Source organism: Pseudomonas sp. GW821-FHT09E12 (assembly GCF_059416085.1).
On the sequence record NZ_JBWKOM010000012.1, the window covers coordinates 57,515 to 114,026 of the forward strand.

General features: G+C 61.7%; 54 protein-coding genes and 1 other RNA gene (2 of these 55 cut by a window edge). 17 read left to right on the forward strand and 38 right to left on the reverse strand.

What is annotated here, in order from left to right:
* A protein-coding gene (locus tag AC07PQ_RS28295; RefSeq protein ID WP_493186606.1) for a YkgJ family cysteine cluster protein crosses the window boundary here: on the forward strand, window positions 1-504 show its 3' portion. Its footprint begins 246 nt before the window's first position; only the last 504 of its 750 coding nucleotides appear in the window; the start codon falls outside the window, past its left edge; its stop codon occupies window positions 502-504.
* Window positions 505-748: 244 nt separating this feature from the next.
* Here AC07PQ_RS28295 and AC07PQ_RS28300 read toward each other — a convergent pair whose 3' ends face one another.
* Window positions 749-991, reverse strand: a complete 243-nt coding sequence (locus tag AC07PQ_RS28300; RefSeq protein ID WP_007922116.1) for a hypothetical protein — start codon at window positions 989-991, stop codon at window positions 749-751.
* 239 nt (window positions 992-1,230) lie between these two features.
* Between AC07PQ_RS28300 and AC07PQ_RS28305 the strand changes: the two genes are divergently transcribed.
* From AC07PQ_RS28305 to AC07PQ_RS28335, 7 genes are all read left to right on the forward strand, one after another.
* Entirely contained in the window at window positions 1,231-2,400 is a 1,170-nt protein-coding gene (locus tag AC07PQ_RS28305; RefSeq protein WP_493186607.1) for an efflux RND transporter periplasmic adaptor subunit, read from the forward strand.
* Complete coding sequence (locus AC07PQ_RS28310; RefSeq protein WP_493186608.1) at window positions 2,397-5,492, forward strand: multidrug efflux RND transporter permease subunit; 3,096 nt, start codon at window positions 2,397-2,399, stop codon at window positions 5,490-5,492. The genes AC07PQ_RS28305 and AC07PQ_RS28310 overlap by 4 nt, the downstream gene beginning before the upstream one ends.
* Window positions 5,493-5,501: 9 nt before the next feature.
* Window positions 5,502-6,179, forward strand: coding sequence for a heavy metal response regulator transcription factor (locus tag AC07PQ_RS28315; RefSeq protein WP_007922121.1), 678 nt, complete (start codon window positions 5,502-5,504; stop codon window positions 6,177-6,179).
* Complete coding sequence (locus AC07PQ_RS28320) at window positions 6,169-7,533, forward strand: heavy metal sensor histidine kinase (protein WP_493186609.1); 1,365 nt, start codon at window positions 6,169-6,171, stop codon at window positions 7,531-7,533. The genes AC07PQ_RS28315 and AC07PQ_RS28320 overlap by 11 nt, the downstream gene beginning before the upstream one ends.
* Before the next feature lie 224 nt (window positions 7,534-7,757).
* Window positions 7,758-7,982 carry a hypothetical protein gene (locus AC07PQ_RS28325; protein WP_053262556.1) on the forward strand — a complete coding sequence of 75 codons (225 nt, stop codon included), beginning with the start codon at window positions 7,758-7,760 and terminating at the stop codon, window positions 7,980-7,982.
* A gap of 230 nt (window positions 7,983-8,212) precedes the next feature.
* The gene (locus AC07PQ_RS28330; protein ID WP_493186610.1) at window positions 8,213-9,493 is read left to right on the forward strand and encodes an OprD family porin; all 1,281 of its coding nucleotides are present in this window, start codon (window positions 8,213-8,215) and stop codon (window positions 9,491-9,493) included.
* Window positions 9,494-9,643: 150 nt separating this feature from the next.
* Window positions 9,644-11,131: a sensor domain-containing diguanylate cyclase gene (locus tag AC07PQ_RS28335; RefSeq protein WP_037033891.1), complete on the forward strand. Its 1,488-nt coding sequence runs from the start codon at window positions 9,644-9,646 to the stop codon at window positions 11,129-11,131.
* Window positions 11,132-11,257: 126 nt separating this feature from the next.
* Here AC07PQ_RS28335 and lpxC read toward each other — a convergent pair whose 3' ends face one another.
* The 18 genes from lpxC to rsmI form a co-directional block, all read right to left on the reverse strand.
* Entirely contained in the window at window positions 11,258-12,169 is a 912-nt protein-coding gene (lpxC, locus tag AC07PQ_RS28340) for a UDP-3-O-acyl-N-acetylglucosamine deacetylase (protein WP_009045509.1), read from the reverse strand.
* 112 nt (window positions 12,170-12,281) lie between these two features.
* Window positions 12,282-13,472, reverse strand: coding sequence for a cell division protein FtsZ (gene ftsZ / locus AC07PQ_RS28345; protein ID WP_007922129.1), 1,191 nt, complete (start codon window positions 13,470-13,472; stop codon window positions 12,282-12,284).
* A gap of 65 nt (window positions 13,473-13,537) precedes the next feature.
* On the reverse strand, window positions 13,538-14,797 hold the full coding sequence (gene ftsA / locus AC07PQ_RS28350; RefSeq protein ID WP_007922131.1) for a cell division protein FtsA: 1,260 nt from the start codon (window positions 14,795-14,797) through the stop codon (window positions 13,538-13,540).
* Window positions 14,798-14,811: 14 nt separating this feature from the next.
* Entirely contained in the window at window positions 14,812-15,678 is an 867-nt protein-coding gene (locus tag AC07PQ_RS28355) for a cell division protein FtsQ/DivIB (protein ID WP_007922133.1), read from the reverse strand.
* A 4-nt stretch (window positions 15,679-15,682) separates the two neighbouring features.
* A complete protein-coding gene (locus AC07PQ_RS28360; protein ID WP_493186611.1) occupies window positions 15,683-16,651 on the reverse strand; it encodes a D-alanine--D-alanine ligase in 969 nt (322 codons plus the stop codon).
* A complete protein-coding gene (gene murC, locus AC07PQ_RS28365) occupies window positions 16,648-18,105 on the reverse strand; it encodes a UDP-N-acetylmuramate--L-alanine ligase (protein WP_493186612.1) in 1,458 nt (485 codons plus the stop codon). Before murC ends, AC07PQ_RS28360 begins: the two co-directional genes overlap by 4 nt.
* Entirely contained in the window at window positions 18,098-19,168 is a 1,071-nt protein-coding gene (murG, locus tag AC07PQ_RS28370) for an undecaprenyldiphospho-muramoylpentapeptide beta-N-acetylglucosaminyltransferase (RefSeq protein ID WP_009050717.1), read from the reverse strand. The genes murC and murG overlap by 8 nt, the downstream gene beginning before the upstream one ends.
* Window positions 19,158-20,375 (reverse strand): putative lipid II flippase FtsW, encoded by a 1,218-nt coding sequence (gene ftsW / locus AC07PQ_RS28375; RefSeq protein WP_007928477.1) that lies wholly within the window; start codon window positions 20,373-20,375, stop codon window positions 19,158-19,160. The genes murG and ftsW overlap by 11 nt, the downstream gene beginning before the upstream one ends.
* Entirely contained in the window at window positions 20,372-21,718 is a 1,347-nt protein-coding gene (gene murD / locus AC07PQ_RS28380; protein ID WP_007928476.1) for a UDP-N-acetylmuramoyl-L-alanine--D-glutamate ligase, read from the reverse strand. Before murD ends, ftsW begins: the two co-directional genes overlap by 4 nt.
* 5 nt (window positions 21,719-21,723) lie before the next feature.
* Entirely contained in the window at window positions 21,724-22,806 is a 1,083-nt protein-coding gene (gene mraY, locus AC07PQ_RS28385; protein WP_007928475.1) for a phospho-N-acetylmuramoyl-pentapeptide-transferase, read from the reverse strand.
* Window positions 22,806-24,173, reverse strand: a complete 1,368-nt coding sequence (locus tag AC07PQ_RS28390) for a UDP-N-acetylmuramoyl-tripeptide--D-alanyl-D-alanine ligase (protein ID WP_493186613.1) — start codon at window positions 24,171-24,173, stop codon at window positions 22,806-22,808. Before AC07PQ_RS28390 ends, mraY begins: the two co-directional genes overlap by 1 nt.
* The gene (locus AC07PQ_RS28395; RefSeq protein ID WP_493186614.1) at window positions 24,166-25,629 is read right to left on the reverse strand and encodes a UDP-N-acetylmuramoyl-L-alanyl-D-glutamate--2,6-diaminopimelate ligase; all 1,464 of its coding nucleotides are present in this window, start codon (window positions 25,627-25,629) and stop codon (window positions 24,166-24,168) included. Before AC07PQ_RS28395 ends, AC07PQ_RS28390 begins: the two co-directional genes overlap by 8 nt.
* Entirely contained in the window at window positions 25,629-27,353 is a 1,725-nt protein-coding gene (locus tag AC07PQ_RS28400) for a peptidoglycan D,D-transpeptidase FtsI family protein (protein WP_177323803.1), read from the reverse strand. The genes AC07PQ_RS28395 and AC07PQ_RS28400 overlap by 1 nt, the downstream gene beginning before the upstream one ends.
* The gene (gene ftsL / locus AC07PQ_RS28405) at window positions 27,353-27,646 is read right to left on the reverse strand and encodes a cell division protein FtsL (protein ID WP_009050721.1); all 294 of its coding nucleotides are present in this window, start codon (window positions 27,644-27,646) and stop codon (window positions 27,353-27,355) included. The genes AC07PQ_RS28400 and ftsL overlap by 1 nt, the downstream gene beginning before the upstream one ends.
* A complete protein-coding gene (rsmH, locus tag AC07PQ_RS28410; RefSeq protein WP_493186615.1) occupies window positions 27,643-28,590 on the reverse strand; it encodes a 16S rRNA (cytosine(1402)-N(4))-methyltransferase RsmH in 948 nt (315 codons plus the stop codon). Before rsmH ends, ftsL begins: the two co-directional genes overlap by 4 nt.
* Window positions 28,587-29,042 carry a division/cell wall cluster transcriptional repressor MraZ gene (gene mraZ, locus AC07PQ_RS28415; protein ID WP_003205355.1) on the reverse strand — a complete coding sequence of 152 codons (456 nt, stop codon included), beginning with the start codon at window positions 29,040-29,042 and terminating at the stop codon, window positions 28,587-28,589. The genes rsmH and mraZ overlap by 4 nt, the downstream gene beginning before the upstream one ends.
* A 308-nt stretch (window positions 29,043-29,350) precedes the next feature.
* Window positions 29,351-29,704: RNase P RNA component class A (gene rnpB, locus AC07PQ_RS28420), an RNA gene on the reverse strand.
* A gap of 73 nt (window positions 29,705-29,777) precedes the next feature.
* The gene (gene rsmI / locus AC07PQ_RS28425) at window positions 29,778-30,632 is read right to left on the reverse strand and encodes a 16S rRNA (cytidine(1402)-2'-O)-methyltransferase (protein WP_493186671.1); all 855 of its coding nucleotides are present in this window, start codon (window positions 30,630-30,632) and stop codon (window positions 29,778-29,780) included.
* A gap of 237 nt (window positions 30,633-30,869) precedes the next feature.
* Between rsmI and AC07PQ_RS28430 the strand changes: the two genes are divergently transcribed.
* The 4 genes from AC07PQ_RS28430 (at window position 30,870) to AC07PQ_RS28445 (ending at window position 34,328) form a co-directional block, all read left to right on the forward strand.
* On the forward strand, window positions 30,870-32,681 hold the full coding sequence (locus tag AC07PQ_RS28430) for a penicillin-binding protein activator (RefSeq protein WP_493186616.1): 1,812 nt from the start codon (window positions 30,870-30,872) through the stop codon (window positions 32,679-32,681).
* The gene (locus tag AC07PQ_RS28435) at window positions 32,681-33,052 is read left to right on the forward strand and encodes a YraN family protein (RefSeq protein ID WP_493186617.1); all 372 of its coding nucleotides are present in this window, start codon (window positions 32,681-32,683) and stop codon (window positions 33,050-33,052) included. The genes AC07PQ_RS28430 and AC07PQ_RS28435 overlap by 1 nt, the downstream gene beginning before the upstream one ends.
* A 107-nt stretch (window positions 33,053-33,159) precedes the next feature.
* Window positions 33,160-33,753, forward strand: a complete 594-nt coding sequence (locus AC07PQ_RS28440) for a phosphoheptose isomerase (RefSeq protein WP_007928463.1) — start codon at window positions 33,160-33,162, stop codon at window positions 33,751-33,753.
* Window positions 33,750-34,328 carry a BON domain-containing protein gene (locus AC07PQ_RS28445; protein ID WP_007928462.1) on the forward strand — a complete coding sequence of 193 codons (579 nt, stop codon included), beginning with the start codon at window positions 33,750-33,752 and terminating at the stop codon, window positions 34,326-34,328. The genes AC07PQ_RS28440 and AC07PQ_RS28445 overlap by 4 nt, the downstream gene beginning before the upstream one ends.
* 55 nt (window positions 34,329-34,383) lie before the next feature.
* Here the strand turns inward: AC07PQ_RS28445 and AC07PQ_RS28450 are convergent, their stop codons facing one another.
* The 7 genes from AC07PQ_RS28450 to rplM form a co-directional block, all read right to left on the reverse strand.
* Window positions 34,384-34,800 carry a ClpXP protease specificity-enhancing factor gene (locus AC07PQ_RS28450; protein ID WP_007928461.1) on the reverse strand — a complete coding sequence of 139 codons (417 nt, stop codon included), beginning with the start codon at window positions 34,798-34,800 and terminating at the stop codon, window positions 34,384-34,386.
* A gap of 16 nt (window positions 34,801-34,816) precedes the next feature.
* Window positions 34,817-35,434 carry a glutathione S-transferase N-terminal domain-containing protein gene (locus AC07PQ_RS28455; RefSeq protein ID WP_007928460.1) on the reverse strand — a complete coding sequence of 206 codons (618 nt, stop codon included), beginning with the start codon at window positions 35,432-35,434 and terminating at the stop codon, window positions 34,817-34,819.
* 151 nt (window positions 35,435-35,585) lie between these two features.
* Entirely contained in the window at window positions 35,586-36,368 is a 783-nt protein-coding gene (locus AC07PQ_RS28460) for a cytochrome c1 (protein WP_007928459.1), read from the reverse strand.
* Window positions 36,368-37,579 (reverse strand): cytochrome b, encoded by a 1,212-nt coding sequence (locus tag AC07PQ_RS28465; protein WP_007928456.1) that lies wholly within the window; start codon window positions 37,577-37,579, stop codon window positions 36,368-36,370. Before AC07PQ_RS28465 ends, AC07PQ_RS28460 begins: the two co-directional genes overlap by 1 nt.
* Window positions 37,579-38,172: a ubiquinol-cytochrome c reductase iron-sulfur subunit gene (petA, locus tag AC07PQ_RS28470; RefSeq protein WP_007928454.1), complete on the reverse strand. Its 594-nt coding sequence runs from the start codon at window positions 38,170-38,172 to the stop codon at window positions 37,579-37,581. Before petA ends, AC07PQ_RS28465 begins: the two co-directional genes overlap by 1 nt.
* A gap of 256 nt (window positions 38,173-38,428) precedes the next feature.
* On the reverse strand, window positions 38,429-38,821 hold the full coding sequence (gene rpsI / locus AC07PQ_RS28475; RefSeq protein ID WP_003228056.1) for a 30S ribosomal protein S9: 393 nt from the start codon (window positions 38,819-38,821) through the stop codon (window positions 38,429-38,431).
* Between the two features lie 14 nt (window positions 38,822-38,835).
* Window positions 38,836-39,264 carry a 50S ribosomal protein L13 gene (gene rplM / locus AC07PQ_RS28480; protein WP_007928449.1) on the reverse strand — a complete coding sequence of 143 codons (429 nt, stop codon included), beginning with the start codon at window positions 39,262-39,264 and terminating at the stop codon, window positions 38,836-38,838.
* Window positions 39,265-39,510: 246 nt separating this feature from the next.
* Here rplM and AC07PQ_RS28485 point away from each other — a divergent pair, with 246 nt between their 5' ends.
* On the forward strand, window positions 39,511-40,548 hold the full coding sequence (locus AC07PQ_RS28485) for an NADP(H)-dependent aldo-keto reductase (RefSeq protein WP_007928434.1): 1,038 nt from the start codon (window positions 39,511-39,513) through the stop codon (window positions 40,546-40,548).
* A 63-nt stretch (window positions 40,549-40,611) separates the two neighbouring features.
* Here AC07PQ_RS28485 and AC07PQ_RS28490 read toward each other — a convergent pair whose 3' ends face one another.
* Window positions 40,612-41,748 carry an acyl-CoA dehydrogenase family protein gene (locus AC07PQ_RS28490; protein WP_493186618.1) on the reverse strand — a complete coding sequence of 379 codons (1,137 nt, stop codon included), beginning with the start codon at window positions 41,746-41,748 and terminating at the stop codon, window positions 40,612-40,614.
* Window positions 41,749-41,992: 244 nt separating this feature from the next.
* On the opposite strand from AC07PQ_RS28490, the gene AC07PQ_RS28495 reads away from it, so the two are divergent.
* On the forward strand, window positions 41,993-42,892 hold the full coding sequence (locus AC07PQ_RS28495; protein ID WP_172963002.1) for a GlxA family transcriptional regulator: 900 nt from the start codon (window positions 41,993-41,995) through the stop codon (window positions 42,890-42,892).
* A gap of 47 nt (window positions 42,893-42,939) precedes the next feature.
* Here the strand turns inward: AC07PQ_RS28495 and zapE are convergent, their stop codons facing one another.
* From zapE to AC07PQ_RS28510, 3 genes are all read right to left on the reverse strand, one after another.
* Window positions 42,940-44,034, reverse strand: coding sequence for a cell division protein ZapE (zapE, locus tag AC07PQ_RS28500; protein ID WP_007928431.1), 1,095 nt, complete (start codon window positions 44,032-44,034; stop codon window positions 42,940-42,942).
* 87 nt (window positions 44,035-44,121) lie between these two features.
* Window positions 44,122-45,477 carry a tryptophan--tRNA ligase gene (locus AC07PQ_RS28505; RefSeq protein WP_493186619.1) on the reverse strand — a complete coding sequence of 452 codons (1,356 nt, stop codon included), beginning with the start codon at window positions 45,475-45,477 and terminating at the stop codon, window positions 44,122-44,124.
* Between the two features lie 24 nt (window positions 45,478-45,501).
* On the reverse strand, window positions 45,502-46,131 hold the full coding sequence (locus AC07PQ_RS28510; RefSeq protein WP_037035259.1) for an alpha/beta hydrolase: 630 nt from the start codon (window positions 46,129-46,131) through the stop codon (window positions 45,502-45,504).
* Window positions 46,132-46,275: 144 nt separating this feature from the next.
* Here AC07PQ_RS28510 and AC07PQ_RS28515 point away from each other — a divergent pair, with 144 nt between their 5' ends.
* Window positions 46,276-46,710 carry a Z-ring associated ZapG family protein gene (locus tag AC07PQ_RS28515; protein ID WP_007928428.1) on the forward strand — a complete coding sequence of 145 codons (435 nt, stop codon included), beginning with the start codon at window positions 46,276-46,278 and terminating at the stop codon, window positions 46,708-46,710.
* A gap of 181 nt (window positions 46,711-46,891) precedes the next feature.
* Here AC07PQ_RS28515 and AC07PQ_RS28520 read toward each other — a convergent pair whose 3' ends face one another.
* The 5 genes from AC07PQ_RS28520 to AC07PQ_RS28540 all read right to left on the reverse strand — a co-directional run bounded on the left by AC07PQ_RS28520 (window position 46,892) and on the right by AC07PQ_RS28540 (window position 49,570).
* Window positions 46,892-47,623 (reverse strand): YiaD family glycine zipper/OmpA-like lipoprotein, encoded by a 732-nt coding sequence (locus tag AC07PQ_RS28520; protein WP_009045527.1) that lies wholly within the window; start codon window positions 47,621-47,623, stop codon window positions 46,892-46,894.
* 114 nt (window positions 47,624-47,737) lie between these two features.
* Window positions 47,738-48,382 carry an MBL fold metallo-hydrolase gene (locus AC07PQ_RS28525; RefSeq protein ID WP_493186620.1) on the reverse strand — a complete coding sequence of 215 codons (645 nt, stop codon included), beginning with the start codon at window positions 48,380-48,382 and terminating at the stop codon, window positions 47,738-47,740.
* Between the two features lie 118 nt (window positions 48,383-48,500).
* Entirely contained in the window at window positions 48,501-49,001 is a 501-nt protein-coding gene (locus AC07PQ_RS28530) for a methylated-DNA--[protein]-cysteine S-methyltransferase (RefSeq protein WP_007928425.1), read from the reverse strand.
* Window positions 49,002-49,149: 148 nt separating this feature from the next.
* Window positions 49,150-49,395, reverse strand: coding sequence for a hypothetical protein (locus AC07PQ_RS28535; protein WP_037035256.1), 246 nt, complete (start codon window positions 49,393-49,395; stop codon window positions 49,150-49,152).
* Window positions 49,385-49,570 (reverse strand): hypothetical protein, encoded by a 186-nt coding sequence (locus AC07PQ_RS28540; protein ID WP_493186621.1) that lies wholly within the window; start codon window positions 49,568-49,570, stop codon window positions 49,385-49,387. The genes AC07PQ_RS28535 and AC07PQ_RS28540 overlap by 11 nt, the downstream gene beginning before the upstream one ends.
* A 134-nt stretch (window positions 49,571-49,704) precedes the next feature.
* Between AC07PQ_RS28540 and AC07PQ_RS28545 the strand changes: the two genes are divergently transcribed.
* Together AC07PQ_RS28545 and AC07PQ_RS28550 are read left to right on the forward strand one after the other, a co-directional pair.
* Window positions 49,705-50,388, forward strand: a complete 684-nt coding sequence (locus AC07PQ_RS28545; RefSeq protein WP_085532350.1) for a response regulator transcription factor — start codon at window positions 49,705-49,707, stop codon at window positions 50,386-50,388.
* Window positions 50,373-51,713 (forward strand): sensor histidine kinase, encoded by a 1,341-nt coding sequence (locus AC07PQ_RS28550; RefSeq protein ID WP_007928421.1) that lies wholly within the window; start codon window positions 50,373-50,375, stop codon window positions 51,711-51,713. Before AC07PQ_RS28545 ends, AC07PQ_RS28550 begins: the two co-directional genes overlap by 16 nt.
* Window positions 51,714-51,721: 8 nt before the next feature.
* Here AC07PQ_RS28550 and AC07PQ_RS28555 read toward each other — a convergent pair whose 3' ends face one another.
* The 3 genes from AC07PQ_RS28555 to AC07PQ_RS28565 form a co-directional block, all read right to left on the reverse strand.
* Window positions 51,722-54,457: a winged helix-turn-helix domain-containing protein gene (locus AC07PQ_RS28555; RefSeq protein ID WP_493186622.1), complete on the reverse strand. Its 2,736-nt coding sequence runs from the start codon at window positions 54,455-54,457 to the stop codon at window positions 51,722-51,724.
* A 327-nt stretch (window positions 54,458-54,784) separates the two neighbouring features.
* Complete coding sequence (locus tag AC07PQ_RS28560) at window positions 54,785-56,149, reverse strand: DUF1329 domain-containing protein (protein WP_007928419.1); 1,365 nt, start codon at window positions 56,147-56,149, stop codon at window positions 54,785-54,787.
* A 28-nt stretch (window positions 56,150-56,177) separates the two neighbouring features.
* On the reverse strand, window positions 56,178-56,512 hold the 3' end of the coding sequence (locus AC07PQ_RS28565; protein ID WP_007928418.1) for a DUF1302 domain-containing protein. Its footprint extends 1,555 nt past the window's final position; 335 of the gene's 1,890 nt are visible here — the last part of the coding sequence; the start codon falls outside the window, past its right edge; its stop codon occupies window positions 56,178-56,180.

The following is a 56,512-nucleotide window of genomic DNA, read 5'->3' on the forward strand; positions in this document are numbered from 1 at the left end:
GTCGGCCCCTGCCGGAATCTTGACGAAGACCAGCTGTGCCGGATCTATGAGCGCCGGCCGCTGGTGTGCCGTATCTACCCGATGGAAATCAATCCGCACATCCCGCTCAACCCGGCGATCAAGGATTGCCCGCCCGAGTCCTGGGAAAAAGGCCCGCAGCTGATTGTCGGCGGTGAGCTGGTGGACCAGGAACTGGCCGAACTGATCCAGCGCTCGCGCCAGGCCGACCGCGACGATATCCACAGCAAACAAGCCATCTGCCAACTGCTGGGCATTCACACCACCGCCCTCAAGGGCGATGGCTTTACCGCCTACCTGCCGGACATGGCCGCCCTGGCCGAAGCCATCGAGCGGGTCCAGGCGCAACCGCTGGCGGCGCCGGCCGGCGAGTGGCTGTTCCATGTATCCGGTGAAGACATTGCCGAGCAGGTGCAGGACGCCGGCGCCCAGGTGGTGACCGAGGCGCCGCTCACCTACGCCTTCATTTCCCTGCGGGCAGCATGAAGCCCTGCCGCTGACCCGCAGAGTCTCCGGTGTCCGTCAAATCGTTGCGAGCGCGCCGCTCGTACGCAGCCTGCGGCAGCGGCTGCACGGATTGGGATATCGCGGCATTCGCGGAACTTGTAGCCGCTGCCGCAGGCTGCGATAAGGCCGAAGGTCTTCGGCGATCTTAAGGTCGTGCGCCCGCTTCGCGGTCGATCGTCCGAACGCGGCCCAAGCCTTCGGCAGCGGCTACAGAAGCTTGGACTCAGCGCTTGCCCATCGAGCGGCGGGTGCCGGGTGGCGCCGCGCCTGGGGTCTTGGTGTGGCCGTTGGTGGCGCCGTTCTTGTACCAGGGTTGCTGGGCATTCTTGGCCTGGGCGAACTCGGACGGCTTGAACGGAAACTTGAACGGCGCGATCGCCGGCTTGCCTTCGCCAGGCGCGCTGGCGTCGTCGACCTGGTCGGCGCTGGGCGCGTCGGACACAGGCGGTTGTGCTGGGGTAGTCATGGAAGCTCCGGGTGAAAAGCAAAGGCCGGGCCCGGGGAAGCGGGCCGCGAAGGCCGGCAGTATACCCGCGTTACGGATCGTTGAGCGGCCGCGACCGTCATCGGCCAAAGGTCATCGGTCGGCCTTTGCTGACAGCGCTGTCAGGCAGGCGTCACGTTGCTGACCGGGTCGGCCGGCTATAAAGGGGCCATCGATTCTGGCCATCTTCCCGTCCCCCTGCCCCCCCGGCGCTGGCGTCCATGCGTAATCGAAAAACAACCCTTGTGCTCGCAGGCGTGCTCGCCGTTCTCGCCGCCGCTGGCCTGTGGTCCCTGCTCAAGCCGCCCAGCCCCAAACTGGCGGCGCCGACCGCCGTGCCGGTGCGGGTGATCAGCGTCGCCCAGCAGGATGTACCGCGGCATGTCAGTGGCATCGGCTCGGTGCTGTCGCTGCACAGCGTGGTGATTCGCCCCCAGGTGGACGGCATCCTCAGCCGGCTGCTGGTCAAGGAAGGCCAGTTGGTCAAGGCCGGCGACCTGCTGGCGACCATCGACGACCGCTCGATCCGCGCCAGCCTTGACCAGGCCCGGGCGCAACTGGCGGAAAACCAGGCACAACTGCAAGTGGCCCAGGTCAACCTCAAGCGTTACAAGCTGCTGTCGGTGGATGATGGCGTGTCCAAGCAGACCTACGACCAGCAGCAGGCGCTGGTCAACCAGCTCAAGGCCAGCGTCCAGGGCAACCAGGCCGCCATCGATGCGGCGCAGGTGCAGCTGTCCTATACCCAGATCCGCTCGCCGGTGTCCGGCCGCGTCGGCATCCGCACCGTCGACGAAGGCAATTTCCTGCGCACCAGCGATACCCAGGGCCTGTTCTCGGTGACCCAGATCGACCCGATCGCGGTCGAGTTTTCCTTGCCGCAACAGATGCTGCCGACCCTGCAGGGGCTGCTGGTCGCCGAGCACCCGGCCTCGGTGGACGCCTACCTGGGCGCCGATACCAACTCCGACACGGGCGAGCGCCTGGGCGAAGGCCACCTGAGCCTGATCGACAACCAGATCGACACCAACACCGGGACCATCCGCGCCAAGGCCGAATTCAGCAACCCCGGGCAAAAGCTCTGGCCCGGCCAACTGGTGACCATCAAGATCCAGACCGCCGTGGAAAAAGCCGCCCTGGTGGTACCGCCCGGCGTGGTGCAACGCGGCCTGGACAAACACTTTGTGTATCGGGTCAAGGACGACAAGGTGGAAATCGTCCCGGTGCAGATGGTCTATCAGGACAGCGGCCAGAACATCATCAAGGGCGTGCAGGCCGGCGACCTGCTGGTCAGTGACGGCCAGTCGCGGCTCAAGGCCGGCTCACATATCGAAGTGCTCAGCGAACCGCCGCAACAGATCCAGGCGGCGAACGCGGAGCCACAGCCATGAAGGGCCACGGCTCGATATCCGCCTGGTGCGTCGACCATCCGGTCGCCACCCTGCTGCTGACCTTCGCCCTGGTGCTACTGGGCGCCATCGCCTTTCCCCGGCTGCCCATAGCGCCGCTGCCGGAGGCCGAATTCCCGACCATCCAGGTCACCGCGCAACTGCCCGGCGCCAGCCCGGAAACCATGGCGTCCTCGGTGGCCACACCGCTGGAGGTGCAGTTCAGCGCCATCCCCGGCATGACCCAGATGACCTCCAGCAGCGCCCTGGGCTCGACCAACCTGACCCTGCAATTCACCCTAGACAAGAGCATCGACACCGCCGCCCAGGAAGTACAGGCGGCGATCAACACCGCCTCGGGCAAGCTGCCCGACGACATGCCGAGCCTGCCCACCTGGCGCAAGGTCAACCCGGCGGACAGCCCGGTGCTGATCCTCAGCATCAGTTCCACGCAGATGCCCGGTACTGAACTGAGCGACTACGTGGAAACCCTGCTGGCCCGGCAGATCAGCCAGATCGACGGTGTCGGCCTGATCAACATCACCGGCCAGCAACGCCCGGCGATCCGCGTCCAGGCCTCGCCCGACCGGCTGGCGGCCATCGGCCTGACCCTGGCCGATATCCGCGTCGCCCTGCAGCAGGCCAGCCTCAACCTGGCCAAGGGCGCGCTGTATGGCGAGTCGAGCATCTCGACCCTGTCGACCAACGACCAGCTGTTCCATCCCGAGGACTACGGCCAGTTGATCGTCTCCTACAAGAACGGCGCACCGGTGCAGCTCAAGGACGTCGCCCGGGTCATCAGCGGCCCGGAAAACGCCTACGTGCAGGCCTGGTCCAACGACCAGCCGGGGCTCAACCTGGTGATCTTCCGCCAGCCGGGGGCCAACATCGTCGACACCGTGGACCGTATCCAGGGCGAGTTGCCGCGCCTGGAGGCCATGCTGCCGGCCTCGGTGGACGTGACCGTGCTCTCGGACCGCACCAAGACCATCCGCGCGTCCTTGCATGAAGTGGAAATCACCCTGCTGATCGCGGTGCTGCTGGTGGTGGCGGTGATGGCGCTGTTCCTGCGCCAGCTGTCGGCGACGCTGATCGTCTCCAGTGTGCTCGGGGTGTCGCTGGTGGCCAGTTTCGCGCTGATGTATGTGATGGGCTTCAGCCTGAACAACCTGACCCTGGTGGCGATCGTGATCTCGGTGGGCTTCGTGGTCGACGACGCGATTGTCGTGGTGGAGAACATCCATCGCCATCTGGAGGCCGGCGACGGCATGCGCGAGGCGGCGATCAAGGGCGCCGGCGAAATCGGCTTCACCGTGGTGTCCATCAGCTTCTCGCTGATCGCCGCGTTCATTCCCCTGCTGTTCATGGGCGGCGTGGTCGGGCGGCTGTTCAAGGAGTTCGCCCTGACCGCCACCTCGACCATCCTGATTTCGGTGGTGGTGTCGCTGACCCTGGCGCCGACCCTGGCGGCGCTGTTCATGCGCGCGCCGACTGATCATCCCCATGATCGCCCGGGCTTCGGCGAACGCCTGCTGGCACTCTACGAGCGCGGGCTGCGCCGAGCCCTGGCCCATCAACGGCTGATGCTCGGCCTGTTCGGCCTGACCCTGGGCCTGGCCATCGCCGGCTATGTCTTCATTCCCAAGGGTTTCTTCCCGGTCCAGGACACCGGCTTCGTGCTCGGCACCAGCGAAGCGGCGGCCGACATCTCCTACCCGGACATGGTGGCAAAACACCTGGCCCTGGCGAAGATCCTCGGCGCCGACCCGGCGGTGGAAACCTTCTCCCACTCGGTGGGCGTCACCGGCAACAACCAGACCATCGCCAACGGCCGCTTCTGGATCGCCCTCAAGGACCGCGGCCAGCGGGACGTCTCAGCCAGCCAGTTCATCGACCGCATTCGCCCGCAGCTGGCCAAGGTCCCGGGCATCGTCCTGTACCTGCGGGCCGGCCAGGACATCAACCTCAGCTCCGGGCCGAGCCGCAGCCAGTACCAGTACGTGCTCAAGAGCAACGACGGGCCGACGCTGAATACCTGGACCCAGCGCCTGACGGAAAAACTGCGGGCCAACCCGGCCTTTCGCGACCTGTCCAACGACCTGCAACTGGGCGGCAGCATCACCCATATCAGCATCGACCGCAGCGCCGCGGCGCGTTTCGGCCTGACCGCCACCGACGTCGACGAAGCGCTCTACGACGCCTTCGGCCAGCGCCAGGTCAATGAGTTCCAGACCGAGACCAACCAGTACAACGTGATCCTCGAACTGGACGCCCGGCAGCGCGGCAAGGCCGAGAGCCTGAATTACTTCTACCTGCGCTCGCCCCTGAGCGGCGAGATGGTGCCGCTGTCGGCGCTGGCCAAGGTCGACCCGCCCACCGTCGGCCCGTTGTCCATCGCCCACGACGGCATGTTCCCGGCCGCCAACCTGTCGTTCAACCTGGCCCCCGGCGTGGCCCTGGGCGACGCGGTGATCATGCTCGACCAGGCGAAAAACCAGATCGGCATGCCCGCCTCCATCGCCGGCAATTTCCAGGGCGCGGCCCAGGCCTTCCAGAGTTCCCTGGCCAGCCAGCCGTGGCTGATCCTCGCGGCGCTGGTGGCGGTGTACATCATCCTCGGTGTGCTCTACGAGAGCTTCGTCCACCCGCTGACGATCATTTCCACCCTGCCCTCGGCCGGCCTTGGCGCGCTGATCATGCTCTGGCTGCTGGGCCAGGACTTCTCGATCATGGCCCTGATCGGCCTGGTGCTGCTGATCGGCATCGTCAAGAAAAACGGCATCCTGATGATCGACTTCGCCCTCGAAGCCCAGCGCAAGGGCGGGCTGTCGCCGCAGGAGGCGATCTACCAGGCCTGTATCACCCGTTTCCGGCCGATCATCATGACCACCCTCGCCGCCTTGCTCGGCGCCTTGCCGCTGATGCTCGGCTATGGCCCCGGCGCCGAGCTGCGCCAGCCGCTGGGGATCGCCGTGGTCGGTGGCCTGCTGGTGAGCCAGGCGCTGACGCTGTTCACCACTCCGGTCATATACTTGTGGCTCGAGCGGCTATTCCATCGGCCCACACCAGCGCCAGCGCTGGCAAGCACATCCTGAGGCGGGGTCATGCGCGTTCTGATTATCGAAGACGAAGAGAAAACCGCGGACTATCTGCACCGTGGCCTGACCGAACAAGGCTACACCGTGGACCTCGCGCGCGACGGCGTCGAGGGCCTGCACCTGGCGCTGGAAGGCGACTACGCGGTGATCGTGCTCGACGTGATGCTGCCCGGCCTCGACGGCTTCGGCGTGCTGCGGGCGCTGCGCGCGCGCAAGCAGACGCCGGTGATCATGCTCACCGCCCGCGAGCGCGTCGAAGACCGCATCAAGGGCCTGCGCGATGGCGCCGACGATTACCTGGGCAAGCCCTTTTCCTTCCTCGAACTGGTGGCGCGCCTGCAGGCCCTGACCCGCCGCAGCGGCGGCCACGAACCGGTGCAGATCAGCATCGCCGACCTGTGGATCGACCTGATCAGCCGCAAGGCCAGCCGCGCTGGTACGCGCCTGGACCTGACCGCCAAGGAGTTCTCGCTGCTCAGTGTGCTCGCCCGGCGCCAGGGCGAGATCCTGTCGAAAACCGCGATCGCCGAGATGGTCTGGGACATCAACTTCGACAGCGACGCCAACGTCGTCGAGGTGGCGATCAAGCGCCTGCGGGCCAAGCTCGACGGGCCGTTCGAGCAGAAACTGCTGCACACCATCCGCGGCATGGGGTATGTGCTGGAGAACCGCGGTGCCTCGTAATTCGATTGCCCTGCGCCTGAGCGGGCTGTTCACCCTGGTCGCCCTGCTGGTGTTCCTGCTGATCGGCGGCGCGCTCTATCAACAGGTGGACAAGGGTCTGGGCCTGCTGCCCGAGGCCGAGCTGGACGCGCGCTACAGCGTGCTGGAGTCGGCCCTGACGCGCTTCGGCAACCCGGAGCACTGGGCCAAGATCAACAACAAGCTCAAGCTGCTCAGCGAAGAAGACAAGCGCATCCGTTTCTGGGTGGTCAGCGGCGATCCCGCCTACGAATACGGCAACCCCGACCCGCAGATCCGCCGCTTCGCCCAGGGCCCGCTGGGCATGCGCGACCTGACCCTGCCCGGGCATCCCTATCCGCTGAAAGTGCTGGTCAGCCAGCTGCCGGCCAAGGAGCTGCGCCCGCCGCTGCGCTTTCTGATCGCCATCGACACCGAGACCTTCTACGAGACCCAGCACCAACTGCTGATTGCCCTGATCAGCCTGGCCATCATCGGCGTGCTGCTGGCCTCGGCGCTGGGTTACTGGGTGGCGCGCATCGGCCTCAAGCCCTTGATCGGGCTGTCCGAAGAAGCCCAGCGCCTGGCCCCACCGAGGCTTTCCGGACGCCTGCAGCTGTCGTCGCTGCCGCCGGAGCTGACGCAGTTCGCCAACTCGTTCAACTCGACCCTGGAGCGGGTGGAACAAGCCTATTCGCGCCTGGAATCCTTCAATGCCGACGTCGCCCACGAATTGCGCTCGCCGCTGACCAACCTGATCGGCCAGACCCAGGTGGCGCTGACTCGCGGACGTTCCGCCGAGCATTATTTCGAGGTGCTGCAATCCAATCTCGAAGAGCTGGAACGGCTGCGCTCGATCATCAACGACATGCTGTTCCTGGCCAGCGCCGACCAGGGCAGCAAGGCCACCAAGCTCACCAGCACCTCCCTGGCCAGAGAAGTGGCGACCACCCTGGACTACCTGGATTTCATCCTCGAAGACGCCCAGGTCAAGGTCGAGGTCCGCGGCGATGCCCAGGTGCAGATCGAGATCGCCCACCTGCGCCGGGCGCTGATCAACCTGCTGAGCAATGCCGTGCAGCACACCGAGCCCGGGCAGGTGATCCGGGTGCAGATCGATGTGCAGGAACACCAGGTGAGCATCGGCGTGAGCAATCCCGGTCAGGCCATCGCACGCGAGCATCTGCCCCGGCTGTTCGAGCGCTTCTACCGGGTCGACGCCTCCCGCAGCAACAGCGGTGCCAACCACGGCCTGGGGCTGGCGATCGTCAAGGCCATCGCCCTGATGCACGGCGGCGACGTGTTCGTGCGCAGCGATGACGGCATGAACACCTTCGGCCTCTACCTGCCAATCTGAGCTCTCCCTCTCCTCTGTGGTCGACGCTCGATTGCTCGCGATGGCGGCATGTCAGATACATCGCATTACCTCTATCGCCGGCCAGCCTGGCGCCTACAGAAGCGGTGTCAACTATTGCTTTTGGCGTAACAGTGCTTATCCTGTTCGGCGCTTTTTCCAGCCGTCTTGAAGTTATATTTTTGTCGCACCTAATTTGAACTTGCTCTGCAAGAAGGTCTTCAGAAATGTCCAACAGTATGGGTATTGCCAGCGCCTTTGTTTTGTCCTCCCTGTTCTTGGCCCCTATGGCCATGGCCGAAGAATCGCAGACTTTCGCCGCGCATAACGCCGCGCGCGCCGCTGCCTTCCAGGACGCCCAGGAAGCGCTGGCTGCCAAGCAACAGAACGGCAAGCAGCCGCAGGAAATCACGGCGGAACAACGCCAGCCGGACGTTCAGAAGGACAGCTGACACCCGCTACCGACTCGTTTCCCTCGACAACTTCTCTGCTCTAACCCTGGAGTAAGTTGTCTTAAAGCCGCTGATAACAGCGGCTTTTTTTTGCCATGTAGAACTGCCTGTTTCATTCGTTTCACCCAGAACAAGAAACACCCGAATCGACAATAACAACTGTCATCATTCATCCAAGGAGCTTTTTACCGGTGAAGGTCACTTCAACTCTCAGCCCGTTGTTCATTGCAATGGCTGCAACTATCGCCCCCTGTGTCCAGGCCGCCGACGAGGCCAGCCCCGAAGGCTTCGTCGAAGGCGCAAGCCTCAAGCTCAACGCCCGCAACTACTACATGAATCGCAATCGCCACCAGCAGGCTCCCGACAATATCGAATGGGGCCAGGGTTTCCTGGGAATCTTCGAGTCGGGTTATACCCAGGGCACGGTCGGTTTCGGCATCGATGCCAACGCCATGCTTGGCTTGAAACTCGATGGCGGTGGCGGAACCGACAGCTCGAGCATCCTGCCGGTCAGCGATGGCAGCGGCAAAGCGCCGACCTCGTTTTCCACGGCTGGCGCCACCCTGAAAATCCGCGCCTTCGACACCGAGCTCAAGGCCGGCGATCTGTTCCTCAACAATCCGGTGATCGCCGGTGGCCAGAGCCGCATGCTGCCGCAGACCTTCCGCGGGGTCAGCCTGGCCAACCACAGCTTCGACGGCTGGCTGCTCGAAGGCGGCCAGGCCAGCTTCACCAAGCCCTATAACCAGAGCGGCCGCCGACGTATCGACACGGCCTACGGCAAACTGGCGAATGGCGACGAAAGCCGCCACCTGAACTGGGCCGGCGTGGCCTGGAGCGGCGTGCCCGGGCTGACCAGCAGCCTGTACGCCGCCGAACTCAAGGACATCTGGAACCAGTACTACTACGACCTCGACTACAGCTATGCGCTGAACGAGCGGGTGACCCTGAACCCGGGCTTGCACTTCTATCACACCCAGGACACCGGCGACGCGCTGCTGGGCGACATCGACAACAACACCTACAGCCTGCATTTCACCCTGGGCGTCGGCCACCATAGCCTCACCGCCGCTTACCAGCGGGTGAATGGCAACACCCCGTTCGACTACATCAACCAGGGTGACAGCATCTACCTGGACAACTCCCAGCAGTATTCGGATTTCAACGGCCCCAACGAGCGTTCGTGGAAACTCAAGTACGCCTACGACTTCGCCGGCCTCGGCTTGCCGGGCCTGACTTCGGCGCTCTCCTACTCGCGCGGCGAGCTGGACCTGACCAAGGTCGACCCGCACAGCCGTGGCTACGCCAACTGGTACAGCGCCGGCGGCGAGCACGCCAGGCATTGGGAACGCGACCTTGACCTCAAGTACGTGGTGCAGGGTGGCCAGGCCAAGGATCTGGCGGTCCGCCTGCAGTGGGCCACCAACCGTGGCGGCAACGGTTATGGGGCGCTGGACAATGACACCGACGAATACCGGGTGATCGTCGATTACCCATTCAGTGTGTTCTAAGCGCGAATAAGCAAAAGGCCAGCATCATTTTGCTGGCCTTTTTTTTGTCTGCGATTTATACATGCGCCCGCAGGCGCGATCGGTCTCTGCAACTCTGCTTGCTTCATCCGGAACCACCCCTGAAACGTACACACCGCAGAAGTCAGAACCATGAGTGTGAGTAGTGCGACACCCCGCAGCACGACCACTTTGACCCGGTCGGAAAGGATGCTGATTCTTGGAAGCTCACTGATGGTCATCTCCATCCTGAGCATCGTGACCTTCTTGCTGATTCGCGAACGCGGCAGCGCCGAAATGGCCGCCACCCGCGCGGCTTCCAACATCGTGCAATTGATCGACGCCGACGTGCTGCGCAACGTCGAGCTGTACGACGTATCCCTGCGTGGCCTGATCAGCGCCTCGCAACGCGACGACCTGAAACAGGTATCGCCGACCATTCGCCATATGGCGCTGTTCGACCGGGCCACCGCGGCCCCCTACAAGGGCAACATCCTGCTGCTCGACTCGCGCGGCGATGTGCTCGCCGACTCCGCCTCGGTCGAACCGCGCCAGGGCAACTTTTCCGACCGGGAGTATTTTCAGTCCCATGTGGATAACCCTGATCCGGGCATGCTGATCAGCCGACCGTTCCGCGCCCGCCCGCCCGAGCTGGATTGGCGCATCAGTTTCAGCCGCCGGGTGTCCGGCGAGCGCGGGGAGTTCCTCGGCGTGGCCGAAGCAGCCATGCGCCTGGACTACTTCAGCCAATTGTTCAAAAGCCTGAATGTCGGCCGCGACAGCTCGGTCAACCTGATCAGTCGCGACGGTATCCTGCTGGCCCAGGAACCACCGCGAGCGGACAACCTGATCGGTCAGGACTTCAGCCAACGGCCCAATTTCATCCGCATCCTGCGCGAGGGGAACGGCAGCTTCAAAGGCATGTCCAGCACCCAGCAGCCGCGCCTGTATACCTTCTCCCAGGTCGGAGACCTGCCGCTGATCGTGATCGTGGCGCTTTCCAGCAATGAAGTCTTCGCCTCCTGGCAGCGCACCGCGCTGGTGGTCGGCGGCGCTACCGGTGCGCTGTGCCTGGGCCTGCTGTGGCTGACCTGGCTGCTTTGCCGGGAATTGCGCCGCCGCCAGAGCGCCGAGCAGGAACTCGCGCAACTGGCCGCCACTGACGCGCTCACCGGTTTGGACAACCGCCGCAGCCTGGACCAGACCCTGGCCCGCGAATGGGGACGCGCGCAACGCTCCCACAGCGCCCTGTCGCTGCTGATGTTGGACGTGGATCACTTCAAGGCCTTCAACGACCGCTACGGCCACCCGCTCGGCGATGAAGCCCTGCGCATCGTGGCCCGGGTGATCAGTGACAATATCCGTCGTCCCGGCGACCTGGCCGCACGCTACGGCGGCGAAGAGTTCGCCGTGGTCCTGCCGGAGACCGATAACGAAGGCGCCCGGCGTATCGCCGAGCATATCCGCGTGGCGATCGAGCGCCTGCCGCCGATCCGGGACGGTGCCTCGCCGATCACCATCAGCATCGGCCTCAGCACCTGGGCGGGCACGCCGAAGTCCAGCCTGGAAGCGCTGTGCTCGATGGCCGACAAGGCGCTGTACCAGGCCAAGGCCGAAGGGCGAAACCGGGTGGTAGGTTAAGGCCTCATCGCGGGCAAGCCTCGCTCCTACGGGTCCCGTGACCTCATCAGCCGTGCAGCAATCTGCAGGCATAAAAAAAGGCCACCCGAAGGCAGCCTTTAAAAACTAAAGGAAAGAGAGTGTTACTTACACGGCCGCAACCGGACGCATGTAAGAGATCGGTGCAGTGCTGGCATCTTCGAAGGTCACGACTTCCCAAGCGTCTTTCTGCTCAATGAGCTTGCGCAGAAGCTGGTTGTTCAGTGCATGGCCCGACTTGAAGCCTTTGAACTCACCTATCAGGCTGTTGCCCAGCAGGTAGAGGTCACCAATTGCGTCGAGGATCTTGTGCTTCACGAATTCGTCTTCGTAGCGAAGGCCGTCCTCGTTCAGTACACCATCCGCGTCGACCACGATGGCGTTTTCCACGCTGCCGCCGAGTGCGAGGTTGTGCTTGCGCAGGTACTCGATATCACTCATGAAACCAAAGGTACGGGCGCGGCTGACTTCTTTTACGAACGAAGTGCTGGAAAAGTCCACGCTTGCACTCTGGGTGCGGTCACGGAAAACCGGGTGATCGAAATCGATCTCAAAGCTCACTTTAAAACCGTCGAAAGGCACGAAAGTGGCGCGCTTGTCGCCGTCTTCCACTGTCACCTCGCGAAGGATGCGGATGAACTTCTTGGCTGCGTCCTGTTCTTCCAGGCCGGCAGATTGAATCAGGAATACGAAGGGTCCAGCGCTGCCATCCATGATCGGGACTTCGGACGCGGAGAGCTCGACGTAGGCGTTATCGATGCCCAGGCCAGCCATGGCCGAGAGCAAGTGCTCCACCGTGTCCACTTTGGTGTCACCGTTGACCAGGGTGGTCGACATAGTGGTTTCACCAACGTTTTCCGCGCGAGCAGGAATCTGCACCACAGGGTCCAGGTCGGCACGACAAAACACAATGCCGGTGTCGACAGGCGCAGGCTTGAGGGTCAGGTAAACCTTCTCCCCGGAGTGCAGGCCTACACCTGTGGCACGGATAATATTCTTCAGGGTGCGTTGTTTAATCATGGCTTGGGCCGCTTCAGCGCAAATTGCGAACTGGTATCAACAAAGGCTGGCGATAATAGCAGACCAGACCTTTGCTGAACACCAATCACCCTAATACCCCTGATACATTCCATCAATCGGCCTGGCGACGCAGGAAAGCCGGGATGTCCAGGTAGTCCAGATCATCTTGCGGATTCAGCTTCGCCGCAGTCGCAGCACTGGCCTGGGCCTGGTTGCGCATGACGGTCGGACGGTCCAGATCACGGTAGTTGACCGACGGCAGTTCCTGACGCGCAGGTGCTGGCGCCTGTGCAGCGGCCATGGAGGTTTGCACGGTATTGTCGATGACCTTCACAGGCTTCTCGATTTTCGCGCCCAGACCTGTGGCAACCACGGTCACGTGCAGCTCGTCGCGCATATCCGGATCGATAACGGTACCGACCTTGACCATGGCGTGCTCGGAAGCGAAGGCTTCGATGATGCTACCCACGTCGGAGTACTCACCCAGGGACAGGTCGGGACCGGCGGTGATGTTCACCAGGATGCCGCGCGCGCCTTGCAGGTTCACGTCTTCCAGCAGCGGGTTGCGGATCGCCGCTTCGGTCGCTTCACGTGCACGGTTAGGACCGCTGGCGCAGCCAGTGCCCATCATCGCCATGCCCATTTCGCTCATCACGGTGCGTACGTCGGCAAAGTCGACGTTGATCATGCCCGGACGCTTGATGATGTCGGAGATACCGCGAACGGCACCGGCCAGGACGTCGTCGGCCTTGGCAAAAGCCGACAGCAGGCTGGCGTCTTTGCCGAGGATGGTCAGCAGTTTTTCGTTGGGAATGGTGATCAACGAATCGACGCTTTCGCTCAGCGCGCGGATGCCTTCATCGGCGATCTGCATGCGCTTGCGACCTTCGAACGGGAACGGACGGGTCACCACCGCAACGGTGAGGATGCCCATTTCCTTGGCCACTTCGGCGATGATCGGCGCAGCACCGGTACCGGTACCACCGCCCATGCCGGTCGTGATGAACACCATGTTGGTGCCCGCCAGCACTTCAGCGATACGCTCGCGGTCTTCCAGGGCGGCTTGACGGCCGACTTCAGGATTGGCGCCAGCACCCAGGCCCTTGGTCACGCCGGTACCCAGTTGCAGGATGGTCCGCGCGCCGATGTTTTTCAGCGCTTGAGCATCAGTGTTGGCGCAGATGAATTCGACGCCTTCGATGTTGCTCTTGACCATGTGATTGACGGCGTTGCCGCCGCCACCGCCGACACCGATAACCTTGATTACCGGACTTGCGGGGACGTTGTCTACGAGTTCGAACATTTTCCCTCTCCTTTCATTTCTCTAGTTTTTTCGCCTACTGCTTACAACGGTGTTGCGGTAAATCTTCAGAAATTGCCCTGCACCCAGCTCTTGATGCGATCGAGCAAGGCGGCCTTGGGTTCATCGCTGCTGTAGCTGTCTCGGCTACCGATGCCGGAGAACGAGATACCGTCGGACTGCTTCTGCAGCCCGTACAACAGCAAGCCCACGCCGGTGGAGTAGATCGGGTTGCGCACCACGTCGGACAGGCCTTTGACGGTGTGCGGCACGCCCAGGCGGACCGGCATGTGGAAAATCTCTTCGGCCAGTTCGACCGCGCCTTCCATTTTCGAAGTACCGCCGGTCAGCACGATGCCGGCCGGGATCAGGTCTTCGTAGCCGCTGCGACGCAGTTCGGCCTGGATCAGGGTGAACAGCTCGTCGTAACGCGGCTCGACCACTTCGGCCAGGGCCTGGCGGGACAGCTCGCGCGGCGGACGGTCGCCGACGCTTGGCACCTTGATGGTTTCGCCGGCACCGGCCAGCTTGGCCAGGGCGCAGGCATAACGAATCTTGATTTCTTCGGCGTACTGGGTCGGCGTACGCAGCGCCATGGCGATGTCGTTGGTCACCTGGTCGCCGGCAATCGGGATCACCGCGGTATGGCGGATTGCGCCTTCGGTGAAGATCGCGATGTCGGTGGTGCCACCACCGATATCCACCAGGCACACGCCCAGCTCTTTCTCGTCGTCGGTCAGCACCGAATACGCCGAGGCCAGCTGTTCGAGAATGATGTCGTCGATTTCCAGGCCGCAGCGACGCACGCACTTTTCGATGTTCTGGGCGGCATTCACCGCGCAGGTCACCACGTGCACCTTGGCTTCCAGGCGTACGCCGGACATGCCCAGGGGCTCGCGCACGCCTTCCTGGTTATCGATCACGTAATCCTGCGGCAGGGTGTGCAGCACCCGCTGGTCGGCCGGAATCGCCACGGCCTGCGCCGCGTCGAGTACCCGCTCCAGGTCCGCCGAGCTCACTTCGCGATCACGAATCGCCACGATGCCGTGGGAGTTCAGGCTGCGAATGTGATTGCCCGCCACGCCGACGAACGCCGAGTGGATACGGCAACCGGCCATCAGTTGCGCTTCTTCTACCGCGCGCTGGATCGATTGAACGGTGGACTCGATATTCACCACCACGCCCTTCTTCAGGCCGCGCGATGGATGGGTGCCGATACCGACGATTTCCAGCGTGCCATCGGCCGCGACCTCGCCTACCAGCGCCACCACCTTGGAGGTACCGATATCCAGACCGACGATCATTTTGCCGCTTTGCACGTTTGCCATGGTCCTGCCTCTTCTTAATTCTTCGCGACGGCGGGTTGGGCCGTCGTGGGCGCTACAGGTTCCCGCCAGCCGACGGCCAGGCCGTTGGCATAACGCAGATCGATGCGCGCGATGTTCGTAATCTGTTCTTTCAGCGTTTTTTCATAAATGGCAATGAAGCGGCGCATCTTCTCCACCAGGTGATCGCGTCCGAGCAACAGTTCGATACCAGGACCGGCGCTGCCGGCCCCCGTGGTCAGGAACCAGCTGCCGCGCTCGCGCAACTCCAGACGGGCAATGGAGAAACCCATCGGGCGAAGCATCTGGCTCAACACCTGGTACTGCTGCATCACCTGCTGCTGGGCCCGCTGCGGGCCGAACAACTGTGGCAAGTGCTCGTAGTTCGCCAGCTCACGCGGGGTGAAGGCCTGGCCCTGGTTGTTCAACAGCGCCTCGTCGCCCCAACGGGCCACCGGCAACTGCTCTTCCAGGCGAATCACCACCTGGTCCGGCCACACACGCCGTACCTCGGCATGAGCGATCCATGGCATCTGTTCCAGCTCGGTACGCATACTCGCCAGGTCGATGGTGAAGAAGCTCGCCGCGACGTAGGGCGCGATCCGCTGCTGCACCGCCTGCTGGCTGATGTAACTCAGGTCGCCCTGCACCGCGACCTTAGTGATCGGCCGGTCGGCATAGGGCAACAGGCGCTGCGCGCCCTCGTAAGTGCCGAAGCCCAGCGCGACCAGCAGCACCGGCCACATCAGGCTTTTCAGCACGCCAAAGTTGGCTTTCGGCAGGCGCGCCGACATCGGCTCCTTGGCCACCATCCGGCTGGCACCGCGCGGCACCGGCTTGCGGCCGGGAGCGGGTTGCTGATGACGTAGCTGGGCGCCTTGCATGGCCTTAACCTCGCGGCTCTGCGTTACTGACGACACTCTCCGCCAGGATGGCCAGAACCAGCTGCTGGAAATCCAGACCGGCGGCACGGGCCGCCATCGGAACCAGACTGTGATCGGTCATGCCGGGAGCGGTGTTCACTTCCAGGAACCAGAACTGGCCATCAGCGTCCTGCATCACGTCGGCACGCGCCCAACCGACGATACCGAGCGCCCCGCAGGCTTTCGCCGTCAGGTCCATGAGCTCCTGCTCTTTATTGCTGTCGAGGCCACACGGAATCCGGTACTGGGTATCGGAAGCCAGGTACTTGGCGTCGTAGTCGTAAAACGTGTGGGGCGTGCCCAGGGCGATCGGTGGCAATACCTGGCCGCGCAGCGTGGCGATGGTGAACTCCGGACCTTGAATCCATTGTTCAACCAAAACTTGCGAGTCGTAGGTGCTGGCCGCTTTCCATGCGTCGATCAGTTCGGACGCGGATGTCACTTTGGCCATACCAATACTGGAACCTTCATGCGCCGGTTTGACGATCAAAGGCATGCCCAGTTCCGTAGCCGCAGAAATACAATCGGCCTCGGAGCCAAGCACGGCGTGGCGTGGCGTCGGAATACCGAGGCTGTGCCAGACCTGCTTGGTACGCAGTTTGTCCATCGCTAGCGCCGAAGCCAGGATGCCGCTGCCGGTGTAGGGAATGCCCATGCATTCCAGCAGGCCCTGCATGCTGCCGTCTTCGCCGCCACGACCGTGGAGGATGATGAAGGCGCGATCGATCTTCTCGTTCAGCAGGCGCTGCAGGAAGTCGTCACCGACGTCGATGCCGAAGGCGTCCACACCAGCGCTCAGCAAGGCTTCGAGCACGGCGTTACCGGACTTCAGCGAGACTTCGCGCTCGGCGCTCTTGCCGCCGAACAGCACGGCGACGCGACCGAAATCCTTCGGCGCGAGGGTCGAAAACAGAGAGGCGTAGGCGGCGGTCATTTCGACTTCCCCTGACCGGCAGGCACGGCGCCCGCGAACAACGGGCTGCCCAGCAGCTTCGGCGCAAGACCGCCGATATCACCGGCGCCCTGGCACAGCAGGATGTCGCCGGCGCGCAGCAGCGGCTTGACCAGCGGCGCAAGGTCGACCCCACGCTCAACGTAGATCGGGTCCAATTGACCGCGCTGACGGATGCTGTGGCACAGCTGACGGCTGTCCGCCCCCGGGATCGGCTCTTCGCCCGCTGGATAGACTTCCATCAACAGCAGGACGTTGGCGTCCGCCAATACCTGGACGAAATCGTCGTACAGGTCGCGGGTGCGGCTGAAACGGTGCGGCTGGTAGACCATCACCAGGCGACGCTCAGGCCAGCCACCGCGCACGGCCTTGATCACCGCCGCGACTTCGGTCGGGTGGTGGCCGTAGTCGTCCACCAGCATCACATTGCCGCCATCCACCGGCAGTTCGCCGTAGACCTGGAAGCGACGTCCCACGCCCTGGAAGCCCGACAGGCCCTGGACGATGGCTTCATCGCTGATGCCTTCGTCGGTGGCGATGCAGATGGTCGCCAGGGCGTTCAGCACGTTGTGGTTACCCGGCATGTTCACCGAGACATCCAGCGGCTCGCGATCGGGACGCAGCACGGTGAAGAAGGTCTGCATACCCTGCTGGCGTACATTGATCGCGCGCACGTCGGCGCCTTCGTTGAAACCGTAGGTGACGGTCGGACGCTTGACCTGCGGCAGGATCTCGCGCACCACCGGGTCGTCCAGGCACAGCACGGCCAGGCCATAGAACGGCAGGTTGTGCAGGAATTCGACGAAGGTTTTCTTCAGCTTGTTGAAGTCACCGTCGTAGGTCGCCATGTGGTCGGCGTCGATGTTGGTCACCACGGCCACCAGCGGCTGCAGGTGCAGGAAGCTGGCGTCGCTTTCATCGGCTTCGGCGATCAGGTAGCGGCTGGTGCCCAGCTGTGCATTGGTGCCAGCTGCATTCAGCCGGCCACCGATGACGAAGGTCGGGTCCAGGCCACCGGCGGCGAACACCGAGGCCAACAGGCTGGTGGTGGTGGTCTTGCCGTGGGTACCGGCAACGGCGACGCCGTGGCGGTAGCGCATCAGCTCGGCGAGCATTTCCGCGCGCGGCACCACCGGGATGCGGCGTTCCAGGGCGGTGGCCACTTCCGGGTTGGAGGTGTTCACGGCGCTGGACACCACCAGTACATCGGCGTTGGCGGCGTTCTCGGCACGATGGCCGATGAAGATCTGCGCACCAAAGGACTCGAGGCGCTCGGTGACCGGCGACGCCTTGAGGTCGGAGCCGGAAACCTGGTAGCCCAGGTTCAGCAGTACTTCGGCGATCCCGCACATGCCCACGCCGCCGATACCGACGAAGTGGATGCGACGGATACGGCGCATTTCCGGTTGTGGCATGGCTTTCTGATTCTCAACCATGGGCCACCTCCAGGCAGATATCGACCACGCTACGGGTGGCATCGGGTTTGGCCAGGCGACGTGCGGCGTCGGCCATGCTGTTGAGTCGTTCCGGTTGCATCAAAACCTCTGTCAGGCGAGCGGCAAGGTCCGCTGCGCCAGTCGTTCTTTGCGGCATCAGGAAGGCAGCGCCTTCACGAGCCAAATAATCGGCATTGCGGGTCTGGTGATCGTCGATGGCGTGAGGCAAAGGCACGAGCATCGAAGGCAGACCGGCGGCAGCCAGTTCACTGACGGTCAACGCACCTGCGCGACAGACCACCAGGTCAGCCCAGCCGTAGGCTTGGGCCATGTCTTTGATGAACGGCTGCACCTGCGCCTCGACGCCGGCGGCGCGATAGCGCTCTGCAGTCACTTCATCGTGGTTTTTACCGGCCTGATGAAACACTTCCGGACGCAGTTCGGGGGAGACCAGCGCCAGGGCTTCAGGCAGCAACTTGTTCAACGGCTCTGCTCCCAGGCTTCCACCCAGGATCAGCAAACGCGCCTTGCGTCCGGCCAGGGCCTCGCGCGGTGTATCGAGGAACAGCTCGGTGCGCACCGGGTTGCCGGTGGTACGCCGGCTGCTGGAGGCACCAAAGGTGTCCGGGAAAGCTTCGCAGACTCGGGCCGACAACGGCACCAGCAGCCGATTGGCGGTACCGGCGACCGCGTTCTGTTCATGAACGATCACCGGCACACCGGACAGTTTGGCCGCGACACCGCCAGGGCCGGTCACATAACCGCCAAAGCCCAGCACGCAGACCGGCTTGAGCTGACGGATGATCCGACGCGCCTGCAGCACGGCCTTGAGCAGCACGAATGGCGCCTTGAGCAGCGACAGCTTGCTCTTGCCCCGCAGGCCGCTGACGTTGATCAGGTGCAATTGCAGGCCGGCGTTCGGCACCAGCTCGTTTTCGATACCGCGCGGGGTGCCGAGCCAGTGCACGGTATAACCGCGCGCCTGGAACTCGCGGGCACAGGCCAGCGCCGGGAATACATGACCGCCGGTGCCACCGGCCATGATCAGCACATTAGCGCCCATGGCTTGGCTCCTCGGCGAAGTCGCTCTCGCTGAACTCCATTTCCTCGCTGCCCAGGTGGGTCCGACTCTCCCACTCGATACGCAGCAGCAGGCCCAGACAGGCGCAGCAGATCACCAACGAACTGCCGCCATAACTGAGGAACGGCAAGGTCAGGCCTTTGGTCGGCAGCAGGCCGACATTCACCCCGATGTTGATCAGGAACTGGCCGATCCACAGGAACGACAGGCCATAAGCGACATAGGCGGCAAAGAACTGCTTGGCTTTCTCGGCCCACAGGCCGATGTACATGCCACGGATACAAACGAAGACGAACAGCGCCACCGTGCACAGGGAACCCACGGCGCCCAGCTCTTCGGCCAGGACCGAGAACACGAAGTCGGTGTGGGCTTCCGGCAGGTAGAACTGCTTCTGCACGCTGTTGCCCAGGCCAACGCCCAGCCATTCGCCGCGGCCAAAAGCGATCAAGGCCTGGGACAACTGGTAGCCAGCGCCGAACTGGTCGGCCCAAGGGTCGGCAAAGTTGGTCAGGCGCGCCATTCGATAGGGCTGCATCTGAATCAGCAGGACCACCGCCGCGACCGCCAGGACCACCATCAAGGAGAAACGGAACAGCCCGACCCCACCGAGGAACAGCATCGCCGCCGCCGCCCCCATCATCACCACGGTGGCACCGAAGTCCGGTTCCATCAGCAGCAGGCCAGCCATTGGCAGCAGCACGATGAACGGCTTGAAGAAGCCCATCCAGCTTTCGCGCACTTCTTTCTGGCGACGTACCAGATAACCGGCGAGGTAGATCACCACGAACACCTTGGCAATCTCGGAAGGCTGGACGTTGAAGAAACTGAAACCGATCCAGCGCATCGAACCGTTCACCTCACGGCCGATCCCCGGAATGATCACCATCACCAGCAAACCGAAGGCACCGAGCAGCATCATCCAGCCCAGGCGTTGCCAGGTGGCGATCGGAATCATCATGGTGACGATGCAGGCACCCAGGCCCAGCACCACGTAGATCAGGTGGCGAATCATGTAATACAGGGCGCTGCCCGATTGCACCGCCGCCACTTCGGTGGAGGCCGAGGCGATCATGATCAGCCCGAGGCCAAGCAGCGTCAGGCAGCCGGCGAGCATCGGGAAGTCGAGGTCGACGCCGCGCCCGGTGATGATCGGCGATGGATAAGGCTTGATGATGTCTCTCAGGTTCATGCCAGATCCTCCACGGCGCGGACGAACTGGTGACCACGGTCTTCGTAATTCTTGAACATGTCGAAACTGGCGCAGGCAGGCGACAGCAGCACCACGTCGCCGGACTGGGCGGCGGCACGGCATTGCGCCACGGCGTCGACCAGGGAGCCGACACGAATCAGCGGCACGGCATCGCCGATGGCCTCGCCGATCTTGTCGGAATCGCGGCCCATCAGGATCACGGCGCGGCAGTTGGCCGCCACCGGATCGCGCAGGTCCTTGAACTCGGCACCCTTGCCGTCGCCACCGGCGATCAGCACGATCTTGCCTTCGATATCCGCGCCCAGGCCTTCGATGGCCGCCAGTGCGGCGCCGACGTTGGTGGCCTTGGAGTCGTTGTAATACCCCACGCCATCCAGGTCACGAACCCATTGGCAGCGGTGCTCGAGGCCGGCGAAGGTGCGCAGGGCCGAGAGCATGGCATCGAACGGCAGGCCGACCGCATGTCCCAGGGCCAGCGCCGCCAGGGCGTTGGACTGGTTATGGGCGCCACGGATCTTCAGCTCGCGCACCGGCATCAGGTTCTGGAATTCGAAGGCCAGGTATTTCTCGCCATTCTCTTCACGCAGGCCGAACGCCTTGAAATCGGGTTTGCTCAGGCCAAAGGTCCAGCACGGCAGGCCTTCGCCGATCAATGGCCGAGTCAGGGCATCCTGGCGGTTGAACACCACTTGCCGGGCGCCACGGAAGATCCGGTGCTTGGCCAGGTGATACGCCGGCAGGCCGCTGTAGCGGTCCATATGGTCTTCGCTGATGTTCAGCACGGTGGCCACTTCGGCCCCCAACTGGTCGGTGGTTTCCAGCTGGAAGCTGGACAGCTCCATGACATACAGCTCGACGTCGTCGCTGAGCAGGTCCAGGGCCGGCGTGCCCAGGTTGCCGCCCACGGCGACCCGCTTGCCCGCCGCCGCAGCCATTTCCCCCACCAGGGTGGTCACGGTGCTTTTCGCGTTGGAACCGCTGATGGCGACGATCGGCGCCTTCGCGTTACGCGCGAACAGCTCGATATCGCCGGAGAGTTTCACCCCACGGGCGGCGGCGGCTTGCAGGGCCGGGGTCGCCAGGGCCAGGCCGGGGCTCACGTAGAGCTCGTCGGCACGGCACAGGAAGTCGACGTCCAGCTCGCCACAACGCACTTCCACATGCGGATAGTCACGGCGCAGCGTGGCCAGTTCCGGTGGATTTTCCCGCGTATCGGCGACGGCAAACGACACGCCCCGGTTCGCCAGGAAGCGAACCAGGGACATGCCGCTCTTGCCGAGGCCGACAACGATGCGGAAGTGGTCAGAAGCGATCAGAGACACTCGTTCTACCTCAGCTTCAGGGTGGCAAGGCCGATCAGCACGAGAATCACGGTGATGATCCAGAAACGGACGATCACACGCGGCTCGGGCCAGCCCTTGAGTTCAAAGTGGTGGTGAATCGGCGCCATGCGGAAGACACGACGACCGGTCAACTTGAAGGAGGCCACCTGAATGACCACTGACAGGGTTTCCATCACGAACACGCCGCCCATGATGAACAGGACGATTTCCTGGCGAACGATCACCGCGATGGTGCCCAGGGCCGCGCCCAGCGCCAGCGCGCCGACGTCGCCCATGAAGACTTGTGCCGGGTAAGTGTTGAACCACAAGAAACCGAGCCCGGCGCCGATCAGCGCGCCGCAGAACACAATCAGTTCACCCGCGCCCGGAACGTAAGGAATCAGCAGGTACTCAGCGAATTTCACGTTACCCGACAGGTAGCAGAAGATGCCCAGGGCACCGCCTACCATCACGGTCGGCATGATCGCCAGGCCGTCGAGGCCATCGGTCAGGTTGACCGCGTTGCTGGAGCCGACGATCACGAAATAGGTCAGGACCACGAAGCCGATACCCAGCGGAATACTGACGTCCTTGAGCATGGGGATCAGCAAGGTGGTTTCGACCGGGGTTTGTGCGGTGACGTACAGGAAGATCGCCGCGCCCAGGCCAAATACCGACTGCCAGAAGTACTTCCAGCGGCTAGGCAAGCCACGGGAGTTCTTCTCGATTACCTTGCGATAGTCATCGACCCAGCCGATGGCGCCGAACAGCAGGGTGACCAGCAACACCACCCACACATAACGGTTGCTCAAGTCGGCCCACAGCAGGGTGCTGATACCGATTGCCGAAAGAATCAACGCGCCGCCCATGGTCGGAGTACCCGACTTGGAGAGGTGCGATTGCGGACCGTCATTACGCACTGCCTGGCCGATCTGACGGGTCTGCAGAGTGCGGATCATCCACGGCCCCAGCCACAAGGACAGCACCAGTGCAGTCAGTACCCCGAGAATCCCGCGCAGGGTCAGGTACTGAAAGACCGCGAAGCCTTTGTAGAACTGTTGCAGGTACTCCGCTAGCAGCAGCAGCATCAATGTTTCTCCGTGCTGGAACCACACAAAGCCGCGACGATGTTTTCCATCACCGCGCTGCGCGATCCCTTGATCAAAATAGTGGTGTTTGTATCTTGCTCGGCGCCCAGGGCTGCAATCAGCTCGGCCTGGCTGGCGAAGTGTCGGGCGTGCTCACCGAAGGCGGCGACCGCGTGGGTCATCATCGGGCCCACGGCATAGAGCGCCGACACCTTGCCGGCGGCATAAGCACCCACTTCGCGGTGCCCCTGCTCCGCCCAATCGCCCAACTCGCCGATATCTCCGAGCACCAGGACGGTGCGACCGGAAAAGCCGGCGAGTATATCAACGGCCGCGCACATTGACGTGGGGTTCGCGTTATAGGTGTCGTCGATTACCCGCATGCCGTTTTTCGCCAGCTGGGCGACAGTGCGGCCCTTGACTGGCTGCACCGCGTTGAGCCCGGTGGCGATGCCGAACAACGACACGCCCAGGGCATGCGCGGCAGCGGCAGCGGCCAGGGCATTGGCAACGTTATGGGTACCCAGCAGGTTCAACTGGACACGCTCGGAACCGTTGCCCGCGTGCAGGGTGAAGTTCGGGCAGCCACGGGCATCGCGCTGGATATCCGAGGCGTAAAAGTCGGCGGCATTGTTGGTCAGGGCAAAACTCAGCACCTGACGGCCAGCGGCGCGGGCTTTCCAGATAGGGAAGGCCTTGTCGTCGAGGTTGAGCACAGCGGTACCGGAAGCATCCAGCCCTTCAAGGATCTCGCCCTTGGCCTCGACGATTTTCTCCGGCCCGCCAAACTCGCCCACATGAGCGGTACCGGCATTATTGATGATGGCGACCTGCGGCTTGGTCATCCCCACGGTGTAGGCAATTTCGCCGATGCGCGAAGCCCCCAGCTCGATCACGGCCGCGGTGTGCTCCGGGGCCAGTTCCAGCAGGGTCAAGGGCGCGCCCAGGTCGTTGTTCAAATTGCCGCGCGTGGCAAGCACCGGCCCGCGCGTGCGCAGGATGCTCGCAAGCATTTCCTTGACCGTGGTCTTGCCGCTGGAGCCGGTAATCGCCGCTACCGGCTTGGTGAAAGCCGCGCGATTCAACGCCCCCAGTTGGCCGAGCGCCTGCCGGGTATCGCTGACCAGCAGCTGCGGCAGCGTGCTGTCTGGCACTTCGCGTTCGACCAGGGCACCGACGGCGCCTTTGGCGGCGACTTCATTCAGGTAGTCGTGCCCGTCGAAACGTGGGCCGGCCAGGGCAATAAAGAGTTGGCCCGGCTTGATCGCCCGGCTGTCGATGCTCACGCCATCGAAGCTGCAATCGCCAGCCAGCAGGCGCCCCGCCAGCGGTCCGCTCAGCTCACTGAGTTTCAGGGCCTTAAGCATGGGCCACCTCCCACACGGTCAGCGCTCGATCGGCTTCCACCAGGTCAGAGAAGTCGAGACGCACGCCATTGATTTCCTGATAGTCCTCATGACCTTTACCGGCCAGGACAATCACGTCGTCCGCCGAAGCGCCGGCGACCAACTGGGCAATGGCCAGGCCGCGACCGGAAACGAACTCGACCTTGTCCACTGCGCTGAAGCCGGCACGAATGTCGTCGAAAATCTGCGCCGGATCTTCCGTGCGCGGGTTGTCGTCGGTGACCAGAACGCCATCGGCCAGACGCTCGACCACTTCCGCCATCAGCGGACGCTTGCCACGATCGCGATCGCCGCCGCAGCCGAACAGGCACAGCAAACGGCCCTTGGCATGGGGACGCAGGGCCAGCAATACCTTTTCCAGGGCATCCGGGGTGTGGGCGTAATCGACCACCACCAGCGGTTGCGAACCACCGCCCAAGCGCTGCATGCGACCGGCCGGGCCTTCCAGTTTCGGCAGTACGTTAAGGATTTCGTCGAGGGCGTAATCCAGGCCGAGCAAGGCGCCGACAGCGGCCAGCACGTTGCTCAGGTTGAAACGACCGAGCAAGGTGCTACGCAGATGATGTTCGCCCTGCGGAGTCACCAGGATTGCACGCACGCCTTCGTCGTCGAATTGCGCTTCGCGGCAGTACAGATAAGCCCGCGGATCCTCGAGACTGTAGGTAATCAACCGCGAATCCTGTTCGTCACTGGCCAGCAGCCGACCGAAGTCATCGTCGAGGTTGATGACACGGCACCCCAGATCGGTCCAGCCGAACAGCTTGGCCTTAGTGGAGCCGTAGGCTTCCATGGTGCCGTGATAATCCAGATGATCGCGAGACAGGTTGGTCAGCACCGCCACGTCGAAGGCCAGAGCACTGACTCGCCCCTGGTCCAGACCATGGGACGACACTTCCATCGCCACGGCCTTGGCGCCGGCCTTTTTCAGGTCGGCCAGGGTGGCCTGCACGGCAATCGGGTTCGGCGTGGTGTGCATGCCGCTTTGCAGCGCGCCATAAAAACCGCTGCCGAGGGTGCCGACAATGCCGCAGTGCTGGCCCAGCAGATCGAGTGCCTGCGCCACCAACTGGGTCACGCTGGTCTTGCCGTTGGTACCGGTCACGCCAATCAGGTTGAGGTTGCGGCTCGGGTCGCCATAAAAACGCCCGGCGATATCCGACAGCTGCGCCGCCAGGCCTTTGACCGGAATCAGCGGCACGTCGGTAATCGGCAGGACGGTCGCGCCTTCGACTTCATAAGCCACCGCAGCCGCACCGCGCTGCAAGGCGTCGGCGATGTGCGCACGACCATCGAACTTGCCGCCAGGCACCGCGAGAAACAGATCGCCGGCGCGCACATTACGGCTGTCCAGAGTCAGCTCGCGAATCAGCAGATCACGACCAGCGTGGGCGAAAATTTTGTTCAGGCTAAGAGACATCAGCCGCGCCCTCCTTTAGCTGGTGCCGCATTGGCTTGTTGGGTAGGTGGCAGGTTGTCCGGCGAGATATTCATCAGACGCAGGGTGCCGGACATCACTTTGCTGAACACCGGCGCCGATACCAGACCACCGAAGTAACCAGCCTTGCTCGGCTCGTCGATCACCACGACGATGGCGTAGCGCGGATCGCTCATCGGGCCGAAACCGGCGAACAGGGAGCGGTAGGAGTTCTCGGCATAACCCTTGGTACCGACCGAAGTCTTACGCGCAGTACCACTCTTGCCGGCCACGTGATAAGCCGGTACCTGGGCACGGAACACGCCACGCGGCGCCTCGATCACCTGCTGCAACATGCCTTGCATGGTCTTGGCGACCTTTTCCGGAATCACCTGGGCGGTTTCCGGTGTCCTGTCGGTTTTGATCAGAGTCAGCGGAGCGATGCGACCGTTATTGGCCAGGGCCGAGAAGGCGTGAACCAGCTGGATCGCGGTCACCGAAATGCCGTAGCCATACGACAGCGTGGCTGTCTCGGCCTTGCGCCATTCACGATAATTCGGCAGGTTGCCGACACGTTCGCCCGGGAAGCCGAGGCCGGTGTCCTGGCCAAGACCGATTTTCTGGGCCAGGCGGAAGATGGCTTCGCCACCGATATCGAAGGCGATCTTGCTCATGCCGACGTTACTGGAATTGATCAGAATCCCGGTCAGGTCGAGTACCGCGCCTTCACTCTTGGATACGTCACGAATGGTGTATTTGCCGATCTGCAGCGTGCCTGGATAAACCTCGACGGTGTCGCTCGGTTTCCAGCGGCCGGTTTCCAGCGCCGCGCTCATGGAGATGGCTTTCATGGTCGAACCCGGCTCGAACACGTCGATCATGGCGCGGTTGCGCATCATCGCCGGTTGCAGGTTGCGACGATTGTTCGGGTTGTAGGTCGGCTGATTGACCATGGCCAGGATCTCGCCGGTCTTCACGTCCATGATGACCAGGCTGCCGGCCTTGGCGCCGTTCTCGACGATGGCATTGCGCAGCTCGCGGTTGGCCAGGTATTGCAGGCGCAGGTCAATCGACAACGCCAAGGGCTTGCCGGCCTTGGCGTTTTTGGTGACCTGGACATCCTTGATCAGTCTGCCGCGCCGGTCCTTGATGACCTGGCGCTTGCCCGGAACTCCGGCGAGCCACTCGTCATAAGCCAGTTCGACCCCTTCGCGGCCGCGATCGTCGATGTCGGTAAAGCCGACCATATGCGCGGTCACTTCGCCGGCCGGGTAGAAGCGCCGGAACTCTTCGATGCCATACACCCCCGGCACTTTGAGATCGAGAACTTGCTGGCCCTGCTCGGGCGTTAGGCCGCGCACCAGGTAGATGAATTCTTTATTGGCTTGCGCTTCAAGGCGCTCGGCCAGCGCCTTGGGGTCTTGCCCCAAGGCAGCAGCCAATGCCGGCCACTTGTCCTTGGCCAGCTGCATTTCCTTGGCGTTGGCCCACAGGGTGGTCACTGGCGTACTGACTGCCAGCGGCTCGCCGTTACGGTCGGTGATCAAGCCACGGTGAGCCGGGATCGGAATATGCCGAACGCTGCGCGCATCGCCCTGCCCCTTGAGGAAGTCGCGATCGACGACCTGCAGATCGATGATGCGCCAGGCGATCGCCGCCACCATGATGCCGAGCAAGCCCAGCACCAGGCGGAACCGCCAGGGGAAGAGTGCGCCTTCAAGCTTCATCATGGCGCCACCATCTGGACTTCTGCCGCGCCGGGAATGCGCATTTTCAGTTGTTCGGTGGCCAGCACTTCGATCCGGCTATGGGCGGTCCAGGTGCTTTGTTCGAGAATCAGCCGGCCCCACTCCGCTTGTGCCTTGTCACGCACACTCAACTCACCGTACAGCGTGTTGAGCAACTGTCGATTCCAGTGGGCGCTATAGGACACCGCAATCGCGGACACCAGGACGCCGATGAACAGCAGAAGCATGAAAAAGCTTCCGCCTGGAAGTGGCTTGGCGAAAAGCTTGCTCACCGCAGCTTCTCCGCAACGCGCATGACAGCACTACGGGAACGCGGGTTGGCCTTGAGCTCGGCATCGGAGGCCGTCTGCGCTTTGCCATGGACTTTGACTTTCGGCTCGAAAGCCACGTGGCGTACCGGCAGGTTGCGAGGCAGGTTGTCCGCCTCGCCCTTCACCAGCTTGCGCATGAACAGTTTGACGATGCGGTCTTCCAGCGAGTGAAAACTGATGACCACCAGACGGCCGCCGACCTCCAGGCACTCCAGCGCGGCTTCGAGGCCGGCTTCCAGATCGCCCAGTTCGTTGTTGACATGAATGCGCAGCCCCTGGAACGCACGGGTTGCCGGGTTCTTGCCCTTTTCCCAGGCCGGGTTGGCGACTTTCAAGACTTCCGCCAGGTCGGCGGTGCGTTCGAACGGCTTGATGTCGCGGCGCTCAGCCACGGCGCGGGCCATACGACCGGAGAAACGCTCTTCGCCGTATTCCTTGAATACACGGGCGATTTCTTCCACCGGCGCGGTGTTGACGAACTCCGCCGCGCTGATGCCACGGGACGGGTCCATACGCATATCCAGGGGACCATCATTGAGAAAACTGAAGCCGCGCTCAGGATCGTCGAGCTGCGGCGAAGACACGCCCAGGTCGAGCAGCACGCCGCTGACCTTGCCATCCAGGCCGCGCTCGGCCACTTCCGAGCCCAGTTCGGCAAAGCTGCGCTGCACAACGACAAAGCGGCCGTCTTCGGCCGCTAGCGCTTGCCCGGTGGCAATCGCTTGAGGATCTTTGTCGAATCCGAGCAGCCGGCCATCCGGCCCGAGTTTGCTGAGGATCAGACGACTATGACCACCGCGACCGAAGGTGCCATCCAGATAGCAGCCATCAGGACGTACGGCGAGAGCCTCGACGGCTTCGTCAAGCAGTACGGTGATGTGGTTAAAGCCGCTATCAATAGTCACAGGATCAAATCACGCAGTTCATCAGGCATGGCGCCCGGTTGTTGAATAGCTGCCAGGTCCGCTGCGGAAACAGCATTCCAGGCATCCTCGTCCCACAGTTGGAACTTGTTCAATTGGCCTACCAACATTGCGCGCTTATCCAACTTGGCATATTCGCGCAGACGCGGCGGAACCAGAAAACGACCACTGCCATCGAGTTCGAGGTCGACGGCATTACCAATCAGCAAACGCTGCAAGCGACGGTTTTCTTCACGTAGCGAAGGCAGCGCGCGCAGTTTGGTTTCAATAATTTCCCACTCGTCGAGGGGGTAGACACACAAACACGGATCAACGGCATCAATAGTGACGATAAGTTGCCCGGAACTACGCGAAACGAGCTCGTCACGGTACCGGCTCGGCATGGCGAGTCGGCCCTTTGCGTCGAGACTGATAGCGTTAGCTCCGCGAAACACGTCAGCGTTTCTCCAAATTTTAGCGTTTTACGTCCAAAAAACCCACTTCATGCCACTTTCCGCCACTTGCGCACACTATAGGAATGCGCCCACCACACCGTCAAGGCACGGAGCGACGGAAAAGCCTTATAGAACGGAGATTTAGGAGACTAAAAGGAGGGGTAACGGGAATTTGGCGAAGGATTTGGCGCAATAACTTCAATCAGCTCAAGAAGCTGTATCGCGAAGTTAAAGTAATTTGTTAAGAGTAAGATCTTTTCGGTATTACAAAAGCGCTTCTGCTATTGATTCAAGCAGGGAGGGAAAAGGTGGAGAGTCGATCTGTAAGCCGGGTTCTGTCGAGGACAGTCATTCCTCTACGATGGCCATCACTGGACATCTTTAGCAACCTACCCGGTTCCAGCGCGGGCCACGCCTTGGAACCCTATTTGGTCTTGCTCCGAGTGGGGTTTACCTAGCCACGAACTGTTGCCAGACGTGCGGTGCGCTCTTACCGCACCTTTTCACCCTTACCGGCACCGAAGTGCTTAGGCGGTTATTTTCTGTGGCACTTTCCGTAGGCTCGCGCCTCCCAGGCATTACCTGGCACTCCGCCCTATGGAGCCCGGACTTTCCTCCCCCCTCTAATTTTCATAGAGGGCAGCGACTGTCCAATCGACTCTCCGCCGCGCAGGTTAACGGCAGAGCGGCGGAAGAACAAGGGATAAAAGCCTTTTGCCATTCCGCCGATCGTGTTTACTCGCCTTTCTGTTTATCCAGCGCCACTTGATAGAGCACATTCTTGCGCACGCCGGTAATTTCCGCCGCCAATGCCGCGGCACGCTTGAGCGGCATCTCGTTGAGCAGCAGGTCGAGAACCCGCATCGCCTCACTGCTCACAGCCTCGTCGCTCTCCGGCACTGACCATCCCGCTACCAGCACCACGCATTCACCACGCTGCTGATTGCTGTCTGCCTCGACGAAAGCCCGCAACTCCGAAAGCGGCAGCCCCTTGAGGGTTTCAAAGGTCTTGGTCAGCTCCCGGGCCAGCAATGCCGGACGCTCGCCACCGAACACCGACTCCATATCCTGCAAGCACTCGAGAATACGGTGTGGCGCCTCATAGAAAATCAGCGTGCGCGGCTCTTCCTTTAATAGCTCAAGACGCCCGCGCCGCCCTACCGCCTTGGCCGGCAGAAAGCCCTCGAAGATAAAACGATCGGAAGGCAGCCCCGCCGCCGACAAGGCCGCAATCAGAGCGCAGGCCCCAGGAACAGGAACGACATTGATACCCGCCGCACGCGCCTGACGCACCAGGTGGTAACCCGGATCGGAGATCAACGGCGTGCCCGCGTCGGAAATCAGTGCAACGCTGTCTCCCGCCAACAGACGCGTGAGAAAACGACTGCCTTCATCCCGTTCGTTATGTTCATGACAGGCGGCCAGCGGTGTAGAAATCCCGAAGTGCTGCATCAAGCGTTGCGAGTGGCGCGTGTCTTCGGCGGCAATCAGCGCCACCTCACGCAAGATCTTCAAGGCCCGGGCACTGATGTCGTCCAGGTTGCCGATGGGCGTCGCCACCACATAAAGCGAGCCAGCAGCGGAATTCAAAGGACCTGGAGCAGTCAAAGCGCACACCTCTTGATCGGTAAAAGCACCATTGTAGCGCGTAGAAGCCTTCGGAATGCGTGTCGCAGGCACCTCACGCCTGCGACAGCGCCTGTGGTTCTAAAGCACTGCAACATTTGCTCGACCTAAAATAGACGGTTTATTGCCAGTAACATCGCGCCCCGGCCAGTGCTTGGGTACAATTCCACGCTAATTTGATCGAGTATCAGGAACACTTACATGATCGCTTGCCTGCGGCTGTTCTCTGCCTTATGCCTTGCTGCTCTTCTGGCAGCTTGCGCCAGCTCGCCCTCCTCCAGCCTTGGCGAACTTCCACGGACCCCGGATGCCAGCATCGAGCAACTGCTCGAACAGGCCGCCAACAGCAAAACACCCGACAAGGCAGCCCTGCTGCGCTTGAGCGCTGCCGACCTGGCCTATCGCCAGGGCAACGCCGGCCAGGCCGCGCAAATCCTGCAACAAGTGCCGATGGAGCAACTCAAGCCCGGCCAGCAGGTTTTCGCCAGCACCCTGGCCGCCGAGCTGGCCATGACTCGCAACCAGCCAAAGGCCGCCCTGACTGCCCTGAGCCACCCGAGCCTGCAACGCCTGAGCGAACTGCCGGAAGAGCAGCAAATCCGCACCGGCACTGTCCACGCTCGCGCACTAGAGGCTGACGGCCAGGCCCTCGCTGCGGCACGGGAGCGCATTTTCATTGCGCCACTGCTCAAGGACGACACCGCGAGCAAGAACCACGAAGCCATCTGGGCGTTGATTGCCAGCCTGCCGACTGATCAACTGCAAGCCGTCGGCAACGATGACCTGGGCGGCTGGATGAGCCTGGCGCTGGCAGTGAAGACTGCCGGCACCCTGGAACAACAGCAGGCCGCCATCGACAACTGGCGCGCACAGAACCCCAAGCATCCGGCGGCCATTCAGCTGCCGCTGCCGCTGACCAAACTCAAGGAGCTGGCCAGCCAGCCGCTGTCCAAGATCGCCCTGCTGTTGCCGCAGGACGGCCCGCTGGCCGCGGTCTCCAAGGCCCTGCGCGATGGCTTCATGGCCGCGCACTATCAGGCCCAGCAAGCCGGTCAGAAACCACCCAGCATCGAGTTCTACGACAGCTCGCGCCTGACTTCGCTGGATGACTTCTATCGCAAGGCCCAGGCAGATGGCGTGCAACTGGTCGTCGGCCCGCTGGAAAAACCACTGGTCAAACAGCTCGCTGCGCGCCCGCAATTGCCTATCACCACCCTGGCGCTGAACTACAGCGAAGGCGAGCAAGGCCCCGCGCAACTGTTCCAGTTCGGCCTGGCCGCCGAAGACGAAGCTCGCGAAGTCTCCCGCCGCGCCCGCGCCGACGGCCTGCACCGCGCTGCGGTCCTGGTGCCACGCGGCGAATGGGGCGATCGCGTGCTCAAGGCTTTCCATCAGGACTGGGAAAGTAACGGCGGTAGCGTGGTCGGTATCGAACGCGTCGATCAGCCGGTAGCCCTGGCCCAGCAGATTGCCGACCTGTTCCAACTGCGCCAGAGCGAAGCCCGCGCCAAGAGCTTGCAGAACGCCGCTGGCACTCAAGTGGCCGCACAACCTTCGCGTCGCCAGGACATCGAGTTCATTTTCCTGGCATCCACTCCGCAACAGGCACAACAGATCAAGCCGACCCTGAACTTCCAGTACGCCGGCGATGTACCTGTCTACGCCACCTCTCATGTCTTCAGCGCCAGCGGCGACCAGAACCAGTACAACGACATGAACGGCATACGCTTCTGCGAGACGCCTTGGCTGCTGGATGCCAATGACCCGCTGCGCCGACAGGTCGCCGCGCAATGGCCACAAGCCGGTGGCAGCCTGGGTCGACTGTATGCGATGGGCGCCGACGCCTACCGCCTGGCACCACGCCTGGGGCAACTCAAGGCCCTGCCGGACAGCCGCATCGAAGGCCTGTCGGGCAGCCTGACCATGAGCCCGAGCCAGCGTGTTCAACGCCAGTTGCCATGGGCCGAGTTCGTCAGCGGCCAGATCACTCGCCTGCCTGACACCCAGCGTTAATGCCACAACGATCACGCCAGCAAAGCGGTCAGGATGCCGAAGCCCAAGCGCTCCGGCATCTTGAACAACAGGGGCTGCGCCTGCTGGCGCAGAACTGGTTGTGCAAACACGGCGAGCTTGATCTGGTCATGCTTGACGGCGATACAGTAGTATTCGTCGAAGTCCGCTACAGACAACACACGCAATGGGGTGGCGCACTAGGCAGCATCGACGCACGCAAGCGTCAGAAACTGATACTCGCCGCACAGTTTTTCCTGCAGCGCGAGTCGCGCTGGTCCAACCACTCTTGCCGTTTCGATGTGGTCGCCATAGACAGCGCCCCAGGTACAACCACTCATTTGAACTGGCTACGGAATGCCTTTGAAAGCTGATCGACGCTCTCGGGCCGAGCCGGACATTTTCACTCAACATTTTTGCTCTTTGCTTTGCGGGCAGCACATTCATGTGCCAGAAAGCCGCGCCACTTAAGGTCACACAGATGGACATGCAATCCCGAATTCGCCAGCTTTTTCAGGCCAGTATCGACACCAAGCAGCAGGCGATGGACGTACTTGCACCGCACATCGAGCAAGCCAGCCAGGTCATGGTCAACGCCCTGCTCAACGAAGGAAAAATGCTTTCCTGCGGCAATGGTGGCTCGGCCGGCGATGCCCAGCACTTCTCCTCCGAACTGCTCAACCGTTTCGAGCGCGAGCGCCCGAGCCTGCCAGCCATTGCGCTGACCACCGACAGCTCGACGATTACCTCGATCGCCAACGACTACAGCTACAACGAAGTCTTTTCCAAGCAGATTCGCGCCCTGGGCCAGCCTGGCGATGTCCTGCTGGCGATCTCCACCAGCGGCAACTCGGCGAATATTATTCAAGCGATCCAGGCCGCACATGATCGCGAAATGATTGTCGTAGCATTGACCGGTCGCGATGGCGGCGGCATGGCGTCCCTGCTATTGCCGGAAGATGTCGAGATTCGCGTACCGGCCAATGTCACTGCACGTATCCAGGAAGTCCACCTGCTGGCGATCCACTGCCTCTGCGACTTGATCGACAGCCAACTGTTCGGGAGTGAAGAATGACCCCTAATCGCCTTGGCCTACTGGCCCTGACCCTAGCCTTGAGCATCAGCGGTTGCAGCTCGGTGATTACCGCCACCCGCGAAAGCCCGATCGAAGATGACCGCGGCACCCGCACCTTCGGCAGCAAGATCGATGACTCACTGATCCAGACCAAAGTCGAAGTGAACGTCGCCAAGGCCAGTCCGGACCTGGACCACAATTCGCACATCGTGGTGACCAGCTTCAACGGCATCGTCCTGCTGGCTGGCCAGACCCCGCGCGCCGACCTCAAGACACTCGCCGAGCAGGCCGCCAGCGCCGTGCAACGGGTGAAGAAAGTCCACAACGAACTGCAGGTTCTGCCGCCCTCTTCCCTGCTGGCCCGGCAGAACGATGCCTGGCTGACCACCAAGATCAAGACCCAGATGCTGACCGATGCCAGCATTCCAGGCTCGCGCATCAAGGTCGTGACGGAAAACGGCATCGTCTACCTGCTGGGCCTGCTGACTCAACAGGAAGCCACCCAGGCGACCAATCTGGTACAGGGCGTTTCCGGCGTGCAGAAAATCGTCAAACTGTTCGAATACATCGACTGATGCAGGCGAAAGGTACGAGCACAAAAAAGGCGATCCGGATGGATCGCCTTTTTTATTACTTCACGACCTTCAGACTCGGTCGACCGCTTGGACGCGGCGGCTCGTTATCCGGTGGTGGAATATCATCATCCGGCTCGATTTCATCGTCCTCGTCATCCACGGGCGACTCCAGATCGAACACCATACCCTGACCATTCTCCCGGGCGTAAATGCCCAGGATCGCCGGCACAGGGACGTACAAGCTATGCGGGACGCCACCGAAGCGCCCCTCGAAAGTCACCACCTCGTTATCCATATGCAAATGGCGCACGGCACTCGGCGAAATATTCAGGACGATCTGTCCGTCACTGGCGAAACCCTGAGGCACCTGCACCGCCGGGTATTCGGAATTGACCAGCATATGCGGGGTGCAATCGTTGTCCACAATCCACTCGTAGAGCGCGCGGACCAGATAAGGTCGACTGGAGTTCATAGCGGCTCCTTAAGCCTTAGCGCATGTCGCGTTCGACGCCAGACAGACTTGCCTGGAACGTCTCACGGGCGAACTGGCGCTCCATGTAATCAAGCAACGGCTTGGCTTGCCGTGGCAATTCAATACCCAGAATCGGTAATCTCCAGAGTATTGGTAATAGGCAGCAATCCACCAGACTTTGTTCCTCACTGAGGAAAAACGGCTTCTCCGCGAACAGCGGCGAAACGCCGGTCAGGCTCTCGCGCAGCTCTTTGCGAGCCTGAGCCCGAGCGGCTTCCTTGGTCCGGGAATCCAGGATCAGATCCACCAGCCCACACCAGTCACGCTGGATCCGATGAATCAGCAGACGGCTGTTGGCACGCGCCACTGGGTAAACCGGCAGTAGTGGCGGGTGCGGGTAACGCTCATCCAGATATTCCATCACCACGGTCGACTCCCACAACGCCAGGTCACGATCGACCAGGGTGGGCAGACTGCCGTAAGGGTTCACTTCGATCAGCTTCGGCGGCTGACGCCCCGCCTCCACACTGATGATCTCGGCGCTGACACCCTTCTCTGCGAGCACGATACGTACCCGGTGGGAATAGTGGTCGGCGGGGTCGGAGTAACAGGCCAACCGATTGGTCACGCCCATGGCGGTCCTCCTCGCTTGTTGAAATTATCGGAAGCAGAAAAACGAGCGCGCCCAGAGGGCGCCTCCCGTAACGCCTGGATGATCCAGACTCGTTACACCTTCAGAGACGCCCTTGGGCGCGCACGATTAACAGCAATGAATTACAGCTTTATCAATGAACGTCTTTCCAGTATTCGCGCTTGAGCAGATAGGCGAACACGAAGAAGAAGGCCAGATACAGTAACACATAGGTGCCGATACGTTGATGCTCCAGCTTGACCGGGTTGGCCGAGTAGGCCAGGAAGGTCACCAGGTTCTTGACCTTCTCGTCGAACTGCTCTTCGTTGAGCGTGCCGGTTTTTGGCAGCACGGTCAGTTGGTCGCAGGCTTCATGGGTCAAAGCGGTACCAGTCAGCGGATCGTATTGCTTCTTGCCGTCTTCGACGATCTGCACCTGTTTGCAGCCAACAACCTGGCGACCCTGCAGGCCGACCAGGACGTTAGGCATACCCACGTTCGGGAAGACCTTGTTGTTCACGCCCCATGGACGCGCAGGGTCTTCGTAGAAGGAGCGCAGGTAGCCATAGAGCCAGTCGGTACCACGCACACGAGCCACCAGGGTCAGGTCGGGCGGAGCCGCACCGAACCAGGTCTTGGCGTCAGCCGGCTGCATGCCGATGCTCATGTGATCGCCGATTTTCGCACCAGTGAACACCAGCTTGCTCATCATCAGATCGTGAGGAATCCCCAGATCGTCGGCAACGCGCTCATAGCGTTGGAACTTGGCGCTGTGGCAGCCCATGCAGTAGTTGGCGAATGTCCGTGCGCCATCCTGCATGGCGGCCTTGTCGGAGACGTCGATGTCGACTTTTTCCAGCTCGGGACCACCGTGTTCGGCCGCGAAGGACAGTACAGGCATAGCAGCAAGAATCAGTACAGCAAATAGCTTTTTCATCAGCCAGTCACCCTTTCCGGAACCGGTTTGGTCTTCTCGAGCCTGGTATAGAACGGCATCAGAATGAAGTAGGCGAAGTACAGGAAGGTACATACCTGCGACAGCAGCGTGCGACCCGGCGTCGGTGCCAGAACGCCGAGGATCCCCAGGATCACGAACGAGATGCAGAACACCACCAGCCAGATCTTGCTCAGCCAACCCTTGTAGCGCATGGATTTGACCGGGCTGCGATCGAGCCATGGCAGCACGAACAACACGGCGATCGCCGCACCCATCGCAATCACACCCAGCAGCTTGTCTGGAACCGCGCGCAGAATCGCGTAGAACGGGGTGAAGTACCAAACCGGGGCAATATGCTCAGGCGTCTTGAACGGGTTGGCCTGTTCGAAGTTCGGCTTCTCGAGGAAATAACCACCCATTTCCGGGAAGAAGAACACGATCGAGCAGAAGATGAACAGGAACACCACCACGCCGACGATGTCTTTCACGGTGTAGTACGGGTGGAAAGCGATGCCATCCAGCGGTACGCCGTTTTCGTCTTTGTGCTTCTTGATGTCCACACCATCCGGGTTGTTCGAACCCACTTCGTGCAGCGCCAGGATGTGCAGCACTACCAGACCGAGAATCACGATTGGCAGGGCCACTACGTGCAAGGCGAAGAAGCGGTTCAGGGTAATACCGGAAATCAGGTAGTCACCACGAATCCACTGGGTCAGGTCGTTACCGATGACCGGGATCGCACCAAACAGCGAGATGATCACCTGGGCACCCCAGTAGGACATTTGCCCCCAAGGCAGCAGGTAGCCCATGAAGGCTTCGGCCATCAGCGCCAGGTAGATCAGCATGCCGAACAGCCACACCAGCTCACGCGGCTTCTGGTAGGAACCGTAGAGCAGGCCACGGAACATGTGCAGATAAACCACGATGAAGAACGCCGAGGCGCCAGTGGAGTGCAACAGACGCAGGATCGAGCCGTACTCGACGTCGCGCATGATGTATTCGACGGAAGCGAAAGCCTCTTCCGCCGACGGGGTGTAGCTCATGGTCAGCCAGACACCGGTGACGATCTGGTTAACCAGAACCAGCAGAGCCAGGGAACCAAAGAAGTAGAAGAAGTTGAAGTTCTTCGGGGCGTAATACTTGCTGAGATGGTCTTCCCACATTTTGGTCGCGGGGAAGCGCGCATCAACCCAATCCATGAACTTGCTCATCACGCTTTCTCCGTATCGACGCCGATGACAATAAGGTCGTCCGACTCATAGGAATGCGGGGGTACTGGCAGGTTCAAAGGCGCAGGTTGCGACTTGTAGACGCGGCCAGCCAGATCGTAGTGGGAACCGTGGCAAGGGCAGAAATAGCCACCTACCCAATCCTTGCCCAGATCCGCAGGCGCCACTTCAGGGCGGAAAGTCGGTGAGCAACCCAGGTGGGTGCAGATACCGATCAGCAGCAGAATCTCTGGCTTGATCGAACGCACTTCCGGGTCGACGTAGGTTGGTTGGACAGAGTTCTTGGAGTCGGGGTCGGAAAGTTGACCCTCGATCTTTTTGAGATTCCCCAGGATTTCCTGTGTACGGCGGACGATGAATACCGGCTGACCACGCCACTCAGCAATCATCTGCTGACCTGGATCGATCTTGCTGATATTCACTTTCACCGGTGCCCCTGCGGCTTTCGCCTTGGCACTGGGAAACCATGACCCCACGAACGGGACCGCAGCCCCCACCGCTCCTGCAGCACCCACCACGGATGTGGCTGCTACAAGGAAGCGACGCCGGCCTGCATTCACGCCGTCATTGCTCATTCAGTCCTCTCCCATCAGCTTTGTGGCCTGTTAAATCAGGCATCTACTAAGTAAAAATCTGAACTTATAAAAATTTTGCCGAATGGTAATGAAAAGCCCCTACTCTGACAAGGTAATTACCAACTTGGCCCTGCCCCAAGCCCTGTAGTATAGGGGCTCTGCAGATGTGGCAAGTTGTCACAGCGCAAAATAATCGCCCATAAAAAAACGCCCAGCTCCGCAAGGAGACTGGGCGTTTTTTGAACGCGAAAGCGAATTAACGCTTCGAGTACTGCGGACGCTTACGCGCTTTACGCAGACCAACTTTCTTACGTTCAACTTCACGTGCGTCACGGGTTACGAAACCGGCTTTACGCAGAGCGCTGCGCAGAGTTTCGTCGTAATCCATCAGAGCGCGAGTGATGCCGTGGCGGATTGCGCCAGCTTGGCCACTCACACCACCGCCGATAACGGTGACGTAGATGTCGAACTTCTCGACGGTCTCGGTCAGCTCCAGCGGCTGACGAACTACCATGCGGGCAGTTTCGCGGCCGAAGAAGTTATCCAGGGAGCGGTTGTTGATGGAGATGTTGCCAGTGCCCGGACGCAGGAAAACGCGTGCGGTTGCAGTCTTGCGACGGCCAGTGCCGTAATTTTGAGTCGCCGACATAATGAACTATTCCGTTAAATCTTCAGTTCTTGGGGCTGCTGAGCAGTATGAGGGTGTGCAGCGCCCGCATAGACTTTCAGCTTACGGTACATGTCGCGACCCAGCGGGTTCTTAGGCAGCATGCCTTTTACCGCGGTCTCGATCACGCGCTCAGGGGCCTTGGCGATCAGCTTTTCAAAGTTGATCGACTTGATGCCGCCCGGGAAACCGGAGTGGGAGTAGTACATTTTGTCAGTGGTTTTAGCGCCAGTAACACGTACTTGCTCAGCGTTGATCACGACGATGTAGTCACCGGTGTCGACGTGAGGGGTGTACTCAGGCTTGTGCTTGCCACGCAGACGGCTCGCGATTTCGGTGGCCAGACGACCCAGGGTCTGACCAGCAGCGTCGACGACAAACCAGTCGCGCTTAACTGTTTCCGGTTTAGCAGTAAAAGTTTTCATTCTTTATAGCCTCAGGGGCCGCCCTGTAAATTAGACGGCGGATCTTACTGAATAGTGCGTACTTTGACAAGTCAAAGGCAGCCGGATACAGACGCTATCGGGGGCTCGGGTCAGCGCGTCCGTTATACGGCAAGATTCTTCGGCAGGCGGCGCATCACTTCCACTGCAGAAAGAGCTGCGGAATTATGCAGATTGCGAAAAAAAATTCAACCTGCTTTTATGATTGTTTTGCCGAAGGAGCACCCGATGGACTATCGCCAGCTAGGCCGGACCGACCTGAACGTGAGTGCAATCTGCCTGGGAACCATGACCTGGGGCGAGCAAAACAACGAGTCCGAGGCCTTCGCCCAGATCGAACGGGCCAAGGCTGCCGGGATCAATTTCATCGACACCGCGGAGATGTACCCGGTGCCGCCAAAGGCCGAAACCTATGCCACCACCGAGCGCTACATCGGCAACTGGTTCAAGGCTCGCGGCGATCGCGCCGACTGGATCCTCGCCAGCAAGATCGCCGGCCCCGGCAACACCATCGACTACATCCGCGACAACCAGCTCAAACACAACCGCAAGCACATAGTCCAAGCCGTGGATGCCAGCCTCAAGCGCCTGCAGACCGACTGGATCGACCTCTACCAGTTGCACTGGCCAGAGCGCAGCACCAACTTCTTCGGCCAACTGGGCTACAAGCACAAGGAAGAAGACTTCACCCCGCTGGAGGAAACCCTCAAAGCCCTGGATGAGCAAGTCAAGGCCGGCAAGATCCGCCACATTGGCCTGTCCAACGAAACGCCCTGGGGCACCATGAAGTTCCTGGCCCTCGCCGAGAGCCGCGGCTGGCCACGGGCGGTATCGATCCAGAACCCCTACAACCTGCTCAACCGCAGCTTTGAAGTGGGCCTGGCGGAAATCGCCATTCGCGAACAATGTGGATTGCTGGCCTATTCGCCACTGGCGTTCGGCTTCCTCTCCGGCAAATACGAAGGCGGCGCGCGCCCGGCCAAAGGCCGCCTGAGCCTGTACAGCCGCTTCAGCCGCTACTTCAACCCGCAATCGGAAGCGGCCTGCAGCCGCTATGTCGCCCTGGCCCGCGAGCATGGCCTGGACCCGGCGCAAATGGCCCTGGCATTCGTCACTCAGCAACCGTTCGTCACCAGCAACATTATTGGTGCGACCACCCTCGAACAACTGGACAGCAATATCGCCAGTCTCGAGCTGAAGCTGTCGAATGAGGTGCTGGCCGGCATCGAGGCGATCCACAAGGACCACCCGAACCCGGCGCCGTAACCTGCCCTCCCGAATAGAAGCGAGCTGGCCCGCCAAGCTCGCCTCTACGCGGGAGACAACGCGCTACAGGGAACGCGCAATGATTTCCTTCATGATCTCGTTGGTCCCGGCATAGATCCGCTGCACCCGCGCATCCGCCCAGGCCCGGGCCACCGGGTACTCCCACATGAAGCCGTAACCGCCGTGCAACTGCACGCATTCGTCGAGCACCTTGCATTGCAGGTCCGTGCCCCAGTACTTGGCCATGGCGGCGGTCGGTACATCGAGCTTGCCTTGCAGATGCAATTCCAGACAGCGGTCGACGAAGACCCGGCCGATCTGGATCTCAGTGGCCATTTCCGCCAATTTGAAGCGGGTGCTCTGGAAGTCGGCGATCGATTTGCCGAAAGCCTTGCGCTCGCGGGTGTACTCCAGGGTCCACTGCAATGCCGCCTCGGCTGACGCCAGACCGCCTACCGCCACCGTCAAACGCTCCTGCGGCAACTCCTGCATCAGGTAGGCAAAGCCCATTCCGGCCTGCCCCAGCAGATTTTCCTTGGGCACGCGGACGTCCTGGAAGAACAGTTCGGAAGTGTCCTGAGCCTTCATACCGACCTTTTCCAGGCGTTTGCCCTTGGAAAAGCCGGGCGTATCAGCCTCCACCAGGAACAGGCTGGTGCCCTTGGCGCCGGCCTTCGGATCGGTCTTGGCCACGACAATCACCAGATCGGCCAGGTAGCCGTTGGTGATAAAGGTCTTGGAACCGTTGATCACATAGTCGTCGCCGTCCAGCACCGCAGTGGTCTTGACCCCCTGCAGGTCGGAGCCGGCGCCCGGCTCGGTCATGGCGATGGCCGTGACCATCTCGCCGGACACCAGTTTCGGCAAGTACTTGTGCTTAAGCTCCTCGCTGCCGTAATGCAGGATGTAAGGCGCGACGATATCGGAATGCAGGGAGAAGCCGATACCGGTCAGACCAAGGCGCCCTACCTCCTCGATCACTACCGCGCTGTAGAGAAAGTCAGCCCCCAGTCCGCCGTACTCCTCGGGGAGATGGGAGCAGAGCATTCCCGCCTCACCGGCCTTGTTCCACAAGGCGCGGTCGATGTAGCCCTGTTTTTCCCATTGCCCATGGAATGGCACGGCCTCCTTTTCCAGGAAGGTACGTACGCTGTCACGAAAGAGTTCGTGCTCGGAGCTGAACAAGGTTCTGGGGATCATGGGGCCACCTGTCGTTATTGTTAGCCGGGATTGGCCCACAGAGCCTAAGCCCACGCGTACGACACAGGACACTGGACACATCCGACAAAAAATAAGACGATCCAGCCGTCTGGTGACCACTTTCCCCTATAAGAACAATTTAATTATGTCTAACCAAACCTCCACGCCCTTGCGGCGCGTCAGCATCCTGGCGATCGACCGGGTTTTCGCCTCCACCCTCATGCAAGCCAAGGATTTCTTCCATCTGGCCAGCCTGCGTTACGGCAAGCAGCTGGGCCAGGGCCTGACCCCGGCCTTCGAAACCCGCCTGGTCAGCCCCGATGGCAAACCGGTATGTAGTTTCAGCAACGTGATCATGCCGGTGGACGGCGGCCTGGAAGATACCGACGTGATCATCCTCCCCGCGTTCTGGGACGATTTCGAAACCCTCTGCCAACGTTATCCACAGATCCTGCCCTGGCTGCGCCAGCAACACGCCCGCGGCGCCGTGCTTTGCGGCGAGGCCACCGGGGTGTTCTGGCTGGCCGAAGCCGGGTTGCTCGACGGCAAGGAAGCCACCACTTACTGGCGTTTCTTCAATGCCTTCAGCGAGCGCTTCCCCAAGGTCCAGCTCAATCAGGACAAGCACTTGACCGACGCCGACAACCTGTATTGCGCTGGCGGCACCACTTCGGCCTGTGACCTGTACATCTATCTGATCGAGCGCTTCTGCGGCGCCAACGTCGCCCAGGCCGTGGCCCGCGACATCCTCTATGAAGTGCAGCGCAGCTATTCCCCGGGGCGTATCGGCTTTGGCGGCCAGAAGCTGCACCAGGACGTGATCATCCTGCAGATCCAGCACTGGCTCGAAGAGCATTTCGCCGACAAGTTCCGCTTCGAGGACGTGGCCCGCGAACATGGCATGAGCATTCGCAATTTCATGCGCCGCTTCCAGACCGCCACCGGCGACAAACCCCTGCATTACCTGCAGCGCCTGCGCATCGAAACCGCCAAGGGCCTGCTCTCGGGAACGCGCAAGAGCATCAAGACCATCAGCTACGAGGTCGGCTATGACGATGCGAGCTTCTTCGCCCGCCTGTTCCGCCAGCACACCGAGCTGTCACCGAACCAGTACCGGCAGCAGTTTCACCAACAAGCCGCGTAAATGAAAAAGGGCCTGCAATGCAGGCCCTTCTTTTTATCCGGAAACCGTTAAGGCTTGTGCGCCCGCGAGAGGAACTCGTGGGACTGCATTTCCAGCAGACGGCTGAGGGTGCGCTGGAACTCGAAGGTCAGGCGGCCGCCGGTGTACAGATCCTTGAGCTCGACTTCAGCGGAAATGATCAGCTTGACGTTACGGTCGTAGAACTCGTCGACCATGTTGATGAAGCGACGGGCGATATCGTCGGTGGCGACGCTCATCTGCTCGACACCGCTGACCAGCACGGCGTGGAAGATCTTGCCCAGCTCGATGTAGTCGTTCTGGCTGCGTGGGCCATCGCACAGTTCGCGGAAGTCGAACCAGGCCACGTCATCGCAGGTACGCAAGGCGCGGATTTCGCGGTTCTCGACGATCAGCACATCGTTTTCCACCGCCTGGGTGCATTCCGGCGTCAGCGCGCGGAAGCTCTTGCGCAGGCTTTCGTGGGCCGCTTCGTCCAGCGGGAAGTGGAACAACTCGGCCTGCTCCAGGTGACGCAGACGGTAGTCGACGCCACTGTCGACGTTGACGATCTCGGTGTGCTGCTTGATCAGGGCAATGGCCGGCAGGAAACGCGCACGTTGCAGGCCGTCCTTGTACAGGCCGTCCGGCACGATGTTCGAGGTAGCCACCAGGGTCACGCCGTTCTTGAACAGCTCTTCCATCAGCGTGCCGAGGATCATCGCGTCGGTGATGTCGGAAACGAAAAATTCGTCGAAGCAGATCACCCGGGCCTCGTCGGCGAAACGCTTGGCGATGATGGTCAGCGGGTTCTTCTCGCCGCCCAGGGTCTTCATCTCCTCGTGCACACGCTTCATGAAGCGGTGGAAGTGAGTACGGACCTTTTGCTTGAACGGCAGGGCTTCAAAGAAGGTATCGACCAGATACGTCTTGCCACGCCCTACCCCGCCCCAGAAGTACAGACCCTTGACCGGCACCTGGTCTTTCTTGCCAAACAGCTTGCCCAACAGGCCCGGCTTGTTGTTCGACGCGGCGATCAGATCGTCGTACAGGCGCTGCAAATGACGCACGGCGGTTTCCTGCGCGGCGTCGTGGAAGAACTCCGGGCGTTTCAGATCAGCTTGGTATCGTTCTAGGGGCGTCATAATTCGTTAGCAAGGCAACAAAAACGGGCCGTCACTGTAGCGACGGCCCTTGAGAATGGCAATCAGCCCTTGGTCGGGAGATTGCGGTTAGTCCTGCACAGGCGCCAGGGCGACGCGCAGCGCCTCGATCGCCGCATCGCGGGCCGCCGCGTCGGCAAAGGCCGGGCTGTCGGCCACGCACTCGCCTTCCAGCCACACGCTGAAACCCAGCACTTCACTGCGCAGATCCAGAGCCTGGCCGGATTGCAGTTGCTTGGTCACTGCACCTGCGGTCTTGCCGTCGGCGAAGTTGCGCGACAGCAACAGTTGCTCGCCATCGGCGGCCAGCAGGCGGAAGCGGAAGCTGCCGTCGTCTTCGCGGAAGCTGACGAAGCGCGCGGCCTTGGCCGCTTTCTTCTTGGTGGTCGCCGCCACTTGTACCTGATTGACGAACGAACGCAGGCCCACGGCCTCGCGCAGCTCGTTGAGGAATGGCGTGGCCACGGCGCGGGCTTTCTTGGCGCCGGCCTGGAGGATGTCTTCCAGGTCCGAAGGACGCTCGATCAACTGGTGATAACGCTCACGCGCCTCGCCCAACTGGTTGTCCAGCAGCTGGAACAGACGATTCTTCGCCTCGCCCCAACCCAGGCCCTGCAGCAGTTCGCTGCGGAATTCGTCAGCCTGGGCCGGCGTCGCGAAAGCCTGGAACAGGGTGAACAGGTGAGCGTTGTCCGGGTCCTTGGCTTCGCCTGGAGCACGGGAGTCGGTGACGATGCGCGAGATCGCGTCCTTCATGTCCTTGGCGCTGCTGAACAACGGAATGGTGTTGTCGTAGCTCTTGGACATCTTGCGGCCATCGAGGCCCGGCAAGGTGGCAACGCTTTCCTCGATCAGCGCCTCGGGCATGGTGAAGAACTCTTTGCCCTGGCCGAACAGATGGTTGAAGCGCTGGCCGATATCACGGGCCATTTCCACGTGCTGGATCTGGTCGCGACCGACCGGTACCTTGTGGGCGTTGAACATCAGGATGTCCGCGGCCATCAGCACCGGGTAGCTGTACAGGCCCATGGTGATGCCGGCGTCCGGGTCTTCGCCGGTCTCGACGTTTTTATCCACCGAAGCCTTGTAGGCGTGAGCACGGTTGAGCAGGCCCTTGGCCGCCACGCAGGTCAGCAACCAGGTCAGCTCCGGGATTTCCGGGATGTCCGACTGGCGATAGAAAGTCACGCGCTCCACATCCAGGCCACCGGCCAGCCAGGTCGCGGCGATTTCCAGGCGCGAGCGCTGGATACGCAGCGGGTCATCGCACTTGATCAGCGCGTGATAGTCGGCCAGGAAGTAGAACGAGTCGGCATTGTTGTCGCGGCTGGCGAGGATCGCCGGGCGGATGGCGCCGGCGTAGTTGCCCAGGTGCGGCGTGCCGGTGGTGGTGATGCCGGTGAGGATGCGCGTACGAGTAGTCATGGGTAATCGCTTATCAGACTGCAATCAATTCGAGAGTCGTGGCAGCACCAGATCCTTGAGATCGGTGAGCTTGCCATGAAAAAAGTGTCCGCATTCTGCCACTTTCAGCAGCTCATGGGGGCGCTCAAGCGCGTCGGACCAGTCATAGACCAGCTGCGGGTCGACCACTTCGTCGGTTTCCGGCTGGATCAGGGTCAGCGGGCAGTTCTGCGGCAGCAGGTCACTATCGCGCAAACGCATCACGGCGGCGGCAACCATGAACAGGTGCTTGAGCGGCTCGCCGCGGGCCTCCAGGCGCCCGCCGAGGCTGGCGGCGACGAAGCCGCCGAAGGAGAAGCCGAGCAGGGTCATCGGCAAGTCCGGGTGCCTGGCTCGCAGCCATTCGGCCGCCGCCTGCGCGTCGTCGACTTCACCACTGCCCATGTCATGGCTGCCTTCGCTGGCGCCGACGCCACGGTAGTTGAAACGCAAGGTGATCAGGCCAGCGTCACGCGCGGTACGTTGCAGGGTCGAGACCACCTTGTTGAGCATGGTGCCGCCCTGCACCGGGTTCGGATGGCAGATCAACGCCACGCCACGGGCGTCGGCGACATCCAGATACAGGGCTTCCAGTTGGCCGACCGGGCCGGCAATCACTACGGGGGTTTCACGCATAAGCAAGGAAGGAACTCCGTGACCTCGAATCGGGTCGACTCGTCTAGCAAATTGTCTGTGCCAATCTATTGCGAGTGAATCGCGGTATACAGCGCAGGTTCGAGCCGTTAACGTAAAGCAAAGCCGTTTATAGAGGAAGGACTCGTGGAACACTCGCTCCTAGTTTGGTTGTTGCCGACTCTTGCCCTGATCGCGGGTGTCGCCATTGGATTTCTGGTCGCTCGCCTGCTGCCGAATGCCGCGCCTAACCGCACGCAACGTCAGCTGGATGATATTCAGGAACGTTTTGACAGCTATCAGAACGAAGTGGTCACCCACTTCAACAGCACCGCCACCCTGGTGAAAAAACTCACTCAAAGCTATCAGGAAGTGCAGGACCACCTCGCCGAGGGCGCCAACCGCCTGGCCCTGGACGAGTTGACCCGCCAACGCCTGCTGGCCGCGCTGCACTCCGACTCGGTGCAGGCTCCACGGGAACGCCTGACGCCACCGCGCGACCAGGAACCGCCACGGGACTACGCGCCAAAGACGCCTAATGCGCCTGGCATGCTCGACGAGCATTATGGCCTGAAGAAGTAATCAGGCTTCGCGTCCAGTAAAAAGCCCCCGGACAATTCGGTTGTCCGGGGGCTTTTTTGTATCTGGTGATTTGATAGCGGCTGATCGGACCTCTTCGCGGGCAAGCCTGCGAAGAGGCTGGCAAAGGCCACACAAAAATGCCCGATCACAGGATCGGGCATTTCTTCATTCAAACGATCAGTTACGGATACTGCTGAACCGTACCCGGCTGTTGCTGCTGACCACCATACTGCTGGCCAGGAATCGCCTTGAGGTTCACTTCCACTCGACGGTTCTGCGCACGGCCATTGACGTCGCCGTTACTGGCGATCGGGTTATCCGGACCAGCGCCACGGGCCGACAGGTTGGCACCGCTGACACCTTGCGAGGTCAGGTAGGTCGCCACGCTCTGGGCGCGACGCTGGGACAGGTCCATGTTGTGCTGGCGGCTGCCGGTGCTGTCGGTGTAGCCGACGATTTCGATCTGGTTCTGGTTGAACTCCTTGAGGGAGTTGGCCAGGTTGTTCAGCGGTTGATAGAAGCTTGGGGCGATGTTCGCCGAATCGGTGGCGAAGGTGATGTTGCCCGGCATGATCAGTTTGATCTGATCGCCCTGGCGCTGCACTTCGACCCCGGTATTGGCCATGCTGGCACGCAGTTTCTTTTCCTGCTGGTCGGCGTAGTAGCCGTAGCCGGCGGCGGAAGCACCGACTACCGCGGCGCCGATCAGCGCGCCCTTGCCACGGTTGTTGTGGTCGATGGCGGCACCGGCCAGCGCACCGGCCAAGGCACCCAGGCCACCGTATTTTGCAGTTTTGCTCATGCCCGTGGAGCCGTCGGCCTGCCCCTGATTGTCATAGGGGTTAGGCGAAGCACAGCCGGACAACAAGGCCACAGCGGTAGCAACAACGATCAAACGACGCGAGGTGAACATGGAGAAGCTCCTACTTTTTTCATTCTGTGATGCAGCAGACGTTGGCAACAGACCTTTGCAGGCGTTTGAACACGGCCAATGACAAAAATTCCGTGAAACTTTTGACAGCAAAGCTCAGGCCCTGACAAAGGGATTTTCACGCATTTCATCGCCCAGGCGGGTGTCCGGACCATGCCCGGCCACCACAGTCGCGTCTTCATCGAGGGTGTACAGACGCTGCTTGATCGAACGGACGATGGTGGCCTGGTCGCCCCCCCACAGATCCGTGCGCCCTACCCCGCGCTTGAACAACGTGTCGCCGGCAATCAGCAGCTTAGCCTCTGCGAACCAGAAGCTCATGGAACCTGGGGTATGTCCCGGCGTATGCAGGGCCACACCGCAACCGCAGGCCAGTTCTTCGTCGTCCGCCAGCCAGCGATCCGGTGCCGGCACCGGCGTGTAAGGCACACCGAACATGCTGCACTGCATCTCCAGGTTGTCCCAGAGGAACTGATCCTCCTTGTGCAGGTGCAGGGTCGCGCCGGTTTTCTCCTTCATCTGTCCGGATGCCAGGAAGTGATCCAGGTGCGCATGGGTATGAATGATGCTCACCACCTTCAGCCCCAGCGCATCGAGCCGCGCCATGATCAGGTCGGGATTGCCACCCGGGTCGACGACTATGGCCTTTTTTGTAACAGAATCGCCAATGATCGTGCAGTTGCACTGCAAGGGACCGACGGGGAAGGTTTCGCGAATAAGAGTGGGCTTGGCGGCTTCCATGGGATGTTCCTGAAGAAATCGATGGGCCATTCTCGCACAGCTTGCAGCCGCTGCTTTGCCGCGCAATGCAGACAACGACAACTGCCGCCCACGCCCCCGGGGCGGCAATCATTCACAGTCAGAACGCCAACTGCAGGGTTTCCTCGCCTTCCAGCGCCAGCAGAAACTGCTTGGCCTGCAGGCCGCCGGCAAAACCGGTGAGGCTGCCCGAGGCGCCGATCACCCGGTGGCAAGGCGCGATGATCGAGATCGGGTTCCGGCCATTGGCCGCACCGACCGCGCGCACGGCCTTGGGACTGCCCACCTGCGCGGCAATCTGGCTGTAGCTGCGGGTTTCACCGAAAGGAATGGTCAGCAGCGCCTGCCAGACCTTGCGCTGGAACTCGGTGCCGACAAAGTCCAGTTCCAGTTCGAAGCGATCGCGGCTGCCGGCAAAGTACTCCTTGAGCTGGCGTTCGGTTTCCAGCAAGACCGGATGATCCTCGGCAGGCTGCAACGGGCCGAGACGCACCCGGTTTTCGCGTTCGTTCTCCCAGAGAATCGCGGCGAGCTTCGTGCCTCTGGCAACCAGGGTCAGTTGACCGACGGGCGAGTTGATCAATTTGAATACGCAGGACATGGTAAGCCTCCTTTATCTTCCAGGGAGATCAGGCCCGGACCTGGCCTTCATCTCGGTACGCCTGCACTGTAGACCGACATTCAAGCGCAAGAACTACGTTTCTTGCGCTTGAACTCAGTGCCGGATTTTCCTGGGGCCGCTACATCGGCTACTCATCCTCTTCGATCAGATAACAATTGTCACTGCTGCTGCGCCGGCCATGGGGATCGACGATAAAAGCCCCGCGCCCGTTGCCGCACTCCAGCAGATGCACCGGCGACAGCTCACGCTGTTGATCGATACGCGCATTGAGCCGGACGATATAGGTGCCCAGCGCAAGCGCCACGCAAAGAATCAGCAACAGGCACAACACCAACTGGTCGGTGTAACCCGCGCAGGTCTTTTCAGAAGACATAGGCAATAGAGCCCGATCCTGCTGCCAGCCCGCCCCCATTCCCGGTCAAGAACCCTGACAGCGGCCCACCCCCGCCCAGGCGCGCCACAGACGTGCTGGGCGACAAGGCACAGGCCATCAGGCCGATGACAATCAAGACCAGCAGAATGCCTTTGACGACAGGAGACAGGTTCATGGTGGCGCTCTCTTGGTGTAAAAGCCGCCACCCTAGAGCCCGGCGGGTTAACGCCAGGTAAACATCGGTAAAAAACGCGCCGGCTCCGTTATCCTCTGGGCCACTGAGCGACACAGGTCCAAGGGGACGTTCCCGTGCATATCCACCTGCTGCTGGTCGAGGACAACCTCGACCTGGCCAACACCGTCATCGAATACCTGGAGATCACCGGGATCGTCTGCGATCACGCCAGTAATGGCCAGACCGGCCTGAACCTGGCGCTGAGCCAACACTATGATGTGATCCTGCTGGACATCATGCTGCCGCGCCTGGACGGCCAACAGCTGTGCAAACAGCTGCGCGAACAGGGCAAACAGACACCGATCCTGATGCTCACCTCGCTGGATGCCCTGCCGGACAAGCTCGCCAGCTTTGCCATGGGCGCCGACGATTACCTGGTCAAGCCCTTCGAACTGGCCGAACTGGTGGCCAGGATCCGCGCCCTGAGCCTGCGGCGCAGCGGCCAGGCCAGCCGCCTGCAAGTGGCCGACCTGACCATGGATCTGTCCACCCGCAAGGTCAGCCGCGCCGGACAGGAACTGCACCTGTCGCCCACCTGCTGGACCCTGCTGGAGTGCCTGATGCGCGCCAGTCCCGAGCCGGTGGGGCGCGAACGTCTCGAGGCGACGGTCTGGGGCGACGAGCCGCCGGACAGCAACACCCTCAAGGTGCACATGCACCGCTTGCGCAAGGCGGTGGACAAGGATTTCAGCCAAACGCTGATCCACACTATTTCTGGCGTCGGTGTGCAGTTGAGGACCCCATGCGTAAAGGGCTGAGTCTGAAATGGGTGATCAGCGGCAGTTTTCTGCTGTTGATCGCCGTGGTGCTGCTGATCTACAGCCAGCTGCTATCGAGCTATAGCATCCGAGGCCTGCTCTATACCGCCAGCGCCATGATGGAAGAAGAAGCCCTGTATTTCGTCAGGCACTACAAGAAAGACCCAAGCCTTGCCCCGCCGCAGAACTATTTCTTCAGCAGCGTTATCGGCAAGGAAGCGCTGCCGCCGAAAATTCGCCAGTTACTGGATACGCCGCCAACCCTGTCCTTCGGCGCCGTGCAGGTGTTCGGTGAACTGGACGCCGATGGACAGGATGAAGTCAAAGCGATCCTGGCCCAGCCCCTGGGTGACGGCAAAATCCTCTACATGTTCGATGTCGACCACGACCATGAAGAAGGTGGCGAGGTCGAGACCCCGTTGTCGGATGCCTATCTCGATCACGAACTGAACAGCATTAATGTCATCAGTCTGGCGGTATTCATCCCGGCACTGATCATCATCGCCCTGCTGGTCTGGTGGCTGGTACGCCCTCTCGGCCGGCTGGCCCAGTGGTCCACCACCCTGAAAGATCCGGAGGAGGTGTCCAGCCAACGCCCGAATTTCCGTTTCAAGGAGTTCAATGTCCTGGCCGACTCCCTGGCCCAGAGCGTGCAACAGGTGCAGGCCGCCAGCCAGCGCGAAGGGCGCCTGCTGCGCTACACCAGCCATGAGTTACGCACGCCGCTGGCGGTGCTCAAGGCCAACCTGGAACTGCTGACCCTGCAGGCCGGGGGCTCCCTGCCCCCGCCTCTGCAACGTATCGAACGCTCGGTGCTGAACATGCAGCGCATTGCCGAGACGCTATTGTGGATGAGCCGCGAGCGCGTTGAACCCTTGCCGGAAGAAGCCATCGACATGGCCGAGTTGTTCAACGAATTGATCCAGGAGCATCGCTACCTGATCGGCAAGCGGGATATCGAACTGATCCTCGACATCAGCAACGAGCCTTGTCGCCTGCCCCTGACCGCCTGCCGAATCGTGGTTGGTAACTTTCTGCGCAATGCCCTGCAATATGCTGAAGAAGGCAGCATCGAAATCACCTTCGAACAGCTGCAACTGCGCATCGTCAACCGTATCCGTGATACCAGCCAGTCAGAAGAATCCAGCGACTTCGGCTACGGCCTGGGCCTGGAGCTGATGCGCCAGTTGTGCGCCAGGCTGGGCTGGCACATCCAGGTCCTCACCGAACAACAGCGCTTCACCGTGACCCTGGACTTCAACACCGCAGAGCCCCCTGCTTCGCCCCAGGAGCGAGCCGAGGACGATACCTGCAAGATCAGCTGAGCGCTCAATCAGCCCAGTAATCCCAACTCCTGGGCCCGGGCCACGGCCTGGGTGCGACGCTCCACCCCCAGCTTGCTGTTGATATGGCTGGCATGGGTCTTCACCGTGTGCAGCGAGATAAACAACTGATCGCTGATTTCCTGGTTGGAACAGCCCTGGGCGATCAGTTGCAGCACCGCCAGCTCGCGGGAGCTGAGGGCTTCACCGTGATGCTGCTCCAGGGAATCACGTGTCACGGCGGCCGGCAGGCGTTCGAGCAAGGTCTGGCGCAATGGCGTCGCCGCCCCCTGCTGAAGTTGCTCGCGAACCCAGGCCGGATGCGCCCGCACCGCCCATTCGAAGGGTTGCAATGCCCCACCCACGGCAGCCTCCAGTGCCTGGGCAAAGGCCTGTCGGGCCTCGGGGTCGCGCCCCTGGGCCAGCAACAGCGCGACCTTCTGATTCAGCGCCATCACATTGAGCATCTGCCGCCCGGTCTGCTGGCCATGCTCCAGCAGTTTGTCCAGGCGCTGCTCGGCCAGGGCCGGCTCGCCCTGGATGCTGTCGAGCAAGGCTTGCTGCAATTCGATATGCAGCGGCAGCTGTGGATGAAATTCCGGCGCGGCGGCGGCCTGGTCGCCGGTGTAGGTCTGCCCCAGGCGAGCCAGCCAGGCCTGCGCCAGGTCGGTGCGGCCCTGGGCCAGCCAGAGTTCGCATTTGACCAGGGTGATCATCGCCAGGTAGTAGATCGGCGGTACGTCCCAGATGTGCATCAGGCGTTCGGCCTCGGCCAGCTCGGCAAAGGCCTTGGCAAATTCACCGTTGTGACCTTCCAGGTTGGCGATCACGCAATGGCCGATCAGCACGCTGATATCGCGACAGGCCCGTGCCTCGACCAGCCCCGCCCGCAGGCGCGCCAGTCCGGTCTCGGGCTGGCAGCGCAACGCCATCAGGTAACCTTCGTACAGCGTCAGCCGCGCCCGTATCGCGTACAGGCGTTGCGCCGACAGGCCATACAAGCGCTGCAAGCCCTGGCGGACCTCATCCAGCGCCCGCAGGATCTCGCCGCGGGCTTGCAGCACCCGGGCCCGGTCGTAATGGGCCAGGGCCTCGAACAAGGGGTTGCCGACCCGCTGCGCCAGTTCCAGGGACTCGCGGTTGAGCCCCCGGGCACGCCACAGGTCGCCATCGGCGATCGCCAGGTTGGACAGGGTCGACAGGCACACCAGCCGCTGCCCGTAACGTTTCTGGGGCAAGGTTTCCAGGGCTTCGGTGCAATACAGCAGGGTCAGCTCGCGATTTCCACGCCCCCGGGCGACGATCCCGCTCAAGGCCAGCCATTGCGCCAGCATGGATTTCTGCGCGGTGGCCGAGGGGGCTGGCAGGAAGCGGCTCAAATGGCTGGCCAGCTCCTCGGCGGCGTCCAGCTGGCACGCCAGCCCCAGCGCCCAGCTGTACAGCACGATCAGCCGCGGGGTGCTGATCAGCAGGCTGTCGGGCAAGTCCATTTTCCAGCGCAGCAGCATGCCGACGTTCTGCTCGGCCAGCAGTTGTTCCTCGGACAGGTTCTGTACCAGGTTCGCCGCCACGTCCAGATGCCCGGCGCGCAACGCCTGCTCCACCGCTTCGTCCAGCAGCCCCTGGGCGTTGAACCAGCGACAGGCCCGCAGGTGCAGGCTGGCCGGCGGCAATATCTCGTTGGCGGTGGGCCGGGTGCGCAGCAGGTCGGAGAACAGGTGGTGATAACGGTACCAGTGCCCCTGCTCGTCCAGCGGCACCAGGAATACCTGGTGGGCCAACAGGTAACGCAGGATCTCGGCACTGTCGTGGGACTCGCGCAATGCATCGCACAGGTCGCTGCAGAAACGTTCCTGGGGCGCCGTGTCGTAGAGGAACGACTGCACTTCGGCAGGCAGGCAATCGATGACTTCTTCCAGCAGATAATCGCGAATCAGTCCTTCGCCGCCATTCAGCGACTGCGGCAAGGTTGCGCCACTGCCCGCCTCCGAGGCCGCCAACAGCCAGAAACGCAGCCCCGCCACCCAGCCTTCGCTGCGCAGGATCAGGCTTTCCAGCGCCTCGCCGCGCAGCGAACTGCTGTGCCGGTCGAGCAGGGTCAGGGATTCGTCGTAGGTCAGGCGCAAGTCCTGCTCATGCAGTTCCAGCAACTGCCGCGACAGGCGCAGACGCGCCAGGTGCCAGTCCGGGCGCTGGCGGCTGGTTACCAGCACCAGCAAGCCGTCGGGCAAATGATTGAGAAAGAACTGCAAGCAGCGATCGAGCACCGGCCCCTGGGCCAGGTGGTAATCGTCCAGTACCAGCAACAAGGGAGAAGCACTGGAAAGATGGGTCGCCAACTCATCGAGCAGCCCGTCCAGCCACTCTTCGAAGGCGAAGGGCTGGTGGCGCTGGCGCATCTTCAGCAGCCCGAGGGATTGGTTGCCCAGTTGGGCGAAATATTGTTGCAGCCCCTCAAGCAGGCGCTCGAGAAAACGTCCCGGATCGCTGTCCCGGCGACTGAGCCCCAGCCACAGGCTGCGCCAGTGCGGCGGCAGGCTTTGGCAGAACTCCACCGCCAGCGAACTCTTGCCAAAACCGGCCGGTGCGCTGACCAACAGCAGCCGGCCATTGAGGCCCGCGCTCAAGCGCTCGCACAGACGCGGCCGCAGTACGTAGCCGTCGGGCAAGGGAGGTCGGTAGAAGCGCCCTTCCGGCGCGGGAATGGCCGCACCGGCAGGCCCCTGGATACGGGACAGATCAGTCATGGCCAACTCTTATTGAAGTGCTGTTGTCGGCAATACAGATGTCGGCAGACTAGCGGTAAAAAGCCCCCTGTTGAAGATTTTTGCTACAGATGGATAGAAAAAGAATACAACCGGGTTTTTCAGCGTTCCCCGCGTACCAGTAGGAGCGAGCTTGCTCGCGATAAAGGCGGCGCGGTTTTACCGGGAGGTGGCATTGTCTGGAGTTTTTTCACGAGCAAGCTCGCTCCTACAGAGGCCGCCCCGGGTCTTGTAGAAAAACGCAGACAATAAAAAACGCCCCGAACCAGTCGGGGCGTCGATCGAGGATGCGCCTCGATTTACCGCGGGTTAACGAACGCCATCCTGGCGCAGGGCCGCCGGAGTGAAGTCGCTGGTGGTGGCGGTGAAGCCGAAGTCGTAGGCCGATTTCTCTTCGTTCTTCATGCCCAGTGCCAGGTAACGACCGGACTGCAGGTCGTAGAGGGTTTCCAGGGCGTACCACGGCACTTGCTTGTCGTAATAGTTCTCGGCATGCGCCTCGGCCACGCGCCACAGCTGGCCACGACCGTCGTAGTGGTCGATCACCGCGGCCTGCCAGGTGTCTTCATCGATGTAGAAGTCACGCTTGGCGTAGATATGGCGCTGACCTTCCTTCAGGGTCGCGACCACGTGCCAGACACGGCGCAGCTCGTAGCGAGCCAGGTCCTGGTTGATGTGGCCGGCCTTGATGATCTCGGCGTACTTCAGTTGCGGCGAATCGAGCTTGTAGCTGTTGGAGGCGATGTACATCTCCTTCTTGCCTTCCAGCTTCCAGTCGTAGCGGTCCGGCGCGCCGTTGTACATGTCGAGGTTGTCGGAGGTACGCAGGCCGTCGGCGGCGGTACCCGGACCGTCATACGACACTTGCGGGGCGCGACGCACACGACGCTGGCCAGCGTTGTAGACCCACGCCGAACGCGGCTCCTTCACCTGATCGAGGGTTTCGTGCACCAGCAGCACACCACCGGCCAGACGCGCTGGCGCGGTCACTTTCTGCTTGAAGTAGAACAGGATGTTGCCCGGGTTGGCCGGATCGTAGTCCTTCATCTTGTCGCGGAACACGAACTGGTCCTGGAAGTACACCAGGCTGAACGAGCCGTTGGCCTGTGGCGTCGCCTGGGTCACCAGGCGGGTCACGCTGCCGCCGCGATAGCGGGTGATGTGGTTCCAGATGACTTCCACGCCACTTTTCGGAATCGGGAAAGGAATGGCGGTCTTGAAGTTTTCCAGGCCGTTGCCGCCGCTGACCAGGTTGGTCTTGGTGGCGTTTTCCTTGATCGCGGCGAACACATCGGCAGGCACCGTGGCGCCGCGATGGGAAGGATAGACCGGCATCTTGTAGGTTTCCGGGTAGCGCTTGAACATCGCGTACTGCCCTGGCGCCAGCTTGTCCTTGTACTGCTCGACGTTCTGCGCGGTGATGGTGAACTGCGGCTGCTCGCTGGCGTACGGGTTGGACAGGAAGCCCTTGCCATCCACACTGCCGGCGTTGGTCGGCAAGGCTTTCCAGGCCGGAATGGTGCCGGCTGAGTTACCGGCCATTTCCGCGCCCATCGGCGTCAGGGAGGTACCCAGCTTGGCCGCTTCATCGGCCGAGACCGCGGCCATGACCCCGGTCGCCAGCAGCGACAGCCCGAGGACACCGACCTGCAACAGACTCTTGGTTACTTTCATATTCTTGTTCTTCCTGAAAATGCAGTGCTTAGAAGTTCACGCCGAAACTGAGGGCCACGAAGTCACGGTCATCCACGGTGGTGTACTTGCCGTCGAAGAAGTTGGTGTACGCCAGGCTCGCGGTGTAGGTGTTCTGGTACTCGGCATCCACGCCCAGGCTGATAGCCTTGCGACCTTCCTCGAAGTTGCCGCCAGGGCCAGGCGAGTAACCGCTGACGTCATGGGACCAGGCCACGTTCGGCTTGAGGTTCACACCGGCGAACACGTCGTTGTATTCCCAGATGGCACGACCGCGATAACCCCAGGAAGTCGAGGTGGTGAAGCCGTCGTCGTTGCAGTTGCGGCTGCGATTGTTGGTCGCCG

Excerpts from the sequence above, each read along its gene's own strand:
- AC07PQ_RS28455 (WP_007928460.1), bottom strand. The coding sequence starts at position 35,434 with ATGGGCGTGACCAATCGGTTGGCCTGTTACTCCGACCCCGCCGACCAC.
- AC07PQ_RS28550 (WP_007928421.1), top strand. The coding sequence starts at position 50,373 with ATGCGTAAAGGGCTGAGTCTGAAATGGGTGATCAGCGGCAGTTTTCTG.
- AC07PQ_RS28530 (WP_007928425.1), bottom strand. The coding sequence starts at position 49,001 with ATGTCCTGCGTATTCAAATTGATCAACTCGCCCGTCGGTCAACTGACC.
- AC07PQ_RS28430 (WP_493186616.1), top strand. The coding sequence starts at position 30,870 with ATGATCGCTTGCCTGCGGCTGTTCTCTGCCTTATGCCTTGCTGCTCTT.
- rplM (WP_007928449.1), bottom strand. The coding sequence starts at position 39,264 with ATGAAAACTTTTACTGCTAAACCGGAAACAGTTAAGCGCGACTGGTTT.
- murC (WP_493186612.1), bottom strand. The coding sequence starts at position 18,105 with ATGGTTGAGAATCAGAAAGCCATGCCACAACCGGAAATGCGCCGTATC.
- AC07PQ_RS28335 (WP_037033891.1), top strand. The coding sequence starts at position 9,644 with ATGAGTGTGAGTAGTGCGACACCCCGCAGCACGACCACTTTGACCCGG.
- AC07PQ_RS28510 (WP_037035259.1), bottom strand. The coding sequence starts at position 46,131 with ATGCGTGAAACCCCCGTAGTGATTGCCGGCCCGGTCGGCCAACTGGAA.
- AC07PQ_RS28535 (WP_037035256.1), bottom strand. The coding sequence starts at position 49,395 with ATGTCTTCTGAAAAGACCTGCGCGGGTTACACCGACCAGTTGGTGTTG.
- AC07PQ_RS28555 (WP_493186622.1), bottom strand. The coding sequence starts at position 54,457 with ATGACTGATCTGTCCCGTATCCAGGGGCCTGCCGGTGCGGCCATTCCC.
- mraY (WP_007928475.1), bottom strand. The coding sequence starts at position 22,806 with ATGCTGCTGCTGCTAGCGGAGTACCTGCAACAGTTCTACAAAGGCTTC.
- AC07PQ_RS28520 (WP_009045527.1), bottom strand. The coding sequence starts at position 47,623 with ATGTTCACCTCGCGTCGTTTGATCGTTGTTGCTACCGCTGTGGCCTTG.
- lpxC (WP_009045509.1), bottom strand. The coding sequence starts at position 12,169 with ATGATTAAACAACGCACCCTGAAGAATATTATCCGTGCCACAGGTGTA.
- ftsW (WP_007928477.1), bottom strand. The coding sequence starts at position 20,375 with ATGAACCTGAGAGACATCATCAAGCCTTATCCATCGCCGATCATCACC.
- AC07PQ_RS28450 (WP_007928461.1), bottom strand. The coding sequence starts at position 34,800 with ATGAACTCCAGTCGACCTTATCTGGTCCGCGCGCTCTACGAGTGGATT.
- ftsZ (WP_007922129.1), bottom strand. The coding sequence starts at position 13,472 with ATGTTCGAACTCGTAGACAACGTCCCCGCAAGTCCGGTAATCAAGGTT.
- murG (WP_009050717.1), bottom strand. The coding sequence starts at position 19,168 with ATGGGCGCTAATGTGCTGATCATGGCCGGTGGCACCGGCGGTCATGTA.
- AC07PQ_RS28490 (WP_493186618.1), bottom strand. The coding sequence starts at position 41,748 with ATGATCCCCAGAACCTTGTTCAGCTCCGAGCACGAACTCTTTCGTGAC.
- AC07PQ_RS28360 (WP_493186611.1), bottom strand. The coding sequence starts at position 16,651 with ATGACCGCCGCCTACGCCTCTCTGTTTTCGACCCTCGCGCCGAAGGAT.
- AC07PQ_RS28440 (WP_007928463.1), top strand. The coding sequence starts at position 33,160 with ATGGACATGCAATCCCGAATTCGCCAGCTTTTTCAGGCCAGTATCGAC.
- AC07PQ_RS28305 (WP_493186607.1), top strand. The coding sequence starts at position 1,231 with ATGCGTAATCGAAAAACAACCCTTGTGCTCGCAGGCGTGCTCGCCGTT.
- AC07PQ_RS28390 (WP_493186613.1), bottom strand. The coding sequence starts at position 24,173 with ATGCTTAAGGCCCTGAAACTCAGTGAGCTGAGCGGACCGCTGGCGGGG.
- AC07PQ_RS28525 (WP_493186620.1), bottom strand. The coding sequence starts at position 48,382 with ATGGAAGCCGCCAAGCCCACTCTTATTCGCGAAACCTTCCCCGTCGGT.
- AC07PQ_RS28330 (WP_493186610.1), top strand. The coding sequence starts at position 8,213 with ATGGCTGCAACTATCGCCCCCTGTGTCCAGGCCGCCGACGAGGCCAGC.
- AC07PQ_RS28460 (WP_007928459.1), bottom strand. The coding sequence starts at position 36,368 with ATGAAAAAGCTATTTGCTGTACTGATTCTTGCTGCTATGCCTGTACTG.
- AC07PQ_RS28505 (WP_493186619.1), bottom strand. The coding sequence starts at position 45,477 with ATGACTACTCGTACGCGCATCCTCACCGGCATCACCACCACCGGCACG.
- AC07PQ_RS28355 (WP_007922133.1), bottom strand. The coding sequence starts at position 15,678 with ATGCAAGGCGCCCAGCTACGTCATCAGCAACCCGCTCCCGGCCGCAAG.
- AC07PQ_RS28315 (WP_007922121.1), top strand. The coding sequence starts at position 5,502 with ATGCGCGTTCTGATTATCGAAGACGAAGAGAAAACCGCGGACTATCTG.
- AC07PQ_RS28300 (WP_007922116.1), bottom strand. The coding sequence starts at position 991 with ATGACTACCCCAGCACAACCGCCTGTGTCCGACGCGCCCAGCGCCGAC.
- AC07PQ_RS28540 (WP_493186621.1), bottom strand. The coding sequence starts at position 49,570 with ATGAACCTGTCTCCTGTCGTCAAAGGCATTCTGCTGGTCTTGATTGTC.
- AC07PQ_RS28435 (WP_493186617.1), top strand. The coding sequence starts at position 32,681 with ATGCCACAACGATCACGCCAGCAAAGCGGTCAGGATGCCGAAGCCCAA.
- AC07PQ_RS28395 (WP_493186614.1), bottom strand. The coding sequence starts at position 25,629 with ATGTCTCTTAGCCTGAACAAAATTTTCGCCCACGCTGGTCGTGATCTG.
- AC07PQ_RS28310 (WP_493186608.1), top strand. The coding sequence starts at position 2,397 with ATGAAGGGCCACGGCTCGATATCCGCCTGGTGCGTCGACCATCCGGTC.
- ftsA (WP_007922131.1), bottom strand. The coding sequence starts at position 14,797 with ATGGCAAACGTGCAAAGCGGCAAAATGATCGTCGGTCTGGATATCGGT.
- AC07PQ_RS28485 (WP_007928434.1), top strand. The coding sequence starts at position 39,511 with ATGGACTATCGCCAGCTAGGCCGGACCGACCTGAACGTGAGTGCAATC.
- petA (WP_007928454.1), bottom strand. The coding sequence starts at position 38,172 with ATGAGCAATGACGGCGTGAATGCAGGCCGGCGTCGCTTCCTTGTAGCA.
- AC07PQ_RS28560 (WP_007928419.1), bottom strand. The coding sequence starts at position 56,149 with ATGAAAGTAACCAAGAGTCTGTTGCAGGTCGGTGTCCTCGGGCTGTCG.
- AC07PQ_RS28325 (WP_053262556.1), top strand. The coding sequence starts at position 7,758 with ATGTCCAACAGTATGGGTATTGCCAGCGCCTTTGTTTTGTCCTCCCTG.
- AC07PQ_RS28465 (WP_007928456.1), bottom strand. The coding sequence starts at position 37,579 with ATGAGCAAGTTCATGGATTGGGTTGATGCGCGCTTCCCCGCGACCAAA.
- rpsI (WP_003228056.1), bottom strand. The coding sequence starts at position 38,821 with ATGTCGGCGACTCAAAATTACGGCACTGGCCGTCGCAAGACTGCAACC.
- zapE (WP_007928431.1), bottom strand. The coding sequence starts at position 44,034 with ATGACGCCCCTAGAACGATACCAAGCTGATCTGAAACGCCCGGAGTTC.
- AC07PQ_RS28445 (WP_007928462.1), top strand. The coding sequence starts at position 33,750 with ATGACCCCTAATCGCCTTGGCCTACTGGCCCTGACCCTAGCCTTGAGC.
- AC07PQ_RS28400 (WP_177323803.1), bottom strand. The coding sequence starts at position 27,353 with ATGAAGCTTGAAGGCGCACTCTTCCCCTGGCGGTTCCGCCTGGTGCTG.